The organism is Ramlibacter sp. AN1133 (assembly GCF_037890035.1).
Lineage (GTDB): Bacteria > Pseudomonadota > Gammaproteobacteria > Burkholderiales > Burkholderiaceae_C > Ramlibacter.
Genome location: NZ_JBBKTQ010000013.1, coordinates 1 through 57,671, shown reverse-complemented (window position 1 = coordinate 57,671; position 57,671 = coordinate 1). Strand labels below are relative to the sequence as shown.

Here is a 57,671-nt window from a genome sequence, read left to right as displayed (position 1 = left end):
CATGGCCGGCAGCTGGGAGATCAGGTCGAGGCAGCTGCGCAGCAGGGCCGGCGCCCCGTGCAGGAGATCGTTCAACGCCTGCAGGGCGGCAAGGTTGTCCAGCCCCCACACCATCCGGTATTCGAAATCGGGCGCCACCCCGGAGATCGTGACCGAGTACGTGCCGAGATAGTTCACGCCGGCGGGCAGGGCGGGCGCCGAACTTTCGAACGCTGCGACCTTGAGCGCGAAGCTGGCCCGCTGCGCCGGCGCCACGGTGAAGAACCACACCACCTTGAAGCGAGGCCAGGCGACGGGGCCGGGATCCACGGGGTCGAAGGTGAAGCTTGCACCCGAACGCACCTCGGGTTCGAGCGCGCGGGCGCGTGGCGCGCCGCCTGCTTGCGCAAGCTGCGCGATCCGGGAAAGTTCCGTTTCGTTCATGTCGTCGCTCCTTCGTTGCTTATCCCCGGCTGCTCCGGGCAGGGTTCGACCAGTGCGAGGTCCAGGAGCTGCTGCAGTCCCGCAAGGACCTCCTTCGCGGCCAGGGCCCGCGGCGTGCCCGCCTGCACCCGCAGGATGGCCGCCTCGATCTCGGCGACGGTGCCCCCGTTGCACGCCTCGAACAGCAGCCAGCTGGCCGTATTCAGCGTCACGACACGCGCGGGCCGGGGGCGATAGACCATGCACATCCGGATCTCCGGAATCGGCCGCACCACCAGGTCGGCTCGGCGTACCAGGCGGTCAGCGCGGCAGAGTGGTGAGATCGATGCCATCGTTCAGCTCGAGATCGAATGGATCCGGCGCACTGAAGCGCCCGTGGAAGGCATACGCGGTCGATCTGCAACCGCCATGCGACGACTGAGTCCCTGCGCAGGAGGTGCAACTGCGTTCGACGCGGCCGCTGCGCAGTTCGACCCCCAGCGGGTGCTTCCACGTTTGCAGGAAGGGCTGTTGCAGCACGTTGCCGAAGTCCACGTACTCGCGCAGGTAGGCGCAGCCGATGGAGTCGCCGAAGGAATTGATGGCCGACATCTGCCAGCAGCAGTTGGCGTTGCGCGGATGCCAGGACTGCATGATGCGCAACCCCGGTGGAGCCCGCAGCCCCGACACCGCTGCCGTCATCTCGTCGAGTGAAAGCGCCAGTTCCCCCCACTGCGGCTTCACGCCGCCCAGGGGATACAACCGCAGCACGCCCGCCGCGCTCGCGCCGAGCGATCCGACCAGATCGCACCAGGCCTGCAGTTCGTGCACGTTGCGGCGGTTCAGGATGCACAAGGCGTGCGTCTCGATGCCGGCGGACACGAGTCGGCGCATGCCGGCGACGGTGCGCTCGAAACTGCCGGGCGTGCCGGTCAGCGCCTCGTGCGTCGCCGCACTGGCGCCCCACAGATCCACCAGCACGATCCCCACGTCGATGGCCTTCAGGCGGGCGGCGAGGACATCGTCGATCAGCGTCCCGTGCGTGCGGACCATCGTGAACATGCGCGGCGTGTTCTCGGCCAGGAGCTCCACGAAACCCGGCTTCAGGAAGGGCTCGCCGCCTTCGATGTAGAGCCAGATCACGCCGCTGGCGGCCAGCTCGTCGACGATGCGGCGCCACTCCTCGATGGAGAGTTCCGCGCGCGGCTTGGGCTCGTGGCAGCGACCGTAGCACAGGCGGCAGTCCAGGTTGCACTGCTCCGTGATGACGAGCGTGGTCTTCATCGGGCGTTCGAGGGGCCCCGGGTTCGCATGGCCCGGCGCGGACGGGGCGAGGAAGGTGAAGGCAGGGTGCATGGCGAAGCTTTGTCAGGGAAAGCAGGCGAGCACGTCCGGCGGAAAGAGGCAGCCGTGGCCCAGGTCGTCCTGCCACCCGGGGGCCGTGCGGGGCAGTGGCCGTGCCTTCGTGACCAGTGCGTCGCGGACCTTCGCCAGGGTCGCGCTTGGATCGCGCTGGTAGATGCACGCAATCGTGCCGGTGACGAATGGCGCTGCGACGCTCGTGCCGGTGATATACGCCAGCGGGCTCGGCTCGCTGCCGCACCGCGAGCGCACGAGCGTCACGAAATGCCCTGGGGCCGAGAGGTCCGGTTTCCGGATGGTGCCGCGCCGGTTGGGCCCGCGCCCGGAGAGACCCCATGGCGCGGGTTCGTTCGCGAAGGTGCTGTAGGCCCCGACGACGATCGCATCCTCGCCGCAGGAAAGTGTTCCGACCGTGCACGGAAAGTCCCTGGGGTCCACCCGCTGTCCCGGCGGGTTGGTGCGGCTGAGGCCCGAGGGCCCGTCGTCGTCGCGCTCCAGCCAGGCATCGAAGGAAACCCTGGCCGCCGCGGGCGCGTTGGGCGCCAGCTCCAGCCGCACCTGCCAGTGGGTTGGCCGGGCGACGGCCGCATCGAGCTGCAACAGGATGACGTGGCGTCCGGGTACCGCCGCAGTCTCCTCGGGCGCGGTAGCGCCCGTTGCACCCTCCGCCGGCGCAAGGCGCGAGCCCACGACGCATCCGCAGGGCTGGTCGCCCTCCATCACGTCGACGACCTCGCCGGGCCCGACCGGTCCGAGGGTTTCGCCGTCCGGCGATGTCAGGGTCGCCTGCAGCCATGCGTCGGTCGCGTCGTACCAGATCTCGACGGAGTTGCGCGTCGGATCCTTGGCCGCCATGCACCAGTGAAACAGCATGCCGGACCCGGCCGTGACGGTGTCCCTCAGGTGTTGCCAGCGCACCGTCTGCACGGAGTTGTCCGGAAGGTTGCCGGCAGCGATCACCACTGCGCGGCCCCGCGCTTCCGGTCCGGCGCTGCCGCTGCGCAGCAAGCGCGAGACCGTCCGGTCGAAGAATCCGTCGCCGTCGTGCGGCCCGCTCATCGTGTTCAGGCTCAGGTTCACGACGCACGGTCGCTGCGTCTGGTCGGCCATGTGGAACACGAAGGCGATCGCGTCGAGGACATCGTTCCAGTCGAGACCGCGGCGCCCCGGCCCGGAGGCGTTGCGCACCTGGACGAACACGATGTCGGCATCGGATGCCACACCGCTCGGCTGGGGGGCGCCGGCCGCCACGCCCACGCTGCGGCGGCAGCCTGCCGCCACTTCCATCACGAAGGTGCCGTGCGCACCCAAGGGCCCTCCTGGCGCGCCCGGCGGCTTGGCCGTGTAGTGATGCAGGTCCGGGTCGTACTGGAGGACTTGGTACGGCTTTTCCTTGTCCGCCGGCGCGTTGGCCTGCCAATCGCGCAGAGCAGCTTCGATGTCTTCTCGCGTGAACATCCGGCCGTAGCCGAACTGGATGTCCTGGCCCTCGACGGTGACCACCGGCGGCCGGCCGCCTTGTCCTTCGTTCTGGTCCCACAGCGCGAGGATGCGCGACCCGGTTCCCTGGGGGTCGGTTCTGAAGCTGGGATGCGCGAAGTCGCAGCCGAAATCGATGATGCCGATGATCGTGCCGAGTCCCGTTTCCTGGACGCCGTAGTCGAGCGGGCCCGCTTCGGGGAGGGGTGGCTCGTGCAACAGGCGCATCGCCTGGCCAAGCTGCGGGCGCAAGGTGCCCGACAGGCCAAGCTTCTGTGCATGGAATCGCCGGGCTCCGGCCATTCCGGCAACGAATTCCCGAACGGGGCCCACCGGCCTGGTTCCGCCGAAGAGCAGCCGTTGAATGTTCTTCGGTTGCTGCGGCTCGCTCAGGGCCGAGTGCAGTTCGCCGGCGACCGTGTCCATGGCGAAGTCCACCGTGAGGGCGATGCGACGCGCACGGGGCAAGGCGCCGTTCTTGAGACGCTCCAGCCGTGCGATGGCTGCTTCCAGCGCCGCGCGCCGCCCGGCCTGCGAGACCGATGCATCGGACGGGGGCATGAAGTCGCGCATCGGCAGCGCGACGCCGCAAGCGGGATCCGTGGTCAGGTAGCGGATCTCGCGGATCTGCCGCCACGCCAGTGGAACCTGGTGCAGGGAGGCGCCGAACAGCCGGTACAGCAGCCCGAATCCGGGCGGCTCCCCGTACATGACCGCGAGCAGCGCCTGAAGGTATTCCCACGGCTTCTCGCCATCGAATTCGATGAAGCCCGAGGCTTGCGCGCGCGCTTGCGGCTGCGCCGCCGCCTCGGCCTGCGCACTGGGCGCAACACGGCCCACACGGGCGTCGAACCGGGATTCGACACTCGGCCCCATGCCCGCTCGAGCGCGGATGCTGTAAATGGACACTTGGACGCCCTCGCTTTACACTGGATCGTAGGCCGGTCTGCGCCGGCTTAGAAGAGCCTCCTCATTCAAAGGGAGGGTTGACTGGAGGGCGTGGATGCCGCGTGGGTCGGCTGGCGTACAGGGCGGAGTGGCGTGCCCGGCTTGCGGTGTGGAGTCGCCCCGCAGTGCGAAGTTCTGCGCCGAATGCGGCGCGCGCATGCCCGTCGCCAATGGGGAAGCAGGCCTCGAAGGCGGCGCACGGCCTTCGGTGGAGCGCCGCCAGCTCACCGTCATGTTCTGCGACCTGGTCGGATCGACGCGCTTGTCGCTTGAACTGGATGCCGAGGATTTCACCGAGGCGGTCAGCGGCTACCGCGATGCCTGCGCGCGCGTGGTCCGGCGCTGGCGGGGCTTCATCTCGCGCTATGTCGGCGACGGCGTCCTCGTGTACTTCGGCTACCCCCGGGCGGCGGAAGACGATGCGCTGCGCGCAGTCGCCGCGGCGTGGGAGCTGTCGCGCACCATCGCGGAACTCAACGTGCCCGACGCCGCCGGATCGCGCACGGGCCCGCCATTGCAGTCGCGCATCGGCCTGCACACCGGCCTGGCCGTCGTCGGCGACGTCGTCGGGCGCGAGAGCCACGAGAGCGATGGTGCGCTCGGCGCCGTTCCCAACATCGCCGCGCGGTTGCAGGCGATGGGCCGCCCCGGGGAGGTGATCATCAGCGAGAGCACGGCCGCCTTGCTGCCACCCACCATCACGTTGCGCGCCCTCGACCGGTTGCCGGAGCGGGCAGACTTCGGCCAGGTGCAGGCGTTCTGCGTGGTGCACGTCCCCCGCGACCTGGAATCGCGGCGTCCCTTGTCGGCCAGTGGCCTCGTGGGTCGGCAGGGCACGCTGGAAAGGCTTGCCAAGGTCCTGCGCGACGACGACGGCGGCGGGGCGGCGGCGTTGTTCGTGTGCGGCGAGGCTGGCGTCGGCAAGAGTCGCGTGGTCCGCGAACTGATCGTCGCACCGGAGGCAGCAGCCCCCCTGCAATGGGTCCAGGTCGCGTGCAGCGCGTACGGCCAGCTGTCGCCGCTGGACCCTTTCCGCGCCTGGGTCCACGAGCTGGAGGCCGCGGGGCCTGCTCTCGATCCCGCGGGAGCCAGCGCGGACCTCACTCCCTACGACCGGCGACGCCGCATCTTCCAGGAACTTCGCGCCGCGTTGTGGGGTGGCACTTCGGCGGGCGCACTTCTCATCGAGGACCTGCACTGGGCGGACTCCATGACCGTCGAATTCCTCGCCGAGCTGCTCGCCGAGCCGCCGCGCTCGCTGCTGGCCATCGTGATGACCTCGCGCGAGCCGCCGCACGAAGTGCTGGCGTCCGCCGGGCGGCTGCACGTCGAGACCCTGGAGCGCCTGAGCCCCGGCGACGCCGCTTCGCTGGCGCGAGGGATCGACGCGCCGCGGCCGCTGACCGCGCTGGAACTTGCCCAGATCGTGGAGCAGGCCGACGGCGTGCCGCTGTTCATCGAGGAGTTCGTACGGGCGATGAGTGCCAGGCAGGCGGGCGCGGACGGCATCCCGATCACGCTGCGTGATTCGCTGATGGGCGCGCTGGACACGCTCGGCGCCGGCCGCACCGTGGCGCTGTGCGCGTCGGTGTTCGGGCGCGGTTTCGAGTACCGCCAGCTCCAGGCGCTGCTGGGGCTCGACGACGACGCCCTGGTCACGGCCTTGTCGGCGCTGGTGCGAGCACGCGTGCTGGTGCAACTGGGCGAACCCCCGAACGCCTGGTTCGAATTCCGGCACGCGCTGCTGCGCGACACGGCGTACCACACTCTTTTGAAGTCGGAGCGGGCCCGTTGGCACCGCAGGGTCGCCGAGCTGGCGCGGGCCGGGATCCTGAAGATCGAGGATTCCATGCCCGAACTGCTCGCCACGCACCATTCGCTGGGCGGCAACTACCGGGGAGCCATCGAGTACTGGCTGCGCGCGCAGGAGCGTGCGATGCAGAGGTCCGCCTACGTGGAAGCGCTGGCGCACCTGCGCAGCGCGCTCGGCGACTGCGGCAACCTGGCCCTGGAAGAACCGACCGATAGCGACCGGCTCGAGCTCGAATTGCTGCGGCGGATCACCGCGCCGCTCATCGCGATCTCCGGGTGGACGACCCCCGAGCTCGAAGTGATCTACGCGCGCGCGATGCAGCTTTGCAGCGTCACGGGGACCTCGGACGTGGAATTCGAGGTGGAACGCGGCCTGCACAACATGCACCTGCTGCGCAGCGACCTCTCCACGGCGGACGCGGTGGCCGAGCGCCTCGTCGCCACGGCGCGTAGCGAGCCGGAGCGCGAGCGCCGCGAAACGCTGTTGCTCGTGGCACTGCGGTGCAAGGCGCTGCCGGCCTTCTACCGCGGCGACTTCTCGTCCGCCAGGAGATCGCTGCTCGAGGTCCTGTCGCTCTACGACCCGGTTCGTGACGCGGGTCACACCGCGCACTACGCGACTGATCCGGTGATGTTCGCCATGGCCTACCTCGCCTGGATGGACGCCGTCGACGGCGACGCCGCCGGCGCGCGCGCGCGCGCCGACGCCGCGCTCGAACACGCGCGCTCGGAGCGGCACGTGTTCAGCGTCTGCTACGCGTCCTGCTTCGCCGCGTCGGTGGCGCAGTTGTGCGGCGATACGGAACGCGCCGCGCACCACGCGGCCGAAGCCCTGCGGCTGGGCAACCAGCACAACTTCCAGTACTGGATCGCCTGGGCGCAGGCGATCGGCGGCTGGCTGGTCGGCCTGCAGTCGCCGCAGGAGGGGATCGCGCTGATCGACGACGCCGTCGATCGCTACCGCGCGACGGGCTCGACCCTGGTGGTGCCGTACTTCGAGGCCCTGGCCTGCCGGGTGGCTCGCGCCGCAGGCCTGCCCGATGCCGGCGACCGCGAGGCGCGCCTGCACCAGCACGCGCAAGCCACCGGCGTGCGCTTCTGGCAACCCGTGCTGTTGGAGCCCGCTGCTGCCTGCTCCTGACCGGAGCCTGAGGCCGCAGCGGTGTTTCCCGCTCCGACGGCTTGGAGGCGGCCACGCCTGCGGGGGCTTTGCCGCCTTGGCTCGCCAGCCATCTTCCTGGCCCCACTCGCTGTCTCAGGCAGTTGTCCGAGCGGGGCCCTCAAGATCGACTTGGCGAACTGACCAGCCGATCGACTCCAGCACTGCGTCAGCGCTCTTGAGGGGTTGGGCGCGCTGCCAGGAGGGAGGCCCTCTGCCGGATTCACGAGGACCGACGGAAATCAGGCGCTCATCCCGAGGCAGTGTTGCGCGCGGAGCATCGCCCCCCCCAGCGCTCTTGCCTGGGCTGGAGACTTCGTGAATGCGCTCGCCAGCAGCCGCGACCCCCCAGCCTCTCCGGGACAACGATCTCCGTGATCGAGGGGGTCTTCGAGTTGACGATGATCGAACTTGATTCCACTCGCAGACACGCCCGGCCCCGGCGCGTGACCCCGGGCAAGGCCGGCCGGGCGCAGGGACTGTCGCGCGCGCGAGCCCCCCGCGTGCGCATGAACCGCAGATTTCTTCGATGCATCGGCGCCGAAGATTCGAATTCCCTCCGCACGCCGCTGGAACTACAGTGGCGACGAATGCAGCCACCAGGGAGATGAAGATGCCTTCGACGGTGCCGCCGGCCTCCGAGGCCGCTGCCTCCTTGCTTGCCATCGTGGTGTCCGCCAACGGTCGCGTGGACCCCCGTGAGGTCGCGGAACTGGACCGCCTGCGGGCATTCCGGCGACTGGGGATCCGGCGCGGCCCCTTCCTGCGGCTGGCAGAGCAGGCCGTTGACGAGATCGGCCGGCCCCTGAGCCAGACCCGGCGGCTGCGCCTGAGCGATCGCACGCGCCTGCTGGCGCTGCAGCAGGCCGTCGCGGACCCGGACCTGCGCCTGGACCTGTGCCGCCTGTCCGCGGCCGTGATCACCGCCGATGGCTGCGTCACCCCGGACGAGCGCCTCGTCTATGCATCGCTGCAAAGCCAGTGGGGCGTGACCGATGCCATGGTGGTGGGTGCCATCATGCGGGACCGCGTGGGCCGCGGTTCCTGAAGTTCCGGCGCCGGCCGCCCGGACTCAGCGCCGCCGCCGGTGCCGCTTCCACAGCACGGCCACCCTCCAGGCCGCCGACACCAGGAAGTAGGTCGCGATGCCGACGCCGGTGGCGAGGACCGTCAGCCCCAGCAGGAGCGGCTTGCCGACGCCCAGGATCCGCCGCGTGGTCGCCCGCCACCAGTTCTCGTCGGCGGCGGGGGCCTCGGCAGGCGCGGCGGGCGCGCCGTCCGGCTCGCCGAGCAGGGCACTGCCCACCCGCCAGGCAGCGTAGTAGACCGGGCCGAAGGTCAGGGGGTTGGTCACCAGCGTGCTGGCCACCGCGGCCGGGACGTTGGCGCGCAGGGCCACGGCGGCCGCCGCGCTCAGCGGGATCTGCGCCAGCGGGATCAGCAGGCCGAAGAAGAAGCCCAGCGCCATGCCCAGCGCGACGCCGCGCCGGCTCACGTGCCACAGCCGCGGCTGCTGCAGGGCGGGCCCCAGCCAGCGCAGCCAGCGGTTGGCGCGGATGGTTTCGGCGCTGGGCATCCAGTCACGCAGTCTCTTCATCGGCGGCCTCCTGCAGTGGTGTCGACGCGCGCCGTCATGCGGCCTTGCGCCGTGCGCCCGCAGGGGAACGCCTGGCCTGCGCCGCCGGCTGGAACAGCTCGCCGCGCGCGGCGCGGGTGATGGCCACCACGCAGGGATGGGTGATGCGGCGCTGCACCGAGATGGCGTAGAACTGCTCCTCGACCTCCTCGATCGTGCCCACGTGCTCCACCTGCAGGCGCGAGGCGATCTCCGGTGCCAGCACCTGCGGCGCGAGCAGGTAGCCCACGCCCTGGCGGCCGAACTCCTGCGCCAGTGCGCTGTCGTCGAACTCGGCGACGATGCGCGGATGCAGGCCCTGCGACTTGAACCAGACGCGCAGGCGCTGCCCCACCGCCGAATCCTCGCCCGGCATCAGCACCGGGCCGCCGTCGAGGCACTCCGGGAATGGCTTGCGCGTGCGGCGCTTGAGGGCCGGCGCCGCGAAGACGCCGATCCGGGAGCTCCCCAGCCGATGGCTGAAGGCCTTGACGTTCACGCTGGGCGGCAGGGGCGCGTCGGCGATCACCAGGTCCAGCGTGTGCACGGCCAGTTCCGACAGCAGCCGCTCCAGGCGCCATTCGCGGCAGACGATGCGCAGCGGTTCCTTGACCGACAGGGCCGGCTCCACCAGGTGGTAGGCAATCGACTTGGGCACGGCGTCGGCCACGCCGACCCGGAACTCCACCGTGCGGCCCTGGCGCGCCTTCTCCCGCACCGCGGCCTCCAGCTCCGAGCCGAGCGAGAAGATCTCCTGCGCATAGTCCAGGGCGAGCTGCCCGGTGTCGGTCAGCACCAGGCGCCGCCCGACCTTCTCGAACAGCGGGCCTCCCAGCCGGTCGGCCAGCAACTGGATCTGGCCGCTGATGGTCTGCGGCGTCAGGTGCAGCTGGCGGCCGGCGGCCGCCACGCTGCCCGTCTCGGCCACCTGCATGAAATAGTGGAGGTGCTTGTAGTTCATTCCGGGACATCAGATTTTTTCGAGCGAACGCGCGCGACTCATCGAGTTTACGCGCGGTCCCGGCCAGCCTGGAGTACCCACAGGAACCACGGCACAGGGAGGCAGGCCATGCAGATCCGATTCCTCGGCACCGCGGCGCCGGGACAGCACTCCGAAGACAACCGGGCTGCCCATGCGCGCCGCCGGCTGCAGGCCTGCCTGCGGCAACGCAGCGCCTGCGTGGCGCACGTCTCGGTGAAGATCGGCGACGCGTCCGGTCGCCGGGCGCCGCACGACGCGTATTGCCTCATGCGCGTGCAGCTGCACGGCGCCCCCGAGGCGACCGTGGTGGACATCGGCGCGGACGCCTACGAAGCGATCGACCGCGCCGCCGACCGCATCGGCCGGCTGGCCGAGGCGCAGTGGCGCAGTGGCGCATCGCCGGCGCAGGGCAGCGGCCGCGCTCGCGCGCTGCGGCGGCGCCCTGAACATCCCGCGGCCGCCGCGCCGCCGCGCCCCCGTGCGGCCCCTACTTGCCGGCAATCGTGTAGCTGCCGTCCGCTGCCCACTGGATCCTGGCGTCCAGGAACACCGTCCTGAGCTGCGGCCGCGCGGCCTTCACGGTGTCGTGGGCCTCGCCGCTGCGACCGCCGGCGCCGCAGAAGAAGACGATCGTCCTGTCCGTCGGCAACTGGTCGATGTGCTTGTCCAGCGTGTCGATCGGCAGGTTGATCGCGCCCTTGAAGGTGCCCGACGCGAATTCCTTCTCGCTGCGCACGTCGACGAGGAAGATGCTGCCCGGCGCCTGGCGCAGGACCTGCTCGAAGGAGGCGACGGTGATCGTCCCGGCCTCCTTGCCGGCCTCGAGTTTCGGCTCCGCCGCCGCGGCAGTGCCGCTGCCAAAGGCCGCCTCCCAGCCGGGCCAGCCTTCGGGCACCACCTTGACATTGGTGTAGCCGAGCCGGATCGCCTTTTCGGCCGAGTCGTTGCTCAAGCTGCACGCGAGGCCGTCGCAGTAGAAGTACAGCGGGGCGGCCTTGTCGGCCGGCAGCCGCTCGGCGGCGAGCTTGTCGAACTGCGAGTCCGGCAGGCTGATCGCGCCCGGGATGTGGCCCTTGTCGTACTTGCGCTCCTTCGGCCGCGCGTCCACCAGCGTCAGCGGCGTCCTGGCGTCCAGCAGTTGCTTGAGGTGCGCGACGCTCACCGCGTGCAGGTTGCCTGCCTTGATCCAGTCGGGAAAGCCCGCCGTGTAGACCCGCACGTTCGTGTAGCCCAGTTTCTCCGCCCTGTAGGCCGAGTTGTGGCTGAGGGTGCACTCGGGGCCGTCGCAGTAGAAGATCACGAGCTGCCCCTTGTCCTTGGGCAGCAGCGTGGGCGCGAGCTTGTCGAACTGCGAGTCGGGGATGTTGATCGCGGTGGGGATGTGGCCGATGTCGTACTTGCGTGCGGTCGGCCGCGCATCGACGATGGTCACGCCCTGCGGCCTGGGCAGCACGGCGTATTGCTTGACGAACTGCAGGTCGACCTGCCTGGAGTAGTAGGCCGGGTGGGCTGGCGCCGCCGCCGCGACGGCGCCCGTCGGCGCGTCCGCGCTGCCGGCGGCCAGCGCGGGTGCGCACAGAAGCAGGCTCACGCACACGGCGATGGTGCTCCGGGTCGGGTTCCTCATGACGATCCTCCTCGTTGCTGCACGATATATTCGCAAACACTTATGCATGCGGCGTGCCACGGGTCCGGCAGGAGCAAAAGGTCGTTCGAAAACAAGGCACTCGGGCCGGCAGGGGCCTGCGGCGTGGTGGGCGTGCAGCGGCCGAAGTACATTTTTCCCATGCGGTGCGAGGCGGGCCGGGGGCGTTCCAGGGCCCGCGATCCCAGCGGGGCCGGCACCGCCGGCGTGGCGCGGAGGGTGCACAATTTTCTTGTGCAGTTCCATGCGGCGCCTTGCCCGCGCTAAGGGTTAAACCCCGAGCCCCGGGTTTCCACTCTTCCCTAGAATGGTGCAACGCAACAGCGCGGGCTCCAGACCCGCCCAGAGGAAGAGGAGCCCCGTTGTGACAAGCAAGAAGGCCAGCGGCGCCAAGCCGGCGCAGCGCATCATCAAGAAGTACCCGAACCGGCGGCTCTACGACACCGACACTTCCACCTACATCACGCTGGCCGAAGTCAAGCAGCTCGTGATGCAGGCGCAGCCCTTCGTCGTGCGCGACGCCAAGACCAACGAAGACCTCACGCGCAGCATCCTGCTGCAGATCATCCTGGAGGAAGAGGCGGGCGGCGCGCCGATGTTCAGCGAAGCGGCGCTGGCCAACCTCATCCGGTTCTACGGCCATGCGGCGCAGGGCTTCATGGGCAGCTACCTCGAGAAGAACGTGCAGGCCTTCACCGACCTGCAGGCGCAGCTCGCGGAGCAGACGAAGAATTTCACGCCCGAGATGTGGACGCAGTTCATGAGCATGCAGAACCCGCTGGGCCTGATGGGGAACTACGCCGAACAGTCGAAGACGATGTTCGAGACGATGCAGGAGCAGATGCAGAAAAGCACCGAGCAGATGCTCGCTTCATTCGGCATCAAGAAATAGGTCTTTGCGTTCAAGGGACAATACGGGGATGAGCGACATCGCCACCCCCGGCGCCCCCCTTTCCGATTCCGCTGCCTCTGCCTCTGCCTCTGCCGTGCCCAAGGTGGGCTTCGTCAGCCTCGGCTGCCCGAAGGCCCTGACCGATTCCGAACTGATCCTCACGCAGCTGAGCGCCGAGGGCTACGCCACGTCCAAGACCTTCGAGGGCGCGGACCTGGTGATCGTCAACACCTGCGGCTTCATCGACGACGCGGTCAAGGAGAGCCTCGACACGATCGGCGAGGCCCTGGCGGCCAACGGCAAGGTGATCGTCACCGGCTGCCTGGGCGCGCGCAAGGGCGAGGCCGGCGGCAACATGGTGTCGCAGGTCCATCCCTCGGTGCTGGCCGTCACGGGCCCGCATGCCACGCAGGAAGTGATGGACGCGGTGCACGCGCACCTGCCCAGGCCGCACGACCCCTTCATCGACCTCGTGCCGCCCGCGGGCATCAAGCTCACTCCGAAGCACTACGCCTATCTCAAGATCAGCGAGGGCTGCAACCACCGCTGCACCTTCTGCATCATTCCCTCGCTGCGCGGGGACCTGGTGAGCCGGCCGATCGGCGACGTGCTCAAGGAAGCGAAGGCGCTGTTCGAAGGCGGCGTGAAGGAACTGCTGGTGGTGAGCCAGGACACTTCGGCCTACGGCGTGGACGTCAAGTACCGCACCGGCTTCTTCGACGGCCGCCCGGTGCGCACGCGCATGCTGGAACTGGTGCAGGCGCTCGGCGAGCTGGCGGAGCCCCATGGCGCGTGGGTGCGCTTGCACTATGTCTATCCGTACCCACATGTGGACGAGGTCATCCCGCTGATGGCACAGGGCAGGGTGCTGCCCTACCTCGACGTGCCGTTCCAGCACAGCCACCCGGACGTGCTGCGCCGGATGAAGCGGCCGGCCAGCGGCGAGAAGAACCTCGAGCGCATCGCGCGCTGGCGCGAGATGTGCCCCGAGCTCGTGATCCGCAGCACGTTCATCGCGGGCTTCCCCGGCGAGACCGAGGAGGAATTCCAGCACCTGCTGGACTTCCTGCGCGAGGCGCAGATCGATCGCGCGGGCTGCTTTGCCTACAGCGCCGTGGAGGGCGCCGCGGCGAACGACATTCCCGGCATGCTGCCGCAGGAAGTGCGCGAGGAACGCCGCGCGCGTTTCATGGCGGTGGCGGAGCAAGTCTCGGCGGCGCGGCTGCAGCGCCGCGTGGGCGCGACCATGCAGGTGCTGGTCGATTCCGCGCCGGCACTGGGCCGCAAGGGCGGCGTCGGCCGTTCGTACGCGGACGCGCCGGAGATCGACGGCACCGTGAAGCTACTGCCCCCGCAAAAGCTGAGCAAGCGGATGGCGGTGGGCGATTTCACGCAAGCGCGGATCGTGGCCACGGACGGCCATGACCTGGTGGCGCAACCGTTCTGATCGATACGCGGCATCCCCGCAGGCTGGTGGTGACCGAAGGGAACCCCGGCTTTGCGCGCTCGAATCGCTGGGGTTTCGCTTCGCTCCACCACCAGCCTACAAAAACAACATGGCCGGCGACGCCGGCCTTATCATGCTCAGTGGTTCGTGAGTTGGTGCGTCGAGGAAGCGATCCTTCGGGCCCAAACAAGAAAGCCGGCATCGCCGGCTTGGTTTGGTGCCCAGGAGAGGACTCGAAGCTCCACGGACACGTTCGAGGCCCCGGGGGGCAACAAAAAAGCCGGCATCGCCGGCTTGGTTTGGTGCCCAGGAGAGGACTCGAACCTCCACGGAGTTACCCGCTAGTACCTGAAACTAGTGCGTCTACCAATTCCGCCACCTGGGCATTTCAGGAAAAACAAGATTGTATATCAAAAACGTAGAGCGAAACAACGGCACCGGCCTCCTCGATGAGATCGAGGGCGTGATCCAGGGACACCGCGACGGACACGGTTACGTGGTCCGCGACGACGGCGAGGCCGACATCTATCTCCCTCCCAACGAGATGCGCGCGGTGCTGCACCGCGACCGCGTGCGGGCGCGCATCGTGCGCCACGACCGCAAGGGCCGGCCCGAAGGCCGCGTGGTGGAGATCGTCGAACGGCCGCCGCATCCCATCATCGGCCGGCTGCTGCACGAAAGCGGCGTCTGGCTGGTGGCCCCCGAAGACAAGCGCTACGGCCAGGACGTGCTGATTCCCAAGGGCGCGACGGGCACGGCCAAGCCGGGCCAGGTCGTGGTGGTGGAGCTCACCGAGCCGCCGAGCCTGTACGGCCAGCCCGTGGGGCGCGTGAAGGAAGTGCTGGGCGAGATCGACGACCCCGGCATGGAAATCGAGATCGCCGTGCGCAAGTACGGCGTGCCGCACGAGTTCTCCGAAGGCTGCATCGCGCAGGCGCGCTCGCTGCCGGACAAGGTGCGGCCCGCGGACCGCAAGAAGCGCGTGGACCTGACGGACGTTCCGCTGGTCACCATCGACGGCGAGGACGCGCGCGACTTCGACGATGCCGTCTACTGCGAGCCTGCCAAGGTGGGGCGCGCCAAGGGCTGGCGCCTGCTGGTGGCGATCGCGGACGTGAGCCACTACGTGGAGACCGGCAGCGCGATCGACATCGATGCCTACGACCGCGCCACCAGCGTCTACTTCCCGCGCCGGGTCATCCCGATGCTGCCGGAGAAGCTGTCGAACGGCCTGTGCTCCCTGAACCCGGAAGTCGATCGCCTGTGCATGGTTTGCGACATGCTCGTCACGGCCGGCGGCGACATCCACGCCTACCAGTTCTATCCCGCCGTGATGTACAGCCACGCGCGCATGACCTATACCGAGGTCGCGGCGATCCTGGCCAATACGCGCGGGCCGGAGGCGATCAAGCGCAAGAATCTGGTTCCCCACTTCCTCAACCTCCACGACGTGTTCCGCGCGCTGCTGAAGGCGCGCAACGTGCGCGGCGCGGTCGACTTCGAGACCACCGAGACGCAGATCGTCTGCGACGAGAACGGCCGCATCGAGCAGATCGTGCCGCGCACGCGCAACGACGCCCACAAGTTGATCGAGGAGGCCATGCTGGCCGCCAACGTCTGCGCGGCCGATTTCATCCAGCAGGGCGAGCATCCCGGCGTGTACCGCGTGCACGAAGGCCCGACGCCGGAGAAGCGCGAGCTGCTGCGCAACTACCTCAAGGCCCTGGGCGTGGGCATGACCATCGGCGAGGACCCGAAGCCCGGCGACTTCCAGAAGATCGCCGAAGCCACCAAGGACCGGCCCGATTCGCAGCAGATCCACACGATGCTGCTGCGCTCGATGCAGCAGGCGATCTACACGCCGATCAACAGCGGCCACTTCGGCCTGGCCTACGACGCCTACACCCACTTCACCAGCCCGATCCGGCGCTATCCGGACCTGCTGGTGCACCGCGTGATCAAGGCCATCCTGGCCGGCGAGCGCTACCAGCTGCCCGTGCTGCCCACGCCGGGCGAGGCGCACGAGAAGCTGGCGCGGCGCCTGGCCGGCCAGGGCAAGACGCTGCACAAGGCGAAGAAGCCGCCGGCCCCTTCGCGCGAGGTGCAGGCCTGGGAAGCCGCCGGCCTGCATTGCAGCGCCAACGAACGGCGCGCCGACGAGGCCAGCCGCGACGTCGAGGCGTGGCTGAAGTGCAAGTTCATGCGCGACCACCTTGGCGAGGAGTACTCGGGCACCGTCACCGCGGCCACCAGCTTCGGCATCTTCGTCACGCTCGACGCCCTGTACGTGGAAGGCCTGGTGCACATCACCGAGCTGGGCGGCGAGTACTTCAAGTTCGACGAAGCCCGCCAGGAACTGCGCGGCGAGCGCACGGGCATCCGCTATGCGATCGGCACGCGCCTGCGCGTGCAGGTGAGCCGCGTCGACCTGGACGGCCGCAAGATCGACTTCCGCCTGGTGCGCGAGGACGAGGACTTCATGGCCCGCGCCATGAAGGACAAGGGCGTGGCCCCCCGCGGCGAGGGCGTCCCGGTGAAGGCGTCCACCAAGCGCGCCGCCAAGAAGGCGGCCGCGGGCAAGAAGGCGAAGTCGCCGCTCGACACGGTAAAGTCCGTGGCCAAGAAGGCGGCGGCGAAGGCCCGCACCGTGCGCAAGAGCCGCCGCTAGCGCGCAACTCACAAGGGGACACCCATGGCAAGCACTCAAGCCGCGGCGGCACGCGTCGCGATCGTCACCGGCGGGGGCACCGGCATCGGCCGCGCGGCCGCGCAAGCGCTGCTGGGCGACGGCTGGAAGGTCGCCGTCGCGGGCCGCCGGCTCGAGAAGCTCAACGAAGTGGCGGCGCAGGCGCCGGAGCGCGCGCTGGCGGTGCCGACCGACGTGACGGACGCAGCTTCCGTCGAGGCGCTGTTCCAGGAGACGGTCAAGGCCTTCGGCCGCGTCGACCTGCTGTTCAACAACGCGGGCATGGGCCTGTCCGCCGCGCCGCTGGAGGACATGGCCGTCGCCGACTGGAAGCGCGTCGTCGACACCAACCTGAACGGGATGTTCTACGGCATCCAGCAGGCCTTCCGCGTGATGAAGGCGCAGAACCCGATGGGTGGGCGCATCATCAACAACGGTTCGATCTCGGCGCATGCGCCGCGGCCGCATTCGATCGCGTACACCGCGACCAAGCATGCGGTCACGGGCCTGACCAAGGCCGCGTCGCTCGACGGCCGCCGCTACAACATCGCCGTGGGGCAGATCGACATCGGCAACGCGATGACGGACCTGGCCGCGCGCATGGCCAAGGGCGTGCCGCAGGCCAATGGCGAGATCGCGGTGGAGCCGCTGATGGACGTGAAGATCGTGGGCGACTCGATCCTGTACATGGCGAACTTGCCGCTGGAAGCGAACGTGCTGTTCCACACGGTGATGGCGACGAAGATGCCGTTCGTGGGGCGGGGCTGAGCCTGGCGGCGGTGCGGCTTGCGTAGGCTGCGGTGCGGTTTTCGTAGGCTGGCGGTGACGCAGGAACCCCAGCGTTCAGCGAGCGCAGCGTAGCTGGGGTTCCTTCGTCACCACCAGCCTACCGGACCACAACGCCCGAGACAGCCAACGCGCCCGCGGTGAGCGCGCGATCCGCTGGCCAGCGATCCGCGGCCAGCCCGTGCAGGTACACCGCGCCGCTCGCCGCCTCGAACGCCTCCTCGCTCGCCATCCGCGCCGCGATCCAGCCCGCGAGCACATCGCCGGTCCCCGCGATCGCCAGCCGCGCATTCCCCGTCGGGTTGATCCGCACCGCACCCTGCGGCGACGCGATCACGGTGCCCGACCCCTTGAGCACCACCACGCTCGCAAAGCGCCGCGCGAGTTCGCGCGCCGATGCGATGCGGTCCGCCTGTACCGCCTTCGTGTTCCGCCCGAGCAGCCGCGCCGCCTCCAGCGGATGCGGCGTGAGCACGGTTGCCGCGCCGCGCGCGCCACGGGCGGCGAGCAGGGCCTGCAGCTGCGGGTCCGCCGCGATCGCGTTGAGCGCATCGGCATCCAGCACCAGGGCGCGCGCGCCGATCGCGCGGGGCAGGGCGGTCCGTACCGCCTCCCCGCCGCCGCAGCCGCAGGCGACGCTCATCGCGTCGAGAGGCAGCGTCTCCCACGGGCGCACCATCAGGTCCGGCTGCTGCGGATCGAGCGCGCCGGCGTCCGGATCCAGGAAGCCGACGAACACGCGCCCGGCACCGTGATGCAGGGCGGCGCGCGCCGCCAGCAGCGCCGCGCCGGCCATGCCGGGGGCGCCGCCGATCACCGCGACGTCGCCGTAGCTGCCCTTGTGGCTCGCGTGTGCCCGGGCGACGCGGGCAGGAGATGGTGACAGGGTGGCCGCCGCGGGCTCGCCGCCGGCATCCACCTGCAGGTCGTCGAACCAGACGGTGCCCGCGGCGTCGCGCCCCTGCAGCGTGAACAGGCCCGGCTTGAGGGCCAGCAGGCTGAGCGTGTGCGTCGCGCGCACGCATGCGCTCGCCGCGCCCGTCTCGGCATTCAGCCCCGAAGGCAGGTCGATCGCGAGCACGGGCGCGCTGCCGGCGTTCAGCCTCCCGAGGTCCGCGAGCAGCGCCCCTTCGGGCGCGCGCGCGCTGCCGATCCCGAGCAGGCCGTCGAGGGCCAGGTCCCATGCAGCGGGCGCCTCGGCTGCGAAGGTCACGCCCGCCTCGCGCGCCCGCCGCAGCGAAGCGCGAGCATCCTCCGGCGCGCGCGATTCCTCGCCGCGCCAGGTCACGACCGGCTCCTTGCCCCAGCGTTTGAGGTGCATCGCGGCCTCGAACCCGTCGCCGCCATTGTTGCCCGGCCCGCACGCAACCCAGATGGTGCGCGCATGCGGCGCAATGGCCAGCGCCAGCCGCGCGACGGCAAGGCCGGCGCGCTGCATCAGCGTGTGGGGAGGCAGTGCGCCCGCGGCGGCCCGTTCGAGCCGCCGCGTGGCGGCCACGTCATGGAGAGCCCAGGGGCGGTCGGGGGTGACGCGCTGCATGCGTCCATTCTGCCCTTCATGCCGAGAAAAACCAGATACCGGACGCAGAGGACGCAAAGGGTACGCAGAGGTCGCAAAAGAAAGACCAATCCAAATTATTGGATGTCCTTTTGCGTTCTCTGCGTACCCTTTGCGTCCTCCGCGTCCGGCTGTCCGCCTTCTACCAAGCCTCAGCCCCCCAGCCGCTCCACCCCCAGCCCCTCCAGATCCACCTCCGGCGCCCGCGACGACATCAGGTCCGCCACCGCCCGCGCGCTGCCGCAGGCCAGCGCCCAGCCGCTCGAGCCGTGGCCGATGTTGATCCACACGCCTGGCACATGCGTCGCCCCCAGCACCGGCGGGCCATCGGGCAGCATCGGGCGCGCGCCCTTCCACTCCTGCACCGCGGCGCCGGTGTTGGCCAGCTGCGCCGCGCCGGGAAACCAGTCCTGCAGCACCTTGTACAGCGTGCGGATCGCTGCCGGCCGCTTGCGGTTGGGGTCGCCGCCGATCTCCGCGCTGCCGGCCACCCGCACGCGGTTGCCCAGGCGCGAGATCGCGACCTTGTAGCGGTCGTCCATCACGCCGCTGCGAGGCGCGTTCAGGGGTTCGCGGATCGGCGCGCTGATCGAATAGCCGTGCACCGCCGCCAGCGGCACGCGCAGGCCCACGGGCCGCAGCAGGGTGGCCGACGCCAGTCCGCTGCAGATCACGACCGCGTCGAAGCGCGCGCTGGTGGTCGGCGCCGCGTCCCCCTCGCGCGTGATGCGCAGCGTGGTCGGCTGCGCCGCATCGAGCGGCGCGATCGCGCAATGGAATTCGAACTTCGCGCCCAGCGCCTGCGCCTGGTTCTTCAGCAGCAGCGCGAACTGGCGGCAGTTGCCCACCTCGTCGTCGGGCAGGTGCACCGCGCCGAGGAATTCGGTGTCGGGATTGAGGGCCGGCTCCAGCTCGCGCGCCCGCGCGGCGTCGATCTCCTGGAACTTGGTGCCGCTCTCGCGCAGCAGCTGCAGCCCCGGCTGCACCATCTTGCGGTCGCGCTCCGCACGCAGCAGCACCATGTAGCCGCGGCTGTGGTCGTATTCGAGCTGCAGGTCCTCCGTCACCCGGTGCAGGCGCTCGCGGCTGTAGAAGGCCAGCCGCTGCAGGCGCGCGCGGTTGGCCAGGTAACTCTCGAGGTTGCAGGCGCTGCGCCAGCGCATCATCCAGCCAAGTTCGTGCGCGGCCACCGGCCAGCACACGCGCACCGGTGCGTGGCGGCTGAACAGGTAGCGGGCCACCTTGGTCGGCATGCCGGGCCCCGCCCACGGGGTGACGTACCCGGGGGCGACCACGCCCGCATTGGCGAAGCTGGTTTCGAGCGCGGCGGCGCCGTGGCGCTCGAACACGGTGACGTCATGGCCGTCGGCGGCCAGTTCGTACGCTGTGGTCACGCCGATGATGCCGGCGCCCACGATGGCGATCTTCATTCAGTTCGTTTTAGTGGTTGTTGTCAGCAGATTCTCGATCTGGAGCGCGAGGTTCAGGATCGTGTCGTCGTGCAGGGCCCCGTGCCAGGCCATGAGGCCCACCGGGAGTTCGTCCGGTGCCTGGCAGGGCAGGGAGATGGCGCAGCCGTCCAGCATGTTCACCACGCTGGGGTTGCGCAGCAGCAGCGCATTCGTCCGGAAGAAGGCCTCGTCGCGCTCGCTGCCCGGCGCCACGTCGGCGACGGGCGGGGCGACGACGGGCACGGTGGGCGACAGCACGGCGTCGAAGCCGGCCAGCGCCTGTCCGACGTCGCGCACCCACGCATTGCGGGCGCGCTGCAGCTCGATGTATTCGTAGGCCTTCATCGCCGCGCCGCGCTCGATGCGCAGGCGCACCCGCGGGTCGTAGCGGCTGCCTTCCTGGGCGAGCAGCTGGCGGTGCCAGGCGTAGCTCTCCGCCGCCGCGAAGCCGCCGGTGGACTGGATCGAGCCCAGGTCCTGGATCTGCCACAGCCGGATCTCGTCGATGCGGGCGCCGGCGTCGCGCAGGCGCCTGAGCGTGCGCTCGAAGGCGCGCGCCACCGTGGCGTCCACGCCATCGAGCATCTGGGTGGTGGCCACGGCCAGCCGGTAGCCGGCCAGCGGCGTGTCCGTGCGCGCGACCTGGCGCGCGGCGATGACCTCGTGCGCCAGCACGGCGTCGCGCACGCTGCGCGTCATGGCGCATACCGTGTCGAGCGTGGAAGACAGCGGGTACGCGCCTTCCAGCGGCGTCAGGCGCGCGGTGTTCTTGAAGCCGACGATGCCGCACAGCGCCGCGGGAATGCGGATGGAGCCGCCGGTGTCCGAGCCCAGGCCGACGAACGCGGCGCCCGTGGCCACCGAGACCGCGCCGCCGGAGGTCGAGCCGCCCGGGATGCGCGGCGTCTTCGCGTCGCACGGGTTCGGCGGCGTGCCGTAGTGCGGATTGACGCCCACCCCGGAGAAGGCGAACTCGCTCATGTTGGTGCGGCCCACCACCACCCCGCCGGCGGCGCGCAGCCGCGCCACGGCCGCCGCCTCCGTGCGGGCCGGCTCGGCGTGCACCAGGGCCAGCGAGCCGGCAGTGGTCACGTCGCCGGGGAAGTCGAACAGGTCCTTGATCGACACCGGCAGGCCCGCCAGGGGCGACTCGGGCCGGGCCCGCGCCGCCTCGGGCGCCGCTGCGTCGAACCGCGTCTTCAGGAACACGTGGGTGGCGGCGCCCGAATGGGCCGCGGCCTCCGCGCCGCGAAGCTCGTCGGGGGCGCTGGTATGGCCCTGGCGCAGGCGCTCGCGGGTGCTGTGGAGGTCGGGCAGGGGCATCTTGGGTGGGCGGGGCGTCGGAGCGGGGAAAGGGGGGCCTGTGCTAGAATCTCGCGGTTTTGCCGGGTGTCACGCGCAAGCGAGGTCGACTGGCAAAGCAAATCGCGAATCCCGCCTCTCGAGGTGTCGCATCCCAACAGGCTTGCGATTTCTGGCCGGATTCTAGACCCAACCTTCGGAGCTCCCATGACCGTATCCATGCGTGAAATGCTGGAAGCCGGTGTCCATTTCGGACACCAGACGCGCTTCTGGAACCCCAAGATGGCCCCGTACATCTTCGGCCATCGCAACAAGATCCACATCATCAACCTGGAAAAGACGCTGCCGCTGTTCCAGGAGGCGACCAAGTTCGCGCGCCAGCTCGCGTCCAACCGCGGCACCATCCTGATGGTGGGCACCAAGCGCCAGGCCCGCGAGCTGATGGGCACCGAGGCGCAGCGCGCCGGCATGCCCTTCGTGAACCAGCGCTGGCTGGGCGGCATGCTGACCAACTTCAAGACCGTCAAGACGTCGATCAAGCGCCTGAAGGACATGAAGGCCCAGCAGGAAGCCGGCCTCGACGCCATGTCCAAGAAGGAGCAGCTGATGTTCGCGCGCGAATTGGCCAAGCTCGAAAAGGACATCGGCGGCATCCAGGACATGAACACCCTGCCGGACGCCCTGTTCATCGTGGACGTCGGCTTCCACAAGATCGCCGTGGCCGAAGCGCAGAAGCTGGGCATCCCGATCATCGGCGTGGTGGACTCCAACCACTCGCCCGAGGGCATCGACTACGTGATCCCCGGCAACGATGACTCCTCCAAGGCCGTCACGCTGTACGTGCGCGGCATGGCCGACGCCATCCTCGAAGGCAAGAACAGCGCCGTGACCGACGTCCAGCGCGCCGTCTCCGAAGGCAGCGACGAGTTCGTGGAAGTCAAGGAAGGCGCCTCCGCCTGAGCCACCCGGCAGGCCGCGACAAAGGGGGCTCTCGAGCCCCCTTTGCGCTAAGCAACAACTGATCAGAGATACGAGGACAAAATGGCTGCAATCACCGCAAGCATGGTCGGCGAACTCCGCGCGAAGACCGACGCGCCCATGATGGAGTGCAAGAAGGCCCTGACCGAAGCCAACGGCGACATGGACAAGGCGGAAGAGATCCTGCGCGTCAAGCTGGGCAACAAGGCCGCCAAGGCGGGCTCGCGCATCACCGCCGAAGGCGTGGTGGCGGCCTCCATCCAGGGCACCACGGGCGGCATGATCGAAGTCAACTGCGAAACCGACTTCGTCACCAAGAACGACAGCTTCCTGGCGCTGGCCAGGGCCGCCGCCGAGCTGGTCGCCAAGAACGGCCCCGCCGACATCGCCGCCCTGGGCGCGCTGCCGTACAGCCAGGACGGCTTCGGCCCCACCCTGGAAGACGTGCGCAAGGGCCTCATCGGCAAGATCGGCGAGAACATGAGCTTCCGCCGCTTCAAGCGCTTTGCCGGCGACAACAAGCTGGTGAGCTACCTGCACGGCACGCGCATCGGCGTGGTCGTCGAATACCAGGGCGACGACGTCGCCGCCAAGGACGTCGCCATGCACGTCGCCGCGATGAAGCCGGTGGCGCTGTCCAGCGCCGACGTGCCGGCCGACCTGATCGAGAAGGAACGCGCGGTTGCCACGGGCAAGGCGGAGGAAGACCGCAAGGCGGCCGAGGCGGCCGGCAAGCCGGCGCAATCGGCCGAAATCGTTGCAAAGCGTATCGAAGGCGGCGTGCAGAAGTACCTCAAGGAGGTCTCGCTGCTGAACCAGGCGTTCGTGAAGAACGACAAGCAGACCGTGGAGCAGATGCTCAAGGCCGCCAACACCACGATCAAGGGCTTCACGCTGTACGTGGTGGGCGAGGGCATCGAGAAGAAGACCGACGACTTCGCCGCCGAAGTGGCCGCCCAGGTGGCCGCCGCCAAGCAGTCCGCGTAAAGCGCTGGCAAACGGCGCGGCCGCCCCGGGCACGGTGCGGCCGCGTTGATGACAAAATGACGGGCGCCCCCATTTGCCACTGAACACGGAGAACGACTGCATGCCCAGCCCCGCCCACAAGCGCATCCTGCTCAAGCTGTCGGGCGAGGCCCTGATGGGGGATGACGCCTTCGGCATCAACCGCGCGACGATCGTGCGGATGGTCGAGGAGGTCGCCGAGGTCGTGCGCATGGGCGTGGAAGTCGCCGTGGTCATCGGCGGCGGCAACATCTTCCGCGGCGTGGCCGGCGGCTCGGTGGGCATGGACCGCGCCACCGCCGACTACATGGGCATGCTGGCCACCGTGATGAACGCGCTGGCCCTGTCGGACGCGATGCAGAAGCAGGGCCTGGTGCCCCGCGTGATGTCCGCCATCGCCATCGAGCAGGTGGTCGAGCCCTACGTGCGCCCGAAGGCGCTGCAGTACCTGGAAGAAGGCAAGGTCGTGATCTTCGCGGCCGGCACCGGCAACCCCTTCTTCACCACCGACACGGCCGCGGCCCTGCGCGGCGCCGAGATCGGTGCCGAGGTGGTGCTCAAGGCCACCAAGGTCGACGGCGTCTACACCTCCGACCCGAACAAGGATCCTTCCGCCGAGCGTTATTCGCGCATCAGCTTCGACGAGGCCATGTCGCGCAACCTCGGCATCATGGACGCCACGGCCTTCGCGCTGTGCCGCGACCAGAAGCTGCCGATCAAGGTGTTCTCCATCTTCAAGCACGGGGCGCTCAGGCGCGTCGTGCTCGGCGAAGACGAGGGCACCCTCGTGTACGCCTGAGAGAGAGGAAAGCCATGACAACGATCGCTGAAATCAAGCAGACGATGCAGCACAAGATGGACCAGACCATCGCCAACTTCAAGACCACGCTCACGCACATCCGCACCGGCCGCGCCAACCCCGGCCTGCTGGACACCGTGCACGTGGACTACTACGGCACGTCGGTCCCGATCAGCCAGGTGGCCAACGTGTCGCTGCTGGATGCGCGCACCATCAGCGTGCAGCCGTGGGAAAAGGGCATGGGCGCCAAGATCGAGAAGGCCATCCGCGAGAGCGACCTGGGGCTGAACCCGGCCTCCATGGGCGACCTGCTGCGCGTGCCGATGCCGCCGATGTCCGAGGAGCGCCGCAAGGAGATGACCAAGCTGGTGCGCCACGAGGGCGAGAACGCCAAGATCGCCGTGCGCAACCTGCGCCGCGACGCCAACGAGCACGTCAAGAAGCTGGTCAAGGACAAGATCGCCACCGAGGACGAGTTGAAGCGCACCGAGGCCGACGTGCAGAAGGTCACCGACAAGCACATCGCGGAGATCGACCAGCTGGTGGCCAACAAGGAAAAGGAAATCATGGAGGTCTGACGCATCCGCGTCGACTTCCATCGCCTGCATGACCGCGCCGCGCGTGATTCCGCACCATATCGCCATCGTGATGGATGGCAACGGCCGCTGGGCCACCAGGCGCTTTCTGCCGCGCGTGGCGGGCCACAAGAAGGGCGTCGACGCGCTGCGCGCCTGCGTGCGCCGCTGCGGCGACCTCGGCGTGGGCGTGCTGACGGTGTTCGCCTTCTCCTCCGAGAACTGGAACCGCCCGGCCGAGGAGGTCTCCGGCCTGATGGAGCTGCTGGCCATGGCGCTCGCGCGCGAGGTGCCGCAGCTGCAGTCCGAAGGGGTGCGCATCCATTTCGTGGGCGACCGCACGCGCCTGTCGGAGAAGGTGCGCAGCGGCCTGGCGCAGGCCGAGGCGCAGACGGCGGCGAACACGCGTCTGGTCTTCAACATCTGCTTCAACTACGGCGGCCGCTGGGACATCGCCCAGGCTGCCGCCAAGCTCGCGGCGCAGGGCGCGCAGATCACCGAGGAAAGCCTCAACGGCGCCATGGCGCTGGCACACGTGCCCGATCCCGACCTCGTGATCCGCACCGGCGGCGAGATGCGCATCAGCAACTTCCTGCTCTGGCAGGCCGCCTACAGCGAGCTGTACTTCACCGACAAGCTGTGGCCCGAGTTCGATGCCGCGGCCCTCGATGCCGCCATCGCGGACTACGGGCGGCGCGAGCGCCGCTTCGGCCGCACCTCCGAGCAGATCACCGCGCCGGCCAGCCGCAAGGCCGCCTGAAAGGCAAAGCCGCGATGCTCAAGCAGCGCGTGATCACGGCCATCGTCCTGCTGGCCATCCTGCTGCCGGCCCTGTTCTGGAAGACGCCGGAGCCCTTCCTCGCCATCACCCTGCTGCTGATCGCCGCGGGCGGCTGGGAGTGGGGGCGCCTGAACGGCCTGTCGCAGGTCGTGAACATCCTCCTGGGCGTGATCACCCTGGCGCTGTGCGCTGCTGCCTGGGCGCTCGGCTGGCCCGGGCGGCCGTCGGCGGCGCTGTGGTGCGTGGTGGGCGCGGCCTGGGTGCTGGCCGGGGCCGCATTGGTGCGCGGCGGCGTCGAGGGCTGGCCGAAGATCCCGCGCGCTCTGCGCGTGCCGGTCGGCGTGGCGGCCCTGGTGCTGGCCTGGGTCGCGATGGCGCAGGCCCGCGTGATCGGCGTGAACTTCCTGCTGTCGATCCTGGTGCTGGTGTGGGTGGCGGACATCTTCGCCTACTTCGCCGGCCGCGCCATCGGCGGCAAGTTCACCGAGCGCAGGCTCGCCCCCGTCATCAGCCCCAAGAAAAGCTGGGAAGGCGTGTGGGGCGGCATGGCCGGCGTGGTCGTGCTGGCCATCGCCTGGGTGCTGGCCGACCGCGCGGCGAACGCGCAGGTTGCCAGCCTCTATTCCGTGCTGGCCAACCTGGGCTGGCCCGTCGTGGTGCTGGCCGCGATCTTCCTGGCCGCCATGAGCGTCATCGGCGACCTCACCGAATCCCTCGTCAAGCGCAGCGCCGGCATCAAGGACTCGAGCCAGCTGCTGCCCGGCCACGGCGGCGTGCTCGATCGCGTCGATGCGCTGCTGCCCACGCTGCCCCTGGCCATGATGCTGGCGACCCTCGCCCAACGATGAAACAACGCCTTGCCGTCCTCGGCTCCACCGGATCGATCGGGGCCAACACGCTGGACGTGGTCGCCCGCCACCCGGACCGCTTCGAAGTCTTCGCGCTCAGCGCTTCCTCGCAGGTCGAGGCGATGCTCGCCCAGTGCCTGCAGTTCTGCCCCGCGTTTGCCGTGATGGCGCGCGAGGACGCCGGCCGCGCGCTCGCAGCGAAGATCGAATCCAGCGGCCTGCCCACGCGCGTGCTATGGGGCGCGGGCGCGCTCGACACCGTCGCGGCGCACGAGTCGGTCGATACCGTGATGGCGTCGATCGTCGGCGCCGCCGGCCTGTCGTCCTGCATCGCCGCGGCGCGCGCCGGCAAGAAGCTGCTGCTGGCCAACAAGGAGGCGCTGGTCGTCGGCGGCGAGCTGTTCCTGCAGGCCGTGCGGCAGGGCGGGGCCCGCCTGCTGCCCATCGACAGTGAGCATTCGGCCATCTTCCAGTCGCTGCCGGAAGACCCGTCCACGTGGCAGTCGCGCGTGGAGAAGATCATCCTCACCGCCTCGGGCGGGCCGTTCCGCACCCGCGCGCCCGCCAGCCTGCGCAGCGTGACGCCGGAGGAGGCCTGCGCCCATCCCAACTGGGTGATGGGCCGCAAGATCTCGGTCGATTCGGCGACCATGATGAACAAGGCGCTGGAGGTCATCGAGGCGCGCTGGCTGTTCGGCCTGGCGCCCGAGCGGCTGCAGGTGGTGATCCATCCGCAGAGCGTGATCCACTCGATGGTGCAGTACCGCGACACTTCGGTGGTGGCGCAACTGGGCACGCCCGACATGCGCGTGCCGATCGCCTACGGCCTGGCCTGGCCGGAGCGCGTGGAGTCCGGCGCGCAGGCGCTCGACTTCGCCGCGCTGGCCGACATGAGTTTCGAGTCGCTGGAAACGCGCGGCCACCGCGAGCGCTTCCCCGGCCTGCAGCTCGCCTGGGACAGCCTGGCCGCCGCGCCGGGCACCACGGCAGTGCTCAACGCCGCCAACGAGGTCGCCGTCGCCGCCTTCCTCGAGCGGCGCATCCGCTTCGACCAGATTCATTCGGTGAACCTTGCAACTTTGGCGGCTGTGCTGCCGTCCAAGCCACAATCGCTGCAGGACCTGCTGGAGCTGGATGCGCAGGCCCGCCGCGCGGCCGAGCAGGCCGCCGCCCGGCTGCCTGCCTGAGGGGATTTCTGATGCTCACCGTCGTCGCCTTCATCGTGGCCCTCGGCCTGCTGATCGCCGTGCACGAATACGGCCACTACCGCGTGGCCGTGGCCTGCGGCGTGAAGGTGCTGCGCTTCTCGGTCGGCTTCGGCAAGGCGCTCTTCACCTGGAAGGCGCGCAAGCCGCGCCCGGGGCAGGACACCGAGTTCGTGATCGGCGCCTTCCCCCTCGGCGGCTTCGTGAAGATGCTGGACGAGCGCGAAGGCCCGGTGGATCCCTCCGAGCGGCACCGCGCCTTCAACACCCAGCCGCTGCGCTCGCGCGTCGCCATCGTCGCCGCCGGCCCGCTCGCCAACCTGCTGCTCGCCGTCCTGCTCTATGCGATCGTGAACTGGACGGGCGTGCAGGAGCCGCAGCCCGTGCTGGGCAGCCCGGTCGCGGGTTCCATCGCCGCCGAAGCCGGCTTGCGCGGCGGCGAACGGGTGGACGGCGCGGCGCTGGAAGGCGACGAGATCGAGCCCGTGCGCTCCTTCGAGGAACTGCGCTGGCTGCTCACGCGCGCCGCGCTCGACGGCCGCGACCTGCGCATGACGCTCGCGCGCGAAGGCTCGGGCGGCCGGCGCGAAGTGCTGCTGCCGCTGTCCAACCTGAACACCCGCGATGCCGACGCGCAGCTGCTGCGCAAGGTCGGGATCGTCGCGCCGTGGAGTCCGCCGGTGCTGGGCGAGGTGATGGCCGGGGGCGCCGCCGAGCGTGCCGGCCTGCGCAAGGGCGACCTGGTGCTGCGCGTGGCGCAGCAGCCGGTGGGCGACGCGCAGCAGCTGCGCGACCTGATCCGCACCCAAGTGAAGGCCGGCCGCGGCCTGCCCTCCACGTGGGAGGTCGAGCGCCAGGGGCAGCGCCTGCAGCTGCAGGTCACGCCCGACGTCGTCACCGCCGAAGGCGTGCCGGCGCCGTTCGGCCGCATCGCCGCCTACGTGGGCGCGCCGCCCGCGATGGTGACGGTGCGCCTGGGGCCGGTCGACGGGCTGTGGAAGGGCGTGGAGAAGACCTGGGAGGTCTCGGCGCTCACGCTGCGCATGATGGGCCGCATGATCGTCGGCCAGGCGTCGGTCAAGAATCTTTCCGGACCGCTCACGATCGCCGACTACGCGGGCAAGTCCGCCAGCCTCGGGCTCACCCAGTACCTGCTGTTCCTGGCCCTGATCAGCGTGAGCCTGGGGGTGCTGAACCTGCTGCCGCTGCCCGTCTTGGACGGTGGGCACCTGATGTATTATCTTTGGGAGGCCGTCACGGGACGGAGCATCTCCGATGCGTGGATGGAGCGCCTGCAGCGCGGCGGCGTCGCGGTGCTGCTGGTGATGATGTCGATTGCGCTGTTCAACGACGTCGCGCGCTTCTTTGGATAGAACAACGTAGCTGTAGCCGCCGCTGGTCCCGCGCGGATTCGCCGGCGCCCTTTCCTGATTCAATGAAGAAACAACTCAAGCGCTTCCGCGTGCGTACCGTTACGGCCGTGTGCATGCTGGCCTTCGCGGCGAACACCTGGGCGGTGGACCCGTTCACGGTGCGCGACATCCGCGTCGAGGGCCTGCAGCGGGTCGAGCCCGGCACGGTGTTCGGCTCGCTGCCGTTCCGGGTGGGCGACCAGTACAACGACGACAAGGGCTCGGCCGCGATCCGGGCCCTGTTCGCGCTGGGCCTGTTCAAGGACGTGCGGCTGGAAGTCCAGGGCGACGTGCTGATCGTCGTGGTGGAGGAACGCCCCACGGTGGCCGACGTCGACTTCGTCGGCACGCGCGAATTCGACAAGGACACGCTGAAGAAGGCCCTGCGCGAGATCGGCCTGACCGAGGGCCGCCCGTACGACCAGGCGCTGGCCGATCGCGCCGAGCAGGAGCTCAAGCGCCAGTACATCAACCGCAGCCTGTACGGCGCCGAGGTGGTGACCACCGTCACGCCCATCGAGCGCAACCGCGTCAACCTCACCTTCACGGTGACCGAGGGCGAGCCGACCCGCATCAAGGAGATGCACATCATCGGCAACCGCAGCTTCAGCGAGAAGCAGCTGCTGGAGCTGATGGACCTCGACACGGGCGGCTGGCTGTCCTGGTACACCAAGTCCGACCGCTATTCGCGCGCCAAGCTGAACGCCGACCAGGAGGCGCTGAAGTCCTGGTACCTGCAGCGCGGTTTCCTGGAGTTCCGCATCGATTCGACCCAGGTCGCGATCTCGCCGAACAAGCAGGACATCGCGATCACCATCAACATCACGGAAGGCGAGCGCTACGTGGTGTCGGGCGTGAAGCTGGAAGGCGACTACCTCGGCAAGGAAGAGGAATTCAAGTCGCTGGTGAAGATCCGCCCGGGCCAGCCGTACAACGCCGACCAGGTGACCGAGACCACCAAGGCCTTCACCGAATACTTCGGCAACTTCGGCTACGCCTTCGCGCAGGTCGAGGCGCGACCGGAGATCGACCGCGCCAACAACCGCGTGTTCTTCACGCTGGTGGCGGAGCCCTCGCGCCGCGCCTACGTGCGCCGCATCAACATCGCCGGCAACAACCGCACGCGCGACGAAGTGATCCGCCGCGAGTTCCGCCAGTTCGAATCGAGCTGGTACGACGCCGAGAAGATCAAGCTCTCGCGCGACCGGGTGGACCGCCTGGGCTTCTTCAAGGACGTCAACATCGAGACCAGCGACGTTCCCGGAGCGCCCGACCAGGTCGACCTGAACATCGCCGTGGTGGAGCGTCCCACCGGCAGCCTGCAGCTGGGCGCGGGCTTCTCCAGCGCGGAAAAGCTGGCGCTGTCGTTCTCCATCAAGCAGGAGAACGCCTTCGGCACCGGCAACTACCTGAGCGCCGAAGTCAACACCAGCCGCTTCAACCGCACCATCGCGCTGACCTCGGTGAACCCGTACTTCACGCCCAACGGCGTGTCGCGCACCATCGACATCTACCACCGCACCTCGCGACCGTACGACGAGCAGGGCGGCAACTACCAGCTGGTCACCTCCGGCGCGGGGCTGCGCTTCGGCATCCCCTTCAGCGAGGTCGACACGGTGTTCTTCGGCGCCGGCTTCGAGCGCACGCAGATCCGCGCCGGCACCAACATCCCGGCCGCCTACCTCGATTACGCCGAGCGCTTCGGCTTCACCAGCAACGCCATCCCGCTGACGATCGGCTGGTCGCGCGACGACCGCGACAGCGCGCTGACGCCCACGCGCGGCCGCTTCCAGCGCTTCTCCGGCGACTGGGGCGTGGCCGGCGACGCGCGCTACCTGCGCGGCGACTACCAGTTCCAGCAGTACGTGCCGCTCAGCAAGCAGTACACCCTGGCCTTCAACGGCGAGCTCGGTTGGGGCAAGGGCCTCAACGGCCGGCCGTATCCGGTGTTCAAGAACTTCTATTCGGGCGGCCTCGGCTCGGTGCGCGGCTTCCAGCAGGGCACGCTGGGCCCGCGCGACGTGACGGGCGCCTCCATCGGCGGCGCGCGCAAGATCACGCTGAACGCGGAAGTCATCACGCCGTTCCCGGGTGCCGGCAACGACCGCACGCTGCGCCTGTTCGCGTTCACCGACATCGGCAACGTGTTCGGCGAGAACGAGAAAGTGAACGCGGCCGACCTGCGCGCCTCCGCCGGTTTCGGCCTCTCGTGGCTGTCGCCGATCGGGCCCCTGCGCATCGCCATAGCCCAACCGGTGCGCAAGCAGGCTGGCGATAGAATCCAGAGATTGCAATTCCAGATCGGAACTTCCTTCTGATGAAGTATCTTGTGCGTCACTGCGTGGTGTTCCTGCTGGCGGCCCTGGCGCTGGCCGGCCAGGCGCAGGCCGAGGATTTCCGCGTGGGCTTCGTGAACACCGACCGCATCTTCCGCGAGGCCAACTCCGCGAAGGCGGCGCAGGTCAAGCTGGAGCAGGAGTTCGCCAAGCGCGAGAAGGACCTCAACGACCTGGGCACCGCGCTCAAGACCGCCTCGGACAAGTTCGAGCGCGAAGCGCCCACGCTGTCGGAGCAGCAGCGCGGCCAGCGCCAGAAGGCCCTGATCGACCAGGACCGCGAATTCCAGCGCAAGCGCCGCGAATTCCAGGAAGACCTGAACGCGCGCAAGAACGAGGAACTGCAGCAGGTGCTCGATCGGGCCAACCGCGTGGTCAAGCAGGTCGCCGAGCAGGAGAAGTACGACCTGATCCTGCAGGAAGCCGTCTACATCAACCCCAAGCACGACATCACCGACAAGGTGATCAAGGCGCTGAACAACGCGCGCTAGCAGGCGCTCTCCCGGCGTGGCGCTGCAACTCGGCGAGATCATCGCGGCGCTCGGCGGCGAGCTCCATGGCGATGCCGCGCTGCGCATCGAGGGCCTCGCGCCGCTCGAGTCCGCGCAGCCCTCGCAGCTCGGCTTCCTGAGCAACCCCAAGTACCGGCAGCAGCTCGAGTCTTCGCGCGCGGGCTGCGTGATCGTGGCGCCGGCCCTGCGCGAGCAGGCGCTGGCGCGCGGCGCGTGCATCGTTGCCGACGACCCTTATCTCTATTTCGCGCGACTGACGCAGTTGTGGCGGCGCGCGCATGCGCGCGCCGAAGGCCCCGCGATCCACCCCAGCGCGGTGATCGCCGACGACGCGGTGGTCGAGGAGGGCGCGCGCATCGGTCCGCATTGCGTGGTCGAGCGCGGCGCGCGCATCGGCACCGGCACGGTGCTGAAGGCCCGGGTGTACGTGGGCGAGGATTGCGTGATCGGCGCGCGCTGCATCCTGCATGCGGGCGTGGTGATCGGCGCCGACGGCTTCGGCTTTGCGCCGCACCAGGGCGCCTGGGAGAAGATCGAGCAGCTCGGCGCCGTGCGCATCGGCGACGACGTGGAGATCGGCGCCAACACCTGCATCGACCGCGGCGCGCTGGCCGACACGGTGATCGAGGACGGCGTGAAGATGGACAACCTGATCCAGGTCGGCCACAACTGCCGCATAGGCGCGCACACGGCCATCGCCGGCTGCGTGGGCATCGCTGGCAGCGCCACCATCGGCAGGCACTGCATGCTCGGCGGCGCGGCCATGATCCTGGGCCACCTCACCATCGCGGACCGCGTGGTCATCTCGTCCGGCAGCTTCGTGGCCCGCTCGATCCACAAGCCGGGGCTGTACACGGGCATCTTCCCCATCGACGACAATGCGAACTGGGAAAAGAACGCGGCGACGCTCAAGCAGCTGCACACCCTGCGCGACCGCATCAAGGCGCTCGAGAAGGCGCTCCAGGAAGACAAGAAATGACGATGGACATCCACCAGATCCTCAAGAAGCTCCCGCACCGCTACCCGATCCTGCTGGTGGACCGCGTGCTGGCCGTCGATCCGGGCAAGTCGATCAGGGCGCTGAAGAACGTGACGATCAACGAGCCGTTCTTCGTCGGCCATTTCCCGCACCGGCCCGTGATGCCGGGCGTGCTGATGCTGGAAGCCATGGCGCAGACGGCGGGGCTGCTCGCGTTCGCCGGCGACACCGGCACCCGCGACCCCAATTCGGTCATCTACTTCGCCGGCATCGACGGTGCGCGCTTCAAGCGGCCGGTGGAGCCGGGCGACCAGCTGATCATGGACGTGGAGCTGATGCGCCACAAGGCCGGCATCTACAAGTTCAAGGGCACGGCGCGCGTGGGCGAGGAGATCGCCTGCGAGGCCGAGCTCATGTGCACGATGCGCACCGTCGCCTGAGCAGCGGAGAGGACGCCGGCCTTGGCGAACATCCACCCCACCGCGATCGTGGATCCGCGCTCGCAGCTGGACGCGAGCGTCGTCATCGGCCCGTACACCATCGTGGGGCCGCACGTGCAGATCGCCGGCGGCACCACCGTGGGGCCGCACGTCGTGATCGAGGGCCGCACCACGATCGGCCGCGACAACCGCATCTTCCAGTTCGGCTCGATCGGCGCGGCCAACCAGGACAAGAAGTACCAGGGCGAGCCGACCGAACTCGTCATCGGCGATCGCAACACGATCCGCGAGTTCGTGACGCTGCACGTGGGCACGGTGCAGGACAAGGCCGTCACGCGCATCGGCGACGACAACTGGATCATGGCGTACACGCACATCGCGCACGACTGCGTGGTGGGCAGCCACACCACGCTGGCCAACAACGCGACGCTCGCCGGACACGTGGAGCTGGGTGACTGGGTGACCATCGGCGGGCTCACCGGCATCCACCAGTTCGTCAAGGTCGGCGCGCATGCGATGGTGGGGTTCGCCAGTGCGGTGTCGCAGGACATCCCGCCCTTCATGCTGGTGGACGGCAACCCGCTGGCCGTGCGCGGCGTCAACGTGGTGGGCCTGCGCCGGCGCGACTTCAGCAACGAGCGCGTAGGCGCGATCAAGCAGATGCACAAGCTCCTGTACCGGGAAGGCCGCACGCTGGAGGCCGCGCGCGAGGCCATCGCGGCACTGGCGCAATCCGCGCCCGAGGCGGCCGCGGACGTGGCCCAGATGGGCGCATTCCTGGCTGCTGCCACGCGCGGCATCGCCCGCTAGATGGGCACCCCGCGCTTTGCCATGGTCGCCGGAGAGGCGTCCGGGGACCTGCTGGCCGGCCACGTGCTGGACGCCATGCGCGCGCGCTGGCCGCAGCTCTCCGCCGCGGGGATCGGCGGCGCGCAGATGCAGCAGCGCGGCTTCGAGCCCTGGTGGCCGGCCGAGAAGCTTTCCGTGAGCGGCTATGCCGAGGTGTTCAAGCACCTGCGCGAGATCATGGCCATCCGCAGCCAGCTGCGCGACCGGCTGCTGGCCGAGCGGCCCGACCTCTTCATCGGCGTCGACGCGCCGGACTTCAACCTCGCCCTCGAGGAGCAGCTGCGCGCCAAGGGCGTGAAGACGGTGCACTTCGTGTGCCCTTCGATCTGGGCCTGGCGCATGAAGCGCGTGGAGAAGCTGAAGAAGGCCTGCGACCATGTGCTGTGCATCTTCCCCTTCGAGCCCGAGCTGCTGGCCAGGCACGGCGTGCCGGCGACCTACGTGGGGCATCCGCTCGCGGGCGTGATCCCCATGGAGCCGGACCGGGTCGCCGCGCGTCGCGCGCTGGGACTGCCCCTGAACGGCAAGGTGGTCGCGCTGCTGCCCGGCAGCCGCGCCTCCGAGATCGAGACGCTGGCGAAGCGCTTCCTGCAGGCCGCGGCCCTGCTGGAAAAGCGCCATCCCGATTCCTGGTTCGTGATCCCGGCGGTGCCGGCACTGCAGGCGCGCATCAGCCAGATCGCGCGCGCGCGCAAGGGCCCGCGCCACCTGACCATCGTCACCGGCCAGTCGCACGGCGCGCTGGCGGCGTGTGACGTGGCGCTGGTCGCCAGCGGCACCGCGACGCTGGAGGCGGCGCTGTTCAAGCGGCCGATGGTGATCGCCTACCGAACGAGCTGGCTCACCTACGCGATGATGCGGCCGCGGCAGCTGCAGCCCTGGGTGGGGCTGCCGAACATCCTGTGCGCCGATTTCGTCGTGCCGGAGTTGCTGCAGTCCAACGCAAAACCCGACAAGCTCTGCGGGGCGCTCGCGGACTGGCTGGCGAGCCCTGACAGAATGCGTGCCGTGCAGGAGCGATTCCGCGACCTGCACGTGCAGCTCTCGCGCGATACCGCCACCCTCGCCACCGATGCCATCGAAAAAGTCCTCGCCGCCTGAGCCCGTGCGGCGCATCGTCACGACGACGATCCGCACGAAGTCGGCCCGGGTGGTGCAGAAGCCGCTGCTGTTCCCGGACCCGGTGGGCCTGATCGCGGGCGTGGACGAAGCAGGCCGCGGCCCCCTGGCGGGCCCGGTGGTGGCCGCCGCCGTGATCCTCGACGACAAGAAGCGCATCGTGGGCCTGAACGATTCCAAGGTTCTCACCGCCCTGCAGCGCGACCGGCTGTACGACAAGATCCGCGAGAAGGCCCTGTGCTGTTCGTGGGCCCTGGCGAGCGTGGAGGAGATCGACGAGCTGAACATCTTCCACGCGACCATGCTGGCGATGCGGCGCGCGGTGGAAGGCCTGCGCCTGAAGCCGGTGAAGGTGCTGGTGGACGGCAACCGGCTGCCGAAGCTCGACGTGCTGTCCGAGGCGATCGTCGACGGCGATGCCAAGGTCAAGTCCATCTCCGCCGCGTCGATCATCGCCAAGGTCACGCGCGACCGCATGCTGGTCGAACTGCACGAGCAGTTCCCGCAGTACGGCTTCGCGGCGCACAAGGGCTACAGCACGCCGGAGCACCTGGAGGCGCTGCGCGTGCACGGGCCGTGCGTGCATCACCGCCGCCACTTCGCGCCGGTGGCGGCGCAGTTCATGACGCAAGAGGGCGCGACGGTCTCCGTGCAGGTCCAGTGACCTCCACCGAGCCGCAATTCATTTCCTCGCGCGACAACGCGCTGCTGAAGGACCTGCGCCGGCTGGCCCAGGACAGCCATGCCTACCGCAAGCAGGGGCGGGTGTGGCTGGAAGGGGACCACCTGTGCCGGGCCGCGCTGCACCGGGGGCTCGCCCCCTCGCATGCCGTGTTCCAGGCCTCGTATTTCGATCGCGCCGGGCACCAGTGGGTGGATGCCGGCGGCAAGGCGGTGGTGGTCGACGACACCCTGTTCGCCTCGATCAGTGGCCTCGAGTCGCCGGCGCCCATGGGTTTCGTGCTGCCGCTGCCTGCTGCGGCGGCGCTGCAGGCCGATGCGCCTTCGGTGGTCCTCGACGGGCTGCAGGACGCCGGCAACGTCGGCACCATCCTGCGCAGCGCGGGCGCCTTCGGCTTCCGGCAGGTGCTGGCGATGAAGGGCACGGCGGCGCTGTGGAGCCCCAAGGTGCTGCGGGCCGGCATGGGGGCGCATTTCGGCCTGAACCTCGTCGAGGCGCTGGAGGCGGACGGCCTGGGCAAGCTGAAGGTGCCGCTGCTGGCGACGAGCTCGCACCAGGGCGACTACCTCCACCAGGCGCGGCTGCCGTGGCCGTGCGCCTGGGTGTTCGGGCATGAAGGGCAGGGCGTGAGCGCGGCGCTGGCGCAGCGGGCCACGCAGTTCGTGCGGATCGTGCAGCCGGGCGGGGAGGAGTCGTTGAACGTGGCCGCCGCCGCGGCGATCTGCCTGCATGCGAGCGCGGCAGGTATTTTTCCCGCCCCCTCCGGGGGAGGCCTCCGGGGTCCCCAAGCAAAGGCTTGAGCCTTTTCTTGGGGTGGGAGGTGAGGCTGGGGGCACTCCCTGCTCCCTCTCCCGCTCGCGGGAGAGGGCCGGGGTGAGGGCGTGCCTGATCAAGCCCCGCAGCGCCCCCCTCCCAACCTCCCCCCGGAGGGGGGAGGAGCCAAACCCAACCCCAGCCATCGAGGGAAAACCCCTCCTCAGGCTATAATCAGCGGCTTTCCCGAAACCCCACACGCCCGCAGCGCATCCAGCCTCTCCCCCGACCAAAGCAACATCGAGAAGAGTCCTCTCGATTCGCGTTCTGGGCGTGCCCGTAACCATCCGGAGAACCCAGTGCTTTCGTCGCTTCAGGGCGCTTTCCCGCCCGCCATCCTGGCGCTCGCAGACGGCACGGTCTTTCTCGGCAACTCGATCGGAGCCGCAGGTTCCACCACCGGCGAAGTCGTGTTCAACACGGCGCTCACCGGCTACCAGGAAATCCTGACCGATCCGAGCTACTGCCAGCAGATCGTCACGCTCACCTATCCGCACATCGGCAACTACGGCGTCAACGCCGAGGACGTCGAGGCTTGCAAGGTGCACGCCGCCGGCCTGATCATCCGCGACCTGCCGCTGATCGCCTCCAGCTTCCGCGCCGACATGACGCTGCAGCAATACCTGCAGCGCGAGAACACCCTCGGCATCGCCAACATCGACACGCGCAAGCTCACCCGCATCCTGCGCAGCAAGGGGGCGCAGAACGGCTGCATCCTCGCGCTCGGGAAGGGCGAGGAGATCACCCCCGCGCTGGTCGAGAAGGCCGTGGCCGAGGCCCGCAAGGTGCCTTCCATGGCCGGCCTCGACCTGGCGAAACAGGTGACCGTCGGCAAGCCCTACGACTGGGACCAGACCGAATGGCGGCTCGGCACCGGCTACGGCCACCTGGAGCAGCCGAAGTACCACGTGGTCGCCTTCGACTACGGCGTGAAGAAGAACATCCTGCGCATGCTGGCCGAGCGCGGCTGCCAGGTCACCGTGGTGCCGGCGAAGACGCCTGCCGCCGAAGTGAAGAAGCTCAACCCGGACGGCGTCTTCCTCTCCAACGGCCCCGGCGACCCGGAGCCCTGCGACTACGCGATCGCCGCCACGCGCGAGCTGATCGAAGACGGCTATCCCACCTTCGGCATCTGCCTGGGCCACCAGATCATGGCGCTGGCTTCCGGCGCCAGGACCTTCAAGATGAAGTTCGGCCACCATGGCGCCAACCATCCGGTGAAGGATCTCGATTCGGGCCGCGTGAGCATCACCAGCCAGAACCACGGCTTCGCGGTGGACGAGAAGACGCTGCCCGCGAACCTGCGCGCGACGCACATCAGCCTGTTCGACGGCACGCTGCAGGGTCTCGCCAGAACCGACAAGCCCGCCTTCTGCTTCCAGGGCCACCCGGAAGCCTCCCCGGGCCCGCACGACATCGGCTACCTGTTCGACCGTTTCACCGGCCTGATGGACGCCAAGAAGAAGTAAGACATGCCGAAGCGTACCGACATCAAATCCATCCTGATCATCGGCGCCGGGCCGATCATCATCGGCCAGGCGTGCGAGTTCGACTACTCCGGCGTGCAGGCCTGCAAGGCCCTGCGCGAGGAGGGCTACAAGGTCATCCTGATCAACTCCAACCCGGCGACGATCATGACGGACCCGGCCACCGCCGACGTCACCTACATCGAGCCGATCACCTGGCAGACGGTGGAGAAGATCATCGCGAAGGAAAAGCCCGACGCGATCCTGCCCACCATGGGCGGCCAGACGGCGCTGAACTGCGCGCTGGACCTGTGGCGCAACGGCGTGCTGCACAAGTACAGGTGCGAGCTGATCGGCGCCACGCCGGAAGCGATCGACAAGGCCGAGGACCGCCTGAAGTTCAAGGAAGCGATGACGCGCATCGGGCTGGGCTCGGCGCGCTCCGGCATCGCCCACTCGCTGGAGGAAGCCTGGGGCGTGCAGAAGCAGGTGGGCTTCCCCGCCGTGATCCGCCCGAGCTTCACGCTGGGCGGCACCGGCGGCGGCATCGCCTACAACCCGGAAGAATTCGAGACGATCTGCAAGCGCGGCCTGGAAGCCTCGCCCACCAGCGAACTGCTGATCGAGGAGTCGCTCCTCGGCTGGAAGGAGTTCGAGATGGAGGTGGTGCGGGACAAGAAGGACAACTGCATCATCGTCTGCTCGATCGAGAACCTCGACCCGATGGGTGTGCACACGGGTGACTCGATCACGGTCGCTCCCGCGCAGACGCTGACCGACAAGGAATACCAGATCATGCGCGACGCCTCGCTGGCGGTGCTGCGCGAGATCGGCGTCGACACCGGCGGCTCCAACGTGCAGTTCTCGATCAACCCGGACGACGGCCGCATGATCGTGATCGAGATGAACCCGCGCGTGTCGCGCTCCTCCGCGCTGGCCTCCAAGGCCACGGGCTTCCCGATCGCCAAGGTGGCGGCCAAGCTGGCGGTGGGCTACACGCTCGACGAACTGCGCAACGAGATCACCGGCGGCGCCACGCCCGCGAGCTTCGAGCCCTCGATCGACTACGTCGTCACCAAGATCCCGCGCTTCGCCTTCGAGAAGTTCAAGGACGCCAACGACCGCCTGACCACGCAGATGAAGTCGGTGGGCGAGGTGATGGCCATGGGCCGCACCTTCCAGGAAAGCTTCCAGAAGGCGCTGCGCGGCCTCGAAGTGGGCGTCGACGGCCTGAACCAGAAGACCGTGGACCGCGAAGTGCTGGAAAAGGAGCTGGGCGAGCCCGGCCCCGAGCGCATCTGGTACGTGGGCGACGCCTTCGGCATGGGCCTGTCGGTCGACGAGGTGCATGAGCTCACCAAGATCGACAAGTGGTTCCTGGTGCAGATCGAGGAGATCGTGAAGATCGAACTCGACCTCGACAAGCTGGCGGAAGAAAAGGGCGCCGGCGCGCTGGCTTCGCTGGATGCGGCCACGCTGCGCGCGCTCAAGCGCAAGGGCTTCTCCGACCGCCGCCTGGCCAAGCTGCTCAAGACCAACGACAAGGCCGTGCGCGAGGCGCGCAAGAAGCTGGGCGTGCGCCCGGTCTACAAGCGCGTGGACACCTGCGCGGCCGAATTCGCGACCAACACCGCCTACATGTACTCGACCTACGAGGACGAGTGCGAGGCCGAGCCGACCGACCGCAAGAAGATCATCGTGCTGGGCGGCGGGCCGAACCGCATCGGCCAGGGCATCGAGTTCGACTACTGCTGCGTGCACGCCGCGCTCGCCCTGCGCGAGGACGGCTACGAGACCATCATGGTCAACTGCAATCCGGAGACGGTCTCGACCGACTACGACACCTCCGACCGCCTGTACTTCGAGCCGCTGACGCTGGAGGACGTGCTGGAGATCGTCGACAAGGAAAAGCCCACCGGCGTGATCGTGCAGTACGGCGGCCAGACCCCGCTGAAGCTGGCGCTGGGCCTGGAGGCCGAGGGGGTGCCGATCATCGGCACCTCGCCCGACATGATCGACGCGGCGGAAGACCGCGAGCGGTTCCAGAAGCTGCTGAACGAACTGAAGCTGCGCCAGCCGCCCAACGCCACGGCGCGCACCGAAGCCGAGGCGCTGGAGAAGGCGCAGGCCCTGGGCTATCCGCTGGTGGTCCGCCCCTCCTACGTGCTGGGCGGCCGCGCGATGGAGATCGTGCACGAGCAGCGCGACCTGGAGCGCTACATGCGCGAGGCCGTGAAGGTCTCGAACGACTCGCCCGTGCTGCTCGATCGCTTCCTCAACGACGCCATCGAGTGCGACGTGGACTGCATCGCCGATGCCACCGGCGCCGTGTTCATCGGCGGCGTGATGGAGCACATCGAGCAGGCCGGCGTGCACTCGGGCGACTCCGCCTGCTCGCTGCCGCCGTACTCGCTGTCCAAGCCCACGATCGAGGAACTGAAGCGCCAGACCGCCGCCATGGCCCGCGCGCTGAAGGTGGTCGGCCTGATGAACGTGCAGTTCGCGATCCAGGAGAAGGACGGCCAGGACGTGATCTTCGTGCTGGAGGTCAACCCGCGCGCCTCGCGTACCGTGCCCTACGTGAGCAAGGCCACCGGCATCCAGCTGGCCAAGGTGGCGGCGCGCTGCATGGTCGGCAAGACGCTGGCCCAGCAGGGCATCACGAAGGAAGTGACGCCGCCGTACTTCAGCGTGAAGGAAGCCGTCTTCCCGTTCGTGAAGTTCCCGGGCGTGGACACCATCCTGGGCCCGGAGATGAAGTCGACGGGCGAGGTGATGGGCGTGGGCAAGACCTTCGGGGAAGCCTTCGTGAAGAGCCAGCTGGGCGCCGGCACCCGCCTGCCCAAGCCGCACGACGGCGACGGCAAGTCCACCGGCAAGGTGTTCCTGACCGTCAAGGACAGCGACAAGCCGCGCGCGGTGGAAGTCGCCCGCTGCCTGGTCGAGATGGGCTTCCCGCTGGTGGCCACCAAGGGCACGGCGGCGGCGATCCGCGCCGCGGGCATCCCCTGCGAGAGCGTGAACAAGGTCACGGAAGGCCGCCCCCACGTGGTGGACATGATCAAGAACAACGAGATCGTCATGGTCATCAACACCGTGGAGGAGCGCCGCAACGCGATCGCCGACTCCCGGGCGATCCGTACCTCGTCGCTGCTGGCACGGGTGACGACGTTCACCACCATCGCGGGCGCCGAGGCCGCGGTGGAAGGCATGCGGGCGATGGACAACCTGGACGTGATTTCCGTCCAGGAGATGCACGCCCAGCTGGCCTGAGGGCTAGTTGGACGTACAACCCTGCCCATCCGGGCAGGGTTGCACGCCCAGCTGGCCTGAGGGCCGGAATCGGGGCAGGGTTGCACGCCCGGTTGCAGTCGGCTTGAGCAGGCGGACGGCCCCGGTTTTATAATCGGGGCCAGTAGTCACGACAGAACCGCCGGGCGGCAACGTTCGGCGGTTTTCATTTGCAGGAGACCCGTTTCAGATGGCCACGATTCCCATCACCACCCGGGGTGCCGAGAAGCTCAAGGCCGAATTGCACCGCCTGAAGACCGTCGACCGCCCGTCCGTCATCACCGCCATCGCCGAGGCGCGGGCCCAGGGCGACCTGTCCGAGAACGCGGAGTACGACGCCGCCAAGGACCGCCAGGGCTTCATCGAGGGCCGCATCCGCGAGCTGGAAGGCAAGCTGGCGGCGGCGCAGATCATCGACCCGTCCCGCCTGGACGCCGGCGGCCGCGTCGTCTTCGGCGCCACCGTCGAACTCGAGGACGAGGACAGCGGCGCCACCGTCAAGTACCAGATCGTGGGCGAGGACGAGGCCGACCTGAAGCAGGGCCTGATCAACATCTCCAGCCCGATCGCGCGCGCGCTGATCGGCAAGGAAGAGGGCGACACGGCCGAAGTGCAGGCGCCCGGCGGCACCCGCCGCTACGAGATCGTCGCGGTCAACTACCTCTGAGCGTGGACTGGAAGGCCCGCCTGACCCTGTTCGCGGCCGCCCTGTGGTGGGGCAGCCTGAGCGTGATCGGGTTCCTGGCCGTGCCGCTGCTGTTCCGCAACGCGCCTTCGGTGTCCGTCGCCGGCCTGCTCGCGGGCAAGCTGTTCCAGGCGCAGGCGTGGCTGGGCCTCGTCTGCGGCCTGCTGGTGCTGATGGGCGCGCGCGACGAGGACGGCGTGGCCACCATGGGCTGGGCCCGCGGCGCGATCGGATTCGTGCTGGTGGGGATGCTGTGCGCGCTGCTGCAGGAATTCGCGGTGGCGCCGCGCATCATCGCGCGCCAGAACCTGCCGTTCTGGCACGGCTTGGGGACGGCGCTGTATGCCGCGCAATGGGTGTGCGCGGCGGTGCTGCTGTGGAAGGTGACCACACCGCGGCGGCAGGCGCTCGCGTAGGCTGGCGGTGACGAAGGAACCCCAGCGATCAGCGAGCGCCGCGAAGCTGGGGTTTCCGGCGCCCGTTGCGCGCGGTCGCCTCCAGCCTGCCGCCTCGCGTGATCAATCGACCCGTGTCTTCTTCACCGACTTCTGCTTCGGCTTCGCCTTCTTGACCATCCCGCCGGTCGTCAGGCGCTGGTTGCCCAGCACGCGCACGCGCTTGACCTCCGGCCGCTGGCCGCCGCGGCTGGAGTTCTTCACCACCTTGAATTCGCGCGGCCCCGCCTTGCGTTCCTCGTCCTCGGCCTTCACCTTCTTCGGCTTGGGCCGCCACAGCACCAGGAGCTTGCCGATGTGCTGGATCGGGGCGGCGCCGAGTTCGTCGGCGAGCTGCTGGTACATGGCCTCGCGCGCTTCCCGGTCGTCCCCGAGCACGCGGACCTTGATCAACCCGTGCGCATTGAGCGCCGCGTTGGTTTCCTTGAGGACGGCGGGCGTCAGGCCGTCATTGCCGATCATCACCACGGGGTCGAGGTGATGGGCTTCGGCTCGATGCGTCTTGCGCTCGGCCACACTCAGTTGAATCGCTGGCATCCGCCTATTATCCGACGCACATGAAAGTCCGAACCAAGAGCAAGAAGGTCAACAAGGCGTGGCTCAACGACCACGTCAACGACCCGTACGTCAAGCTGGCCGTCAAGGAGGGCTATCGCGCCCGCGCCGCCTACAAGCTGAAGGAGATCGACGAGGCGCTGGGCCTGATCAGGCCGGGGCACGTCGTGGTGGACCTGGGTTCGGCGCCCGGCGCCTGGAGCCAGTACGTGCGCCGCAAGCTCGCCCCCGACGGCGCCGCGGCGGGCGTCCTCGAGGGCCGGATCCTCGCGCTCGACATTCTTCCCATGGAACCGATCGAAGGCGTGATCTTCGTGCAGGGCGACTTTCGCGAGCCGGAACCGGCCGCCGAACTGGAAAGGCTGCTGGCCGGCCGCAAGGCGGACGTGGTGGTCTCGGACATGGCGCCCAATCTTTCCGGCATCCCTTCGTCGGATTCCGCGCGGATTGCGCACCTGGTCGAACTGGCCGTGGAATTTGCCCGGACGCACCTCCACCCCGAAGGGGCTTTGGTGTGCAAGGTCTTCCACGGCAGCGGATATTCCCAGCTCGTTCGGCTGTTCAAGGAACGATTCCGCATCGTGAAGCCTCTCAAACCAAAGGCCTCGCGCGACAAGTCGAGTGAAAACTTCCTGGTCGGCATCGGCCTCAAGCCGGAAAAGGTGGATTGAGTCGCACTGCGGGCTTGCCGTCGATGAGTGGGGCCTTGTCTGGCACGAACGGGTTCCGTCCTCCTATGGAACGCGTAGTAAAAACTCATCGTTCCATGCCTTGAAACCCCTAGAATGGGCGGCAATTGGCTGAGGAGTCGGCCAAGCCGTTCCGGAGATTTCGTTTTGAACAATCAGTGGTTTTCGAAGATCGCCGTCTGGCTGGTGATCGCACTGGTCCTCTTCACCGTGTTCAAGCAATTCGACACGCGTGGGGCGGCAGGTGCTTCGGTGGTCGGCTATTCGGATTTCCTCGAACAGGTCCGGAACAAGCAGATCAAGAACGCGGTCATCCAGGAGGGGCAGGGCGGTACCGAGATCGTCGCCATCACCAACGATGACCGCAAGGTGCGCACCACCGCCACCTACCTCGATCGCGGCCTCGTCGGCGACCTGATCAACAACGGCGTCAAGTTCGACGTCAAGCCCCGCGAGGAAGGCTCCCTGCTCATGACGCTGCTCGTGAGCTGGGGCCCGATGCTCCTGCTGATCGGCGTGTGGATCTACTTCATGCGGCAGATGCAGGGCGGCGGCAAGGGCGGCGCCTTCAGCTTCGGCAAGAGCAAGGCCCGCATGCTCGACGAGAGCACCAACCAGATCACCTTCACCGACGTCGCGGGCTGCGACGAGGCCAAGGAGGAGGTCAAGGAAGTCGTCGACTTCCTGAAGGACCCGCAGAAGTTCCAGAAGCTGGGCGGGCGCATCCCGCGCGGCCTGCTGCTGGTCGGGCCTCCCGGCACCGGCAAGACGCTGCTGGCCAAGGCCATCGCCGGCGAGGCGAAGGTGCCGTTCTTCTCGATTTCCGGCTCCGACTTCGTCGAGATGTTCGTCGGCGTGGGCGCGGCCCGCGTGCGCGACATGTTCGAGAACGCGAAGAAGAACGCCCCCTGCATCATCTTCATCGACGAAATCGACGCGGTCGGCCGCCAGCGCGGCGCCGGCCTCGGCGGCGGCAACGACGAGCGCGAGCAGACCCTCAACCAGATGCTGGTGGAGATGGACGGCTTCGAGACCAACCTCGGCGTGATCGTGATCGCCGCGACCAACCGGCCGGACATCCTCGACGCCGCCCTGCTGCGCCCGGGCCGCTTCGACCGCCAGGTCTACGTGACGCTGCCGGACATCCGCGGCCGCGAGCAGATCCTGAACGTGCACATGCGCAAGATCCCGATCGGGCAGGACGTCAACGCCGGCATCATCGCCCGCGGCACGCCCGGCATGTCCGGCGCCGACCTCGCCAACCTGTGCAACGAGGCCGCCCTGATGGCCGCCCGCCGCAGCGCCCGCGTGGTGGAGATGCAGGACTTCGAGAAGGCCAAGGACAAGATCATCATGGGCCCGGAGCGCAAGTCCATGGTGATGCCCGAGGAGGAGCGCCGGAACACCGCGTACCACGAGGCCGGCCACGCCATCATCGGCAAGCTGCTGCCCAAGTGCGATCCGGTGCACAAGGTCACCATCATCCCGCGCGGCCGCGCGCTGGGCGTGACCATGAGCCTGCCCGAGAAGGACCGCTACAGCTACGACCGCGACTACATGCTCAACCAGATCGCCATGCTGTTCGGCGGCCGGATCGCGGAAGAGGTCTTCATGAACCAGATGACCACGGGCGCCTCGAACGACTTCGAGCGCGCCACGCACCTGGCGCGCGACATGGTGATGCGCTACGGCATGTCCGACGCGCTGGGCCCGATGGTCTACGCCGAGAACGAGGGCGAGGTCTTCCTCGGCCGCTCGGTGACCAAGACGACCAACATCTCCGAGCAGACCATGCAGAAGGTCGACCTGGAGGTGCGCCGCATCATCGACGAGCAGTACGCCCTGGCGCGCAAGCTGATCGAGGACAACAGCGAGAAGATGCACCGCATGGCCAAGGCCCTGCTCGAATGGGAAACCATCGACGCCGAGCAGATCGACGACATCATGGCCGGCCGCGAACCGCGCCCGCCGAAGGACTTCACCCCGCGCACGCCGCAGGGCGGCGCCGGCGGCCCGACGGTGGGGCCGGATCCGGCGCCCAATGCCGCGTAAAATCCACGGCAAGTGTGACGAAGGGGCCCCCGAGGCCCCTTTGCTTTTGTCCCCCTGACGCACAATTCCGCCCATGCAGTGGCAGACCGCCCGCTTCCTCCTGGACCTCGAGTCACCGAGGGTGATGGGGATCGTCAACGTCACGCCCGATTCCTTCTCGGACGGCGGGCGCTTCGTCAGCACGCGCACGGCGCTGGAACACTGCGAGGAACTGATCCGCCAGGGCGCGGACATCCTCGACATCGGCGGCGAGTCCTCGCGGCCGGGCACGCCGCCGGTCTCGCTGGACGAGGAACGGGCCCGCGTCATGCCGGTGCTGCGCGAGGCCGTGCGCTTCAACGTGCCGCTCTCGGTGGACACCTACAAGCCCGAGATCATGCAGGAGGCGCTGGACCTCGGCGCCGACGTCATCAACGACATCTGGGCGCTGCAGCGGCCGGGCGCGCTGGGCGTGGTGGCGAACCATCCGAGTTGCGGCGTGTGCCTGATGCACATGCACGGCGAGCCGCAGACCATGCAGCGCTCGCCCATGCAGGGCGACGCGGTGCCGCAGGTGCGCGACTTCCTGCGCGATCGCAGCGAGGCGCTGCGCCAGCGCGGCTTGTCGGTGACGCGCATCGCCTGGGATCCGGGCATCGGCTTCGGCAAGACCGTCGAACAGAATTTCGCGCTGCTGGCGCGCCAGCGGGAACTGCTGCACGACGGTTACCCGCTGCTGGCCGGCTGGTCGCGCAAGTCCTCGCTGGGGGCGGTGACGGGCGCGCCGGTGAACGAGCGCCTGGTGCCCAGCGTGGCCGCCGCGCTGCTGGCGGCGGACCGCGGCGCGCGCATCGTCCGGGTGCACGACGTGCGCGAGACGGTGGCGGCCCTGAAGGTGTGGAGCGCGATGCAATCGGCCCCGGGGCCATGAGAAGCAGGACAGAAAGCAAGACATGAGCAGAACCTATTTCGGCACCGACGGCATCCGCGGCACGGTGGGCGTGCCCCCGATCACCCCGGATTTCGTGCTGCGCCTCGCGCACGCCGTGGGCCGCGTCCTCAAGCGTACCGAGGACCGCCCCACCGTGCTGATCGGCAAGGACACGCGGATTTCCGGCTACATGCTGGAAAGCGCGCTGGAGTCGGGCTTCAACTCCGCCGGCGTCGATGTCGTGCTGCTCGGCCCCTTGCCTACCCCGGGCGTCGCCTACCTCACGCGCGCGCAGCGCGCCAGCCTGGGCGTGGTGATCAGCGCCAGCCACAACCCGTACCCGGACAACGGCATCAAGTTCTTCAGCGCGCAGGGCACCAAGCTGCCCGACGAGTGGGAAGCCGACGTGGAGGCCGCGCTTCAGGAAAAGCCGCAGTGGGCCGACTCCGCCACGCTGGGCAAGGCCCGACGCCTCGACGATGCCGCCGGCCGCTACATCGAGTTCTGCAAGAGCACCTTCGCGCACGACCTCACGCTCAAGGGCATGCGCATCGCGGTGGATTCCGCCCACGGCGCGGCGTACCACATCGCCCCCAAGGTGTTCCACGAACTCGGCGCCGAGGTGTTCTGCATCGGCTGCTCGCCCGACGGCCTGAACATCAACGACAAGGTCGGCGCCACGCATCCCGAGGCGCTGGTGAGCGCCGTGCGCGCCAACCGCGCGGACTTCGGCATCGCCCTGGACGGCGACGCCGACCGGCTGCAGGTGGTCGACGCCACCGGGCGCCTCTTCAACGGCGACGAGCTGCTGTACCTGATGGTGATGGACCGCATCGCCCAGGGCCAGCGCGTGCCGGGTGCGGTGGGCACGCTCATGACCAACATGGCGGTGGAGCTCGCGCTCAAGAAGCAGGACGTGGAGTTCGTGCGCGCCAAGGTCGGCGACCGCTACGTGCTCGAAGAACTGGAGAAGCGCGGCTGGCTGCTGGGCGGCGAAGGCTCCGGCCACCTGCTGGCGCTGGACCGGCACACCACCGGCGACGGCCTCATCAGCGCGCTGCTGGTGCTCCAGGCGGTGGCGCGCAGCGGCAAGTCGCTGGCGCAGCTGCTGGAGCAGGTGACGCTCTTCCCGCAGACCCTGATCAACGTGCGCCTGCAACCGGGCCAGGACTGGAAGCAGAACGAGCGGCTGAACACCGAGTGCGAGCGCCTGCGCAGGGAGCTCGATGGCACCGGCCGCGTCCTGATCCGCGCGAGCGGTACCGAGCCGTTGCTGCGCGTGATGGTGGAAGCGCAGGACGAACAGGCCGCGCGGCGCGGCGCCGAGCGCCTGGCGGAGGCCGTGCGCGCCGGTTGAAACAGAATGCAAGCGGACTGTGGCTCGCCGCAGACGTTTCGCACCACCTTGGCGCCGGCGCGTCCGGCCCCGTGGTTCCTGTCGCTCGGTTCGCGTCGCGCGGCAGCCACATAGGTAATCTTTCACTGTGCAGAGGCTTTGCGCTGGGTCTACATTGAACCCATGCGCTCCGCTTCCAGCCTCCTGCCAACGCTGTCCCGCCTCGCCGCGGCGGCGGCCTTCGCGTGCGGCTGCGCGGGCCTGCAGGCGCAGCCCCTCACGGCCAACTACACGCTGACGGCGCCGGCCCTGCTGGCCGAGCCCGAGGTCGTGCCATCGCTGCCGCTGGCCTCCTGGGGCCCGGTTCGCCTGTCGGGCGCGCGTGCGGGCAGCGGCAGCGGCCTGTCGCTGGAAGCCGGGGAGAACTGGTTCGCCCGCGCCGGCCTCGGCCGCAGCCTGGAAGGCGATGCCCTGAGCCTGGGCGGCGGCTACCGATTCATCGGCGGGGACGCCCTGTCGATGTCCGTCACCCGCCAGCTCGGGCAGGAACGCCTGGGCCTCGCGGTGCGCTACGACTGGCGGCAGGCCTACCTGCGGCTGTCGTACGACCAGCCGCTGCGCACGCCGGGCGCGGCGGATCGCCTGCGCTTCTCCGCCGGCGTGCGCTTCTAGGCTTCGCCTCGCGCCGCGCAGGCGGCACCTTCATTCCACCTTGATTTCGCGCAGCAGCGCATCGTCGTCCGGGTAGCGCAAGGGCAGCGCCCGCAGGGCGTCGCGCACCGCCAGCGCGACCATCAGGTCGCGGTGCGACCTCGAATCGGCCGGCACGATGTGCCACGGCGCCCAACGCGTCGCCGTGGCGCCGATGGCGCGCTGGTAGGCCTCCTGGTAGGTGTCCCACAGCTTGCGAACCTCCAGGTCGCCGCGCTGGAATTTCCACCGCTTGGTGGGATCGTCGACGCGATCCTGCAGCCGCTTGCGCTGCTCCTCCTTCGACACCTGCAGCAGGAACTTGAGGATGACCGTCCCGCTCTCGGCGAGCAGCCGCTCGAAGTCGTTGATCTGCGCGTAGCGGCGCGCGGTCTCCGCGCCGTCGATCGCGCCCGCCACCACCGGCACCAGCACGTCCTCGTAGTGGCTGCGGTTGAAGCACACGATCTCGCCGGCGGCGGGCACCTGCTGGTGGATGCGCCAGAGGAAGTCGTGGCGGCGTTCCGCTTCGCTGGGCACGCCCCACGCCACCGTGCGCACGCCGATCGGGCTCATGGCGGTGAACACGGCGCGCAGCGTGCTGTCCTTGCCGCTGGTGTCGACCCCCTGCAGCACGACGAGCAGCTTGAAGCGGCCGTCGGCGTGGAACAGGTTCTGCAGGCCGTCCAGCTCCGCGGCAAGCTCCTTGACCTGCTGGCGGTCGCTGTCCTTGTCGCCGATGGAAAACGGCTTGGCCCCCGGGTCGATGCCCGCCAGCGAAAAGCCCGCGTCGGGCTGCGAGAGCCGCCAGCCTTCCCAGGCGGTTTCCGCCGGCTCGCCGGCCGGCGCGGAATCGGCGCGTTCGCGCTTCTTGCGGTGTGCCACGAGGGCAGTGTACGGGCGGCCGCAGCTGCCCGGGGCTTCACTCCCAGAACACCTTGGCCTCGGCGGCGCGGCGACAGGCCTTCGCGCATTGCCTGGCGAGCAGCGGCTCGCGGCCCGTGAGCCAGCCGACCGCGAACCAGGCGGCGGGGTCCTGTGCCGCGCGCTCGCGCAACAGCTCGCGGCCCACCACTTCGTCCTGGTACAGGCCCAGTGCGTCCTGCAGCGCCTTGAGGTCGCGCACGAAGGCGTGGATCGCGTCGGCCTCGAACAGGGGCTGCGACAACTCCGCGAGGTAGCGCAGGCGCTTCGCGCGCTTGCGGACCGTGTGCCGGGCGGTTTCCTCCAGGCGCTCGAAGCGGCGGCCGTCGTGCAGCAGGCTGGCGTGCAGCTTGTGCAGGCGCTTGCGCAACAACGAGTGCGCGGCCTTCAAGGGCGGCGAGGCCTGCTCCGGCACCTGTTCGAGCCGGTGCGCCGCAGCCAGGAGCTGCAGCCACGCCGACTGCACGGCGGGCTGGCGCAGGGCTGCCCCGACGTCGGGCAGTTCGGGCTGCCATTGCAACTGCGGGCCGCCAGCGGCGACCACCTCGCGCTGCAGCGCGGGAACGAGGGTGCTGCGGTCGCGATGCTGGCCCAGCACCTGGAACAGCTCGCGCAGCGCGGGCTCGACCTGCTCGGCGAGGGGCGCGAGTTCGCCCAGGGCTTCGAGTTCGCGCAGCGTGGTTCGCAGCCTGCGCAGGCCCACGCGCAACTGGTGCACGTGGCCATCGCCACCGATCCCCGCCGCAAGCTCGCGCGCATTGGCCAGGGACTGATCGAGACCCGCCCGCAGGGCGGCCGCGGCGAAGCCGGTCGCGGTGTGCACCTGCAGGCGGGGTGGGAGCGAATGCACCGGGGGAGGCTGCGTCAGGCCCTGCGCGAGCCGGCCCCCCGCGGCCGACTTCGACAGGGGATCGAGCCACAGGCCGTGCCTTTCGCACCAGCGCCCGGCAAGCTCGACGAGCGCGGCGCCGCTGCCTTCCTTCAGTTCGAACTCGATCTCCAGCACCGGCTGGATGCGCTGCCCGGCGCGCAGCTCGCCGCGATCGAGCGCGATCTCCACCGCGCTGCCGCCCGCGCCCACGCGGCGCGAGACCCGCGTGATGTCGGTCTCCAGGAAGCATTCGAGGGGTGCCGGGTCCTGGCCCAGGGCCTCCCGCAGGCACGCACCGACCGGGTGGTCCGCGTGGCGCGCGGGATCGGGCTGCGGCAGGGCGCCTTCGGGCAGGGGCACCTCGTGCTCCAGCCGCTCGAACGCGTTGGCGCCCGGGGCCTTGGCGGCCTGCACCCACTGCCCGTCTTCCTTGCGCAGCCGCAGCACCGCGCCCCTGGCCGCCAGGGCGCGATCGTGCGTGTCGTAATAGCGCGCCTGCAGCCTTTGCTCCTGCACCGCACCGCGGTGCAGGGCAGCCGCCACCGCGGCGGCCCGCGCCGCGGGGACCTGGAACTTGAGTTCGAATTCCGGCATGGGCACTCCTCGCTGGTGCAGCTTAAGGCATGCGCCTTCGGGACCCGGGCAGGCGCGCCTGCCCGCCGCGGCGGGACCGCCGCTGTCACGCCCCTGTCACCAGCGCCACCGAGACTGTCACGTTCGCGTCATCATCCTGACTTCTCCTTCCCATGTGCGACGCCGACGTGACGGTGATTCCCTTCCTGGACCGCGATCACAGCATCCTGGCTTTCAACGAGAGGGTACTGGACTGGGCGCAGCGCGCTTCGGTGCCGCTGCTGGAGCGGCTGCGCTTCCTGACCATCGTGTCCTCCAACCTGGACGAATTCTTCGAGGTGCGCGCGGCGGAGCACGTGAGCGCCGCGCTCGCGGGCGTGCACGAGGGCCCGTACACGCTGCGCAGCTTCGAGGACCTTGCGCTCGCGGCGCACCGGCTGGTCGAGCGACAGTACGCGCTCTACAACGACGAACTGATGCCGGCCTTCGCGAAGGAGGGCATGGCGATCGTGTCGCACGGCGACCGCAACGCTGTCCAGAAGGCATGGGTGCACGAGTACTTCGAGCGCGAGGTGCGGCCGCTGCTGGTCCCCGTGGGGCTGGACCCCGCGCATCCCTTTCCGCAGGTCGCCAACAAGTCGCTCAACTTCATCGTGCGCCTGGGCGGCCAGGATGCTTTCGGCCGCGAGAACGAGATCGCCATCGTCAAGGTGCCCCGGGTGCTGCCGCGCCTGATCCGCATGCCCGACAAGGTGGCGGGCAAGCGCACGCTGCTGGTCTCTCTTTCCAGCGTCATCCGGGCCCACCTCGACCTGCTGTTTCCCGGTCGCGAGGTGGGGCAGTTCTCGCAGTTCCGCGTCACGCGGCATTCGGAATTGGCGCTCGGGGAGGAGGACGTGCGCAACCTGCGCACCGCGCTGCGCCTGGGCCTGCAGCAGCGCCACTACGGGCAGGCGGTGCGGCTGGAGGTTTCCTCCGGCTGCTCCGAATACCTTTCGTCGTTCCTGCTGCGGCAGTTCGGCCTGCCGCCGCCGGCGCTGTACCGCGTGCACGGGCCGGTCAACCTGGTGCGGCTGGAGCAGGCGATCGACCTCGTCGACGCGCCGAGGCTGCTGTTCCCGGCCTACCGGCCCTCCTACCCGCGGCAGCTGGTGCCGGGGCGGCCGATCTTCGAGCAGCTGCGCAAGCAGGATGTGCTGATCCACCAGCCGTTCGAGAGCTTCGACGGCGTGCTGGACTTCCTGCGCGAGGCCGTGCGCGACCCGCAGGTGCTGGCCATCAAGCAGACCATCTACCGCACCGGCGCCGATGGCGAGATCGCGGACCTGCTGCGCGAGGCGGTGCAGCGGGGCAAGGAGGTCACGGCCGTCGTGGAGCTCAAGGCGCGCTTCGACGAGGAGGCCAACATCAACTGGGCGGAGGGGCTGGAGGCCGTCGGCGCCCAGGTGGTCTACGGGGTGGTCGGCCTCAAGACCCACGGCAAGATGCTGCTGGTGACGCGGCGCGAGAGCGAGGGGCTGGTGCGCTATGCGCACCTGTCCACCGGCAACTACAACTCGCGCACCGCGCGCCTCTACACCGACTTCAGCCACCTGACGGCCGACCCGCTGCTGACGGCGGACATCGACCAGGTCTTCGTGCACCTCGCCGGCCAGAGCAAGCTGCCGCGGCTGAACCACATCCTGCTCGCACCGTTCCAGCTGCAGAAGAAGCTGGTGGAACAGGTCGAGGCCGTCGCGGCGGCGGCCGCCGCGGGCCTGCCGGCGCGTATCGTGCTGAAGATGAACGCGCTGACCGACGAGCCCCTGATCCGCGCCCTGGTGAAGGCCGGCCGCCGGGGCGCGAAGGTGGACCTGCTCGTGCGCGGGGCCTGCATGCTGCCCGCCGGCGTCGCTGGCCTGGCGGAGAATGTCCGCGTGCGCTCCATCATCGGCCGCTTCCTCGAGCACTCGCGCATCTTCCTGTTCCGCGCCGGCGAGGAGGAGGACCTCTACCTTTCCAGCGCGGACTGGATGAACCGCAACATGCTGCGGCGGGTCGAACTGGCGTGGCCCGTGAAGGACCCGGCGCTGCGCAAGCGCGTGATCGAGGAAGGCCTCCAGCTGTACCTCGACGACCCGCGCGACGCCTGGGACCTGCAGCCGGACGGCAGCTACCGGCGCGCCAAGGGCGCCGAGGACACGAAGACGCGCGGCGCCCAGGCGCTGCTGATGGAGCGCTACGGCGCGGTGAACGAACGCGAGGTGCGGACATGGACCTGATCCTGTGGCGGCATGCCGAGGCGGAAGACGCGCGCGACGGCCTCCCCGACCTGGAGCGCGAGCTCACGAAGAAGGGCGAGAAGCAGGCGGCGAAGGTCGGTGCCTGGCTCGATCGCGAGCTGCCGCACGGCACGCTCGTCCTGTGCAGCCCCGCGGTGCGCTGCGAACAGACGGTGCGCGCGCTGCAACGCAAGTACCAGGTGCGCGAGGCGCTGCGGCCCGGTGCGACGGCGCAGGATGTGCTGAAGGAGGCCGACTGGCCCTCGGGCAAGCAACCGGTGCTGGTGGTCGGCCACCAGCCGGTGCTGGGGCAGGTGGTGGCGCAGCTGCTGCGCATCGAAGGCGGCGAATGCACCGTCCGCAAGGGCGGCGCGTGGTGGCTGCGCCGCCGCGAGGAGGACGGCGCGGAGCAGACCTTCGTCTGGGCGGTGCAGTCGCCCGAGACCGCCTAAGCGCTCAGGCTTTCGCCGGCCGGCCGGTCTTCACGCGCGGCACCGAGGCGAGGCTCGCGAGCAGGGCTTCGTCGGACAGTGCGGCGAGCGCCTTCACGCCGGCGCGCAGCACCTCGCTCTTCTTCGCCGGCTGCCCGAGCTTGGCGGCGCGCAGCTTCAGTTCCTCGATCACCGCGTATTCGGGCTTGGGGATGGTGAAGCTGTCGCGCACCATCTTCGGCTTCTTGGCCTTGTCCGGCTTGTCGGCTTTCGTGGCCGTGGCCGTGGCCGGCCGGGCGGCGGCCTTCACTGCGGACGTTGGCCTGGACGCTCCGGCTGCCGGTGCGGTGACGGCCTTGGCGACGCTCGTCCTGGCGGTCTTCCTGGGTGCGGTCATGGTGGCCCTCCGTGGTTCTGGAAACAGTGTAAACAGTACATACCGTTTCCGGCAAGGGCCTCACCCTCTCAGGCCAGCACGAAGGTCCACCCGGTCTTCTGCCAGGCCACCACTTCCTCGCGCAGCAGGTGGGCGGACTGCGGGAAGGCGGCGGGCCACTCCGGCGGCAGTTCCAGCCGGAAGGTCCGCCCGCGGCCGGACAGCCGCAGCCCCGCGATCTGCGGATCGCGCCTGGCATGGCAAAGGATCACGGCCAGGCGCAGGCACAGGAGCTGCTGCACCAGCAGCGGGTCGGCCAGTTCCGCCTCGATCTTGCGCAGCTTGCCGCGGTGGCCGAGCACCAGCACGCCGAGGCGGTGCAGTTCGGGCTGCGCGAAGCCGGGTGCGTCGGCGTTGTCGAGGATGTAGGCCCCGTGCTTGTGGTAATCGCTGTGGGAGATGAGGGCGCCGATCTCGTGCAGGCGCGCGGCCCAATCCAGCTTGGCCAGGTGCCGCTGCAGCACGTCGGCCGCCTCGCCCGAGCGCAGTTGCGCGAGCAGGTGGCCGGCCGCGCGCCCGACGCGCAGCGACTGGTCGCCATCGACGCCGAACTTGAGCGCGAAGCGCTGCACCGTCGCATTGCGCACGTCGGTCTCGAGGTGCTCGCGCTCGAGCATGTCGTACAGCACGCCATGGCGCAGGGCGCCTTGCGAGCGCTGCATGCCGTCGATGCCCAGCAGGTCGAACACGGCCCGCAGCACGCTCAGCCCGCCGCCGATCACCGGGCGCCGGTCGTCCTTCAGTGCCGCGAGCCGCACGCGGTCGGCGCTGCGGGCATCGAGCATCTCCTGCTTGAGCCACTGCAAGCCCTCGCGCGTGATCCAGCCCGCATCGTGACCGGCCGCCTCCAGGATGTCGGCCACCGCGCCGATGGTGCCCGAGGAGCCGTACACCATGTCCCAGTTGCCCGGCGCATAGGCTCCGAGCGCCTCCTCGAGAATGGCCTGGGCCGCGATCTCCGCGCGCTCGAAGGCCGCGGGCGTGAACTGGCCGGCGGGGAAATACTTCGTCGACCAGGCGACGCTGCCCACGCGATAGCTCTCCATCACGCGGGCTTCGAGCTGCTCCCCGAGGATCATCTCGGTGGAGCGGCCGCCGATGTCCACCACCAGCCGTCGTTCCCCGGAGGGCGGCAGCAGGTGGGCCACGCCCTGGTAGATCAGGCGCGCTTCCTCGCGGCCGGAGATCACGTCGATGGGGAAGCCGAGGACGGTGCGCGCGCGCAGCAGGAACTGGTCGCGGTTGCGCGCCTCGCGCAGCGTCTGCGTGGCCACCGCGCGCACCTGGCGCGGCCCGAAGCCGGCCAGCCGCTCGGCGAAGCGCGCCAGGCAGGCCCAGCCGCGCTCCATGGCCGCGGGGGTGAGGTTGCGCGCCTCGTCCAGGCCGTTGCCCTGGCGCACCGTCTCCTTCAGGTACTCGACGCGCTGCACCTGGCCGTGTTCCAGCCGCCCGATCTCCAGGCGGTAGCTGTTGGAGCCGAGGTCGACGGCGGCGAGGAGGGTCCCGTTGTCCATGCAGGGATGTTGCGAAAGGCGCGGGCCAGCATAGCATCGCGGCCCCCGCTGCGCGGCGCCGGGTTCCTGGGCAGGGCAGCTGTGTCACGCGGCTGTCACGCAAGCGCCCTAGAGTCCAGCGCAACGATTTCCCAACCCTGAAGGTGATTGCATGAACTTCCGCATCCGCACGGCTTGCCTGGTCCTGGCCGGACTGGCACTCGCCGGTACCGCCGCAGCCCAGGACGTGACGGGCGCCGGCGCCAGCTTCCCCGCGCCGCTGTATGCCAAGTGGGCGTCCGACTACAACAAGGCCACGGGCGCCCGGATCAACTACCAGTCCGTCGGCTCCGGTGCCGGCATCAAGCAGATCGAGGCGAAGACGGTCGACTTCGGCGCCTCCGACATGCCGTTGAAGGACGAGGAGCTCAAGGCCAAGGGCCTGGTGCAGTTCCCCACCGTGATCGGCGGCGTCGTGCCGGTCGTGAACATCCAGGGCATCGCCCCGGGGCAGCTGCGGCTGAGCGGCCCGGTGCTGGCCGACATCTACCTCGGCAAGATCGCCAGGTGGAGCGATCCGGCCATCAAGGCCCTGAACCCCAGCCTGAAGCTGCCGGATGCGGCCATCGCCCCGGTGCGCCGCGCCGACGGCTCCGGCACCAGCTTCATCTTCACCAACTACCTGTCGAAGGTGAGCCCCGACTGGAAGGCCAAGGTGGGCGAGGGCACCGCCGTCAACTGGCCGACCGGCGCGGGCGGCAAGGGCAACGAGGGCGTCGCCGCCTTCGTCGGCCGCCTGCCCAACTCCATCGGCTACGTCGAATATGCGTACGTCAAGCAGAACAAGATGAACTACGCGGTGCTGCAGAACGCCGCCGGGCAGTTCGTCGTGCCGGAGGACAAGGCCTTCAAGGCCGCCGCCGCCAGCGCCGACTGGGCGAAGAGCTTCTACCAGATCCTGACCAACCAGGCCGGTGCCGACGCCTGGCCGATCACCGGCGCCACCTTCATCCTGATGCACAAGGCGCAGGACAAGCCGGCCCAGGCCAGTGCGACGCTCAAGTTCTTCGACTGGGCCTACAGGAACGGCGACAAGACCGCCGACGACCTCGATTACGTGCCGATGCCCGCGGCGGTGAAGGCGCAGGTTGAGAAGCTGTGGGGCACGGAGATCAAGGACGCCACCGGCAAGTCCGTCGCGGCCAAGTAAGCAGCGCCATCTTGCCGACGCGGCCGATCCTGCGGGATCGGCCGCTTCTTTTCAGGTTTCACCGATCTGCGGGTAGACAAGGAAAGGCGGCCGATGACACCGTGTCCGGTGAACGTCGCGCCACTCGGGCCGGACCAGCCCGTGTCTGTCCGTCTCAGCGACTGTCCCCCGGCGCGGATGAGAACCGTTGCCCGTGCTGGCGCCGCGCCCGCGCCTCCTCCTCGATGTCGCTGAGCCGGACAGCCACGGACTGGTCCTGCAGCGTGTCGATCGCAAGGCAGTGGCTTCGCTTGGCGCCGTCGCCGACGCCGACGCCGACGCCGACGCCGACGCTCGAGCGGGTTCACCGACGGACGCTGCGCTCGCACCCGCGCTGGGGAGGACCAGGGCGTGATCGTCCGACTCGGCGACATCAAGGAGGAGGCGCGGGCGCAGTTCCAGCACGAGCAACGGTTCCCATCCGCGCCGGTGGACAGTCGCCGAG

The 57,671-nt window shown here is 69.2% G+C and carries 50 protein-coding genes and 1 tRNA gene (1 of these 51 running past the window's edge); 35 read left to right on the top strand and 16 right to left on the bottom strand.

From position 1 onward, the window contains the following. The 4 genes in view from WG923_RS18480 to WG923_RS18465 are tightly spaced (at most 58 nt apart) and all read right to left on the bottom strand, a layout consistent with a single transcriptional unit that may run on beyond the window. Positions 1-423, bottom strand: the 5' portion of a protein-coding gene (locus tag WG923_RS18480; protein ID WP_340352457.1) for a hypothetical protein. Its footprint begins 54 nt before the window's first position; only the first 423 of its 477 coding nucleotides appear in the window; it begins with the start codon at positions 421-423; its stop codon lies beyond the left edge, outside the window. After that, on the bottom strand, positions 420-665 hold the full coding sequence (locus tag WG923_RS18475) for a PqqD family protein (RefSeq protein ID WP_340352456.1): 246 nt from the start codon (positions 663-665) through the stop codon (positions 420-422). The genes WG923_RS18480 and WG923_RS18475 overlap by 4 nt, the downstream gene beginning before the upstream one ends. 58 nt (positions 666-723) lie before the next feature. Further along, positions 724-1,758 carry a radical SAM protein gene (locus WG923_RS18470; RefSeq protein WP_340352455.1) on the bottom strand — a complete coding sequence of 345 codons (1,035 nt, stop codon included), beginning with the start codon at positions 1,756-1,758 and terminating at the stop codon, positions 724-726. A gap of 12 nt (positions 1,759-1,770) precedes the next feature. Beyond that, positions 1,771-4,152, bottom strand: a complete 2,382-nt coding sequence (locus WG923_RS18465; RefSeq protein ID WP_340352454.1) for a S8 family serine peptidase — start codon at positions 4,150-4,152, stop codon at positions 1,771-1,773. 196 nt (positions 4,153-4,348) lie between these two features. On the opposite strand from WG923_RS18465, the gene WG923_RS18460 reads away from it, so the two are divergent. Together WG923_RS18460 and WG923_RS18455 are read left to right on the top strand one after the other, a co-directional pair. Then, positions 4,349-7,144, top strand: a complete 2,796-nt coding sequence (locus WG923_RS18460) for an ATP-binding protein (protein ID WP_340352453.1) — start codon at positions 4,349-4,351, stop codon at positions 7,142-7,144. 598 nt (positions 7,145-7,742) lie between these two features. After that, the gene (locus WG923_RS18455; RefSeq protein WP_340352452.1) at positions 7,743-8,210 is read left to right on the top strand and encodes a hypothetical protein; all 468 of its coding nucleotides are present in this window, start codon (positions 7,743-7,745) and stop codon (positions 8,208-8,210) included. Between the two features lie 24 nt (positions 8,211-8,234). On the opposite strand, the gene WG923_RS18450 is transcribed toward WG923_RS18455, so the two are convergent. Beyond that, on the bottom strand, positions 8,235-8,759 hold the full coding sequence (locus WG923_RS18450) for a DUF2062 domain-containing protein (RefSeq protein WP_340352451.1): 525 nt from the start codon (positions 8,757-8,759) through the stop codon (positions 8,235-8,237). Between the two features lie 34 nt (positions 8,760-8,793). Further along, positions 8,794-9,738: a transcriptional activator NhaR gene (nhaR, locus tag WG923_RS18445; RefSeq protein WP_340352450.1), complete on the bottom strand. Its 945-nt coding sequence runs from the start codon at positions 9,736-9,738 to the stop codon at positions 8,794-8,796. 108 nt (positions 9,739-9,846) lie between these two features. On the opposite strand from nhaR, the gene WG923_RS18440 reads away from it, so the two are divergent. Then, the gene (locus WG923_RS18440; protein ID WP_340352449.1) at positions 9,847-10,317 is read left to right on the top strand and encodes a hypothetical protein; all 471 of its coding nucleotides are present in this window, start codon (positions 9,847-9,849) and stop codon (positions 10,315-10,317) included. On the opposite strand, the gene WG923_RS18435 is transcribed toward WG923_RS18440, so the two are convergent. Beyond that, on the bottom strand, positions 10,247-11,386 hold the full coding sequence (locus WG923_RS18435) for a rhodanese-like domain-containing protein (RefSeq protein WP_340352448.1): 1,140 nt from the start codon (positions 11,384-11,386) through the stop codon (positions 10,247-10,249). The genes WG923_RS18440 and WG923_RS18435 overlap by 71 nt on opposite strands. A 382-nt stretch (positions 11,387-11,768) precedes the next feature. Between WG923_RS18435 and phaR the strand changes: the two genes are divergently transcribed. Next, positions 11,769-12,296, top strand: coding sequence for a polyhydroxyalkanoate synthesis repressor PhaR (gene phaR / locus WG923_RS18430; RefSeq protein ID WP_340352447.1), 528 nt, complete (start codon positions 11,769-11,771; stop codon positions 12,294-12,296). A 28-nt stretch (positions 12,297-12,324) separates the two neighbouring features. Beyond that, entirely contained in the window at positions 12,325-13,743 is a 1,419-nt protein-coding gene (gene rimO / locus WG923_RS18425) for a 30S ribosomal protein S12 methylthiotransferase RimO (protein ID WP_340352446.1), read from the top strand. Between the two features lie 300 nt (positions 13,744-14,043). Here rimO and WG923_RS18420 read toward each other — a convergent pair. After that, positions 14,044-14,128: transfer RNA gene (locus WG923_RS18420), tRNA-Leu, on the bottom strand. Positions 14,129-14,146: 18 nt separating this feature from the next. Between WG923_RS18420 and rnr the strand changes: the two genes are divergently transcribed. Both rnr and WG923_RS18410 read left to right on the top strand, forming a co-directional pair. Further along, positions 14,147-16,411 carry a ribonuclease R gene (rnr, locus tag WG923_RS18415; RefSeq protein ID WP_340352445.1) on the top strand — a complete coding sequence of 755 codons (2,265 nt, stop codon included), beginning with the start codon at positions 14,147-14,149 and terminating at the stop codon, positions 16,409-16,411. 24 nt (positions 16,412-16,435) lie between these two features. Beyond that, positions 16,436-17,197, top strand: a complete 762-nt coding sequence (locus tag WG923_RS18410) for an SDR family oxidoreductase (protein WP_340352444.1) — start codon at positions 16,436-16,438, stop codon at positions 17,195-17,197. 118 nt (positions 17,198-17,315) lie between these two features. On the opposite strand, the gene WG923_RS18405 is transcribed toward WG923_RS18410, so the two are convergent. From WG923_RS18405 to WG923_RS18395, 3 genes are all read right to left on the bottom strand, one after another. Then, a complete protein-coding gene (locus WG923_RS18405) occupies positions 17,316-18,755 on the bottom strand; it encodes an NAD(P)H-hydrate dehydratase (protein WP_340352443.1) in 1,440 nt (479 codons plus the stop codon). A 170-nt stretch (positions 18,756-18,925) separates the two neighbouring features. Further along, a complete protein-coding gene (locus WG923_RS18400) occupies positions 18,926-20,203 on the bottom strand; it encodes a D-amino acid dehydrogenase (RefSeq protein ID WP_340352442.1) in 1,278 nt (425 codons plus the stop codon). Next, positions 20,204-21,547: an amidase gene (locus tag WG923_RS18395; RefSeq protein WP_340352441.1), complete on the bottom strand. Its 1,344-nt coding sequence runs from the start codon at positions 21,545-21,547 to the stop codon at positions 20,204-20,206. A gap of 186 nt (positions 21,548-21,733) precedes the next feature. Here WG923_RS18395 and rpsB point away from each other — a divergent pair, with 186 nt between their 5' ends. The 20 genes from rpsB (at position 21,734) to WG923_RS18295 (ending at position 42,717) form a co-directional block, all read left to right on the top strand. After that, on the top strand, positions 21,734-22,486 hold the full coding sequence (gene rpsB, locus WG923_RS18390) for a 30S ribosomal protein S2 (protein ID WP_340352440.1): 753 nt from the start codon (positions 21,734-21,736) through the stop codon (positions 22,484-22,486). An 81-nt stretch (positions 22,487-22,567) separates the two neighbouring features. Further along, positions 22,568-23,491, top strand: coding sequence for a translation elongation factor Ts (gene tsf / locus WG923_RS18385; protein WP_340352439.1), 924 nt, complete (start codon positions 22,568-22,570; stop codon positions 23,489-23,491). Between the two features lie 100 nt (positions 23,492-23,591). Further along, positions 23,592-24,308: a UMP kinase gene (gene pyrH, locus WG923_RS18380; RefSeq protein ID WP_340352438.1), complete on the top strand. Its 717-nt coding sequence runs from the start codon at positions 23,592-23,594 to the stop codon at positions 24,306-24,308. A 14-nt stretch (positions 24,309-24,322) separates the two neighbouring features. After that, entirely contained in the window at positions 24,323-24,886 is a 564-nt protein-coding gene (gene frr / locus WG923_RS18375) for a ribosome recycling factor (protein ID WP_340352437.1), read from the top strand. A gap of 28 nt (positions 24,887-24,914) precedes the next feature. After that, entirely contained in the window at positions 24,915-25,643 is a 729-nt protein-coding gene (gene uppS / locus WG923_RS18370; RefSeq protein ID WP_340352436.1) for a polyprenyl diphosphate synthase, read from the top strand. Positions 25,644-25,657: 14 nt separating this feature from the next. Further along, positions 25,658-26,512, top strand: coding sequence for a phosphatidate cytidylyltransferase (locus tag WG923_RS18365; protein WP_340352435.1), 855 nt, complete (start codon positions 25,658-25,660; stop codon positions 26,510-26,512). Beyond that, positions 26,509-27,699: a 1-deoxy-D-xylulose-5-phosphate reductoisomerase gene (gene ispC / locus WG923_RS18360; protein WP_340352434.1), complete on the top strand. Its 1,191-nt coding sequence runs from the start codon at positions 26,509-26,511 to the stop codon at positions 27,697-27,699. Before WG923_RS18365 ends, ispC begins: the two co-directional genes overlap by 4 nt. A gap of 8 nt (positions 27,700-27,707) precedes the next feature. Next, positions 27,708-29,090 carry an RIP metalloprotease RseP gene (rseP, locus tag WG923_RS18355; RefSeq protein ID WP_340352516.1) on the top strand — a complete coding sequence of 461 codons (1,383 nt, stop codon included), beginning with the start codon at positions 27,708-27,710 and terminating at the stop codon, positions 29,088-29,090. 62 nt (positions 29,091-29,152) lie between these two features. Next, on the top strand, positions 29,153-31,447 hold the full coding sequence (gene bamA / locus WG923_RS18350; RefSeq protein ID WP_340352433.1) for an outer membrane protein assembly factor BamA: 2,295 nt from the start codon (positions 29,153-29,155) through the stop codon (positions 31,445-31,447). Beyond that, the gene (locus WG923_RS18345) at positions 31,447-31,956 is read left to right on the top strand and encodes an OmpH family outer membrane protein (protein ID WP_340352432.1); all 510 of its coding nucleotides are present in this window, start codon (positions 31,447-31,449) and stop codon (positions 31,954-31,956) included. Before bamA ends, WG923_RS18345 begins: the two co-directional genes overlap by 1 nt. Positions 31,957-31,972: 16 nt before the next feature. Next, a complete protein-coding gene (lpxD, locus tag WG923_RS18340) occupies positions 31,973-32,956 on the top strand; it encodes a UDP-3-O-(3-hydroxymyristoyl)glucosamine N-acyltransferase (protein ID WP_340352431.1) in 984 nt (327 codons plus the stop codon). A gap of 2 nt (positions 32,957-32,958) precedes the next feature. Then, positions 32,959-33,396: a 3-hydroxyacyl-ACP dehydratase FabZ gene (fabZ, locus tag WG923_RS18335; RefSeq protein WP_340352515.1), complete on the top strand. Its 438-nt coding sequence runs from the start codon at positions 32,959-32,961 to the stop codon at positions 33,394-33,396. A 21-nt stretch (positions 33,397-33,417) separates the two neighbouring features. Beyond that, a complete protein-coding gene (gene lpxA, locus WG923_RS18330) occupies positions 33,418-34,206 on the top strand; it encodes an acyl-ACP--UDP-N-acetylglucosamine O-acyltransferase (protein ID WP_340352430.1) in 789 nt (262 codons plus the stop codon). After that, positions 34,207-35,346, top strand: coding sequence for a lipid-A-disaccharide synthase (gene lpxB / locus WG923_RS18325; RefSeq protein ID WP_340352429.1), 1,140 nt, complete (start codon positions 34,207-34,209; stop codon positions 35,344-35,346). Further along, entirely contained in the window at positions 35,318-36,028 is a 711-nt protein-coding gene (gene rnhB / locus WG923_RS18320; RefSeq protein WP_445322945.1) for a ribonuclease HII, read from the top strand. The genes lpxB and rnhB overlap by 29 nt, the downstream gene beginning before the upstream one ends. Then, entirely contained in the window at positions 36,025-36,846 is an 822-nt protein-coding gene (locus tag WG923_RS18315; protein ID WP_340352428.1) for a TrmH family RNA methyltransferase, read from the top strand. The genes rnhB and WG923_RS18315 overlap by 4 nt, the downstream gene beginning before the upstream one ends. A 312-nt stretch (positions 36,847-37,158) precedes the next feature. Continuing rightward, the gene (carA, locus tag WG923_RS18310) at positions 37,159-38,328 is read left to right on the top strand and encodes a glutamine-hydrolyzing carbamoyl-phosphate synthase small subunit (protein WP_340352427.1); all 1,170 of its coding nucleotides are present in this window, start codon (positions 37,159-37,161) and stop codon (positions 38,326-38,328) included. 3 nt (positions 38,329-38,331) lie between these two features. Beyond that, positions 38,332-41,598: a carbamoyl-phosphate synthase large subunit gene (gene carB / locus WG923_RS18305; RefSeq protein ID WP_340352426.1), complete on the top strand. Its 3,267-nt coding sequence runs from the start codon at positions 38,332-38,334 to the stop codon at positions 41,596-41,598. Positions 41,599-41,806: 208 nt separating this feature from the next. Beyond that, complete coding sequence (gene greA / locus WG923_RS18300) at positions 41,807-42,283, top strand: transcription elongation factor GreA (protein ID WP_340352425.1); 477 nt, start codon at positions 41,807-41,809, stop codon at positions 42,281-42,283. A gap of 2 nt (positions 42,284-42,285) precedes the next feature. Beyond that, the gene (locus tag WG923_RS18295) at positions 42,286-42,717 is read left to right on the top strand and encodes a DUF4149 domain-containing protein (protein WP_340352424.1); all 432 of its coding nucleotides are present in this window, start codon (positions 42,286-42,288) and stop codon (positions 42,715-42,717) included. 102 nt (positions 42,718-42,819) lie between these two features. On the opposite strand, the gene WG923_RS18290 is transcribed toward WG923_RS18295, so the two are convergent. Next, positions 42,820-43,293, bottom strand: coding sequence for a YhbY family RNA-binding protein (locus WG923_RS18290; protein ID WP_340352423.1), 474 nt, complete (start codon positions 43,291-43,293; stop codon positions 42,820-42,822). A gap of 20 nt (positions 43,294-43,313) precedes the next feature. On the opposite strand from WG923_RS18290, the gene WG923_RS18285 reads away from it, so the two are divergent. The 5 genes from WG923_RS18285 to WG923_RS18265 all read left to right on the top strand — a co-directional run bounded on the left by WG923_RS18285 (position 43,314) and on the right by WG923_RS18265 (position 48,970). Further along, a complete protein-coding gene (locus WG923_RS18285) occupies positions 43,314-43,982 on the top strand; it encodes an RlmE family RNA methyltransferase (protein WP_340352422.1) in 669 nt (222 codons plus the stop codon). Positions 43,983-44,147: 165 nt separating this feature from the next. Then, positions 44,148-46,052 (top strand): ATP-dependent zinc metalloprotease FtsH, encoded by a 1,905-nt coding sequence (gene ftsH, locus WG923_RS18280; protein ID WP_340352421.1) that lies wholly within the window; start codon positions 44,148-44,150, stop codon positions 46,050-46,052. A gap of 73 nt (positions 46,053-46,125) precedes the next feature. After that, positions 46,126-46,962 carry a dihydropteroate synthase gene (folP, locus tag WG923_RS18275; protein ID WP_340352420.1) on the top strand — a complete coding sequence of 279 codons (837 nt, stop codon included), beginning with the start codon at positions 46,126-46,128 and terminating at the stop codon, positions 46,960-46,962. Between the two features lie 22 nt (positions 46,963-46,984). Further along, positions 46,985-48,319 (top strand): phosphoglucosamine mutase, encoded by a 1,335-nt coding sequence (glmM, locus tag WG923_RS18270; protein ID WP_340352419.1) that lies wholly within the window; start codon positions 46,985-46,987, stop codon positions 48,317-48,319. Positions 48,320-48,481: 162 nt separating this feature from the next. Then, positions 48,482-48,970, top strand: a complete 489-nt coding sequence (locus WG923_RS18265; protein ID WP_340352418.1) for a hypothetical protein — start codon at positions 48,482-48,484, stop codon at positions 48,968-48,970. Positions 48,971-49,000: 30 nt separating this feature from the next. On the opposite strand, the gene WG923_RS18260 is transcribed toward WG923_RS18265, so the two are convergent. Together WG923_RS18260 and WG923_RS18255 are read right to left on the bottom strand one after the other, a co-directional pair. Continuing rightward, positions 49,001-49,873 carry a PPK2 family polyphosphate kinase gene (locus WG923_RS18260; protein ID WP_340352417.1) on the bottom strand — a complete coding sequence of 291 codons (873 nt, stop codon included), beginning with the start codon at positions 49,871-49,873 and terminating at the stop codon, positions 49,001-49,003. Between the two features lie 37 nt (positions 49,874-49,910). Next, a complete protein-coding gene (locus WG923_RS18255; protein ID WP_340352416.1) occupies positions 49,911-51,377 on the bottom strand; it encodes a CYTH and CHAD domain-containing protein in 1,467 nt (488 codons plus the stop codon). Between the two features lie 152 nt (positions 51,378-51,529). Between WG923_RS18255 and ppk1 the strand changes: the two genes are divergently transcribed. Next, positions 51,530-53,617 carry a polyphosphate kinase 1 gene (gene ppk1, locus WG923_RS18250; RefSeq protein WP_340352415.1) on the top strand — a complete coding sequence of 696 codons (2,088 nt, stop codon included), beginning with the start codon at positions 51,530-51,532 and terminating at the stop codon, positions 53,615-53,617. Then, positions 53,608-54,069: a SixA phosphatase family protein gene (locus WG923_RS18245; RefSeq protein ID WP_340352414.1), complete on the top strand. Its 462-nt coding sequence runs from the start codon at positions 53,608-53,610 to the stop codon at positions 54,067-54,069. The genes ppk1 and WG923_RS18245 overlap by 10 nt, the downstream gene beginning before the upstream one ends. 4 nt (positions 54,070-54,073) lie before the next feature. Here the strand turns inward: WG923_RS18245 and WG923_RS18240 are convergent, their stop codons facing one another. After that, positions 54,074-54,445 carry a hypothetical protein gene (locus tag WG923_RS18240; RefSeq protein WP_340352413.1) on the bottom strand — a complete coding sequence of 124 codons (372 nt, stop codon included), beginning with the start codon at positions 54,443-54,445 and terminating at the stop codon, positions 54,074-54,076. Between the two features lie 68 nt (positions 54,446-54,513). Further along, the gene (gene ppx, locus WG923_RS18235; RefSeq protein WP_340352412.1) at positions 54,514-55,998 is read right to left on the bottom strand and encodes an exopolyphosphatase; all 1,485 of its coding nucleotides are present in this window, start codon (positions 55,996-55,998) and stop codon (positions 54,514-54,516) included. A 151-nt stretch (positions 55,999-56,149) separates the two neighbouring features. On the opposite strand from ppx, the gene pstS reads away from it, so the two are divergent. After that, positions 56,150-57,187: a phosphate ABC transporter substrate-binding protein PstS gene (gene pstS, locus WG923_RS18230; RefSeq protein WP_340352411.1), complete on the top strand. Its 1,038-nt coding sequence runs from the start codon at positions 56,150-56,152 to the stop codon at positions 57,185-57,187. Positions 57,188-57,671: the final 484 nt, after the last annotated feature.

Bases quoted from the DNA above. Each gene is read 5' to 3' on its own strand.
- ispC (WP_340352434.1), top strand. From the start codon at position 26,509: ATGAAACAACGCCTTGCCGTCCTCGGCTCCACCGGATCGATCGGGGCC.
- WG923_RS18365 (WP_340352435.1), top strand. From the start codon at position 25,658: ATGCTCAAGCAGCGCGTGATCACGGCCATCGTCCTGCTGGCCATCCTG.
- carB (WP_340352426.1), top strand. From the start codon at position 38,332: ATGCCGAAGCGTACCGACATCAAATCCATCCTGATCATCGGCGCCGGG.
- WG923_RS18240 (WP_340352413.1), bottom strand. From the start codon at position 54,445: ATGACCGCACCCAGGAAGACCGCCAGGACGAGCGTCGCCAAGGCCGTC.
- rimO (WP_340352446.1), top strand. From the start codon at position 12,325: ATGAGCGACATCGCCACCCCCGGCGCCCCCCTTTCCGATTCCGCTGCC.
- WG923_RS18345 (WP_340352432.1), top strand. From the start codon at position 31,447: ATGAAGTATCTTGTGCGTCACTGCGTGGTGTTCCTGCTGGCGGCCCTG.
- folP (WP_340352420.1), top strand. From the start codon at position 46,126: ATGCAGTGGCAGACCGCCCGCTTCCTCCTGGACCTCGAGTCACCGAGG.
- WG923_RS18470 (WP_340352455.1), bottom strand. From the start codon at position 1,758: ATGCACCCTGCCTTCACCTTCCTCGCCCCGTCCGCGCCGGGCCATGCG.
- WG923_RS18265 (WP_340352418.1), top strand. From the start codon at position 48,482: ATGCGCTCCGCTTCCAGCCTCCTGCCAACGCTGTCCCGCCTCGCCGCG.
- lpxB (WP_340352429.1), top strand. From the start codon at position 34,207: ATGGGCACCCCGCGCTTTGCCATGGTCGCCGGAGAGGCGTCCGGGGAC.
- ppx (WP_340352412.1), bottom strand. From the start codon at position 55,998: ATGGACAACGGGACCCTCCTCGCCGCCGTCGACCTCGGCTCCAACAGC.
- WG923_RS18245 (WP_340352414.1), top strand. From the start codon at position 53,608: ATGGACCTGATCCTGTGGCGGCATGCCGAGGCGGAAGACGCGCGCGAC.
- WG923_RS18460 (WP_340352453.1), top strand. From the start codon at position 4,349: ATGCCCGTCGCCAATGGGGAAGCAGGCCTCGAAGGCGGCGCACGGCCT.
- WG923_RS18475 (WP_340352456.1), bottom strand. From the start codon at position 665: ATGGTCTATCGCCCCCGGCCCGCGCGTGTCGTGACGCTGAATACGGCC.
- fabZ (WP_340352515.1), top strand. From the start codon at position 32,959: ATGGACATCCACCAGATCCTCAAGAAGCTCCCGCACCGCTACCCGATC.
- pyrH (WP_340352438.1), top strand. From the start codon at position 23,592: ATGCCCAGCCCCGCCCACAAGCGCATCCTGCTCAAGCTGTCGGGCGAG.
- WG923_RS18290 (WP_340352423.1), bottom strand. From the start codon at position 43,293: ATGCCAGCGATTCAACTGAGTGTGGCCGAGCGCAAGACGCATCGAGCC.
- nhaR (WP_340352450.1), bottom strand. From the start codon at position 9,738: ATGAACTACAAGCACCTCCACTATTTCATGCAGGTGGCCGAGACGGGC.
- WG923_RS18400 (WP_340352442.1), bottom strand. From the start codon at position 20,203: ATGAAGATCGCCATCGTGGGCGCCGGCATCATCGGCGTGACCACAGCG.
- WG923_RS18405 (WP_340352443.1), bottom strand. From the start codon at position 18,755: ATGCAGCGCGTCACCCCCGACCGCCCCTGGGCTCTCCATGACGTGGCC.
- WG923_RS18255 (WP_340352416.1), bottom strand. From the start codon at position 51,377: ATGCCGGAATTCGAACTCAAGTTCCAGGTCCCCGCGGCGCGGGCCGCC.
- uppS (WP_340352436.1), top strand. From the start codon at position 24,915: ATGACCGCGCCGCGCGTGATTCCGCACCATATCGCCATCGTGATGGAT.
- WG923_RS18410 (WP_340352444.1), top strand. From the start codon at position 16,436: ATGGCAAGCACTCAAGCCGCGGCGGCACGCGTCGCGATCGTCACCGGC.
- WG923_RS18285 (WP_340352422.1), top strand. From the start codon at position 43,314: ATGAAAGTCCGAACCAAGAGCAAGAAGGTCAACAAGGCGTGGCTCAAC.
- tsf (WP_340352439.1), top strand. From the start codon at position 22,568: ATGGCTGCAATCACCGCAAGCATGGTCGGCGAACTCCGCGCGAAGACC.
- WG923_RS18450 (WP_340352451.1), bottom strand. From the start codon at position 8,759: ATGAAGAGACTGCGTGACTGGATGCCCAGCGCCGAAACCATCCGCGCC.
- rnhB (WP_445322945.1), top strand. From the start codon at position 35,318: ATGCCATCGAAAAAGTCCTCGCCGCCTGAGCCCGTGCGGCGCATCGTC.
- rpsB (WP_340352440.1), top strand. From the start codon at position 21,734: ATGACCGTATCCATGCGTGAAATGCTGGAAGCCGGTGTCCATTTCGGA.
- greA (WP_340352425.1), top strand. From the start codon at position 41,807: ATGGCCACGATTCCCATCACCACCCGGGGTGCCGAGAAGCTCAAGGCC.
- pstS (WP_340352411.1), top strand. From the start codon at position 56,150: ATGAACTTCCGCATCCGCACGGCTTGCCTGGTCCTGGCCGGACTGGCA.
- glmM (WP_340352419.1), top strand. From the start codon at position 46,985: ATGAGCAGAACCTATTTCGGCACCGACGGCATCCGCGGCACGGTGGGC.
- WG923_RS18440 (WP_340352449.1), top strand. From the start codon at position 9,847: ATGCAGATCCGATTCCTCGGCACCGCGGCGCCGGGACAGCACTCCGAA.
- WG923_RS18435 (WP_340352448.1), bottom strand. From the start codon at position 11,386: ATGAGGAACCCGACCCGGAGCACCATCGCCGTGTGCGTGAGCCTGCTT.
- WG923_RS18395 (WP_340352441.1), bottom strand. From the start codon at position 21,547: ATGCCCCTGCCCGACCTCCACAGCACCCGCGAGCGCCTGCGCCAGGGC.
- ppk1 (WP_340352415.1), top strand. From the start codon at position 51,530: ATGTGCGACGCCGACGTGACGGTGATTCCCTTCCTGGACCGCGATCAC.
- bamA (WP_340352433.1), top strand. From the start codon at position 29,153: ATGAAGAAACAACTCAAGCGCTTCCGCGTGCGTACCGTTACGGCCGTG.
- frr (WP_340352437.1), top strand. From the start codon at position 24,323: ATGACAACGATCGCTGAAATCAAGCAGACGATGCAGCACAAGATGGAC.